Here is a 57,671-nt window from a genome sequence, read left to right as displayed (position 1 = left end):
CGAAAGTAGATAGATCGGCATCATATGCTGCAAGATATGTAGCTAAAAATGTAGTAGCAGCAAATCTTGCCAAAAAATGTGAAGTACAACTTGCATATGCAATAGGGGTAGCAGAACCTGTATCTATAATGGTAGATACTTTCGGAACAGGTAAGATAGAAGAAGAAAAAATAGAAAAGTTAATTAGAAAACATTTTGATCTTAGACCTGCAGCTATTATAAAGAATTTAGATTTAAGAAGACCAATATATCGTCAAACGGCAGCATATGGACATTTTGGAAGAACTGATATTGATTTACCTTGGGAAAAAACAGACAAAAAAGAGATATTAAAAAAAGAAGGATTAAATAAGTAACAAGAATTAATATTAAGACATATAATATATAATAAATCAATCCATTATAGGGGTGAGAAAATGATTTATGTATTATATGTCTTTGTTTATGTGTTTTTTATATATGGTGTAATAGAATTCATAAGAAATATATATATAGGATTTAATATTCCAAAAAATACTCACCCTATAAAAATAGTAGTAAAAAATGAGAAGAGTTTAGAATATACAATACTGAGTATAAAGGATAGATTTAGTCCTATTACAATATGTATAGAAGAAGAAAATACTAAAATAATGGATATGATAGATGTTTTAAAAGATGATTATGAAATAAAAATAGAATATTTAAAATGAAGCATTTTTGAAAACTCCCTCAATTTAATATAAAAATCCCCTTGAAAGCCTGCTTAAGAACATTAGTTCGGTAGTGGGCTTTTTTTATTGTGTGTGATTTCATTAAAGTCACTATTAAGCAATTTTAAAATTAAAATGTATTATATATTTAACCGGTAATCAAGATGAGTACTCATCAGTATGAGGGATGAATATGTATGGTAAAATAGATGATTTAGTAAAAAAAGCAAAATTAGGCGAAAAAGAAGCAAAGATGGAGCTATTAAAAAGTTATAAACCTCTCATTTTAGCTCAAATAAAAAGATATTATTTTGAAAAAGAAGAAATAGATGATTTAATTAGTGAAGGATATGAGGTGATTTTAAAAGGAATAGATAAATTTGACTTTTCAAAAGGAGTTTATTTTTCTGGATATATAAATACTATTTTGAGATATCATTATTTAGATAAGCTTAAATCTAAAAAATATGTATTATCTCTAGATAAAAAAATTTCATCAAAAGATAGCAATATAAGTTTGATTGATACATTAGAATCAGAAACTGATATAGAGAAGGAATATTTATATAGGGAATTAAATGATGAATTGATTAAAAATATAGAAAAATTAACTATACGTCAAAAACAAATAATAGTTATGTTTTATTTAAGAAGAGTTAATATAAATGATATATCAGATAGATTAGGAATTTCCTATAGAACAGTTATAAATACAAAAAAGAATGCATTAGAAAAATTAAAAAAATTATATAGTAAAAACTAATTATCACTTCTATATTTGTATTGTAGGCAAGAGAGGAGGTGATAATCATGGCAGTAAATACAATACTAAAATCAAGTAAAGTAAAATTAGAGCTTCAAAATGGTTTAGATGAAAATGGCAAAGAAATTATAAAATCTAAAACACTTTCATCAGTTAAAACAGATGCAACTGATGAAGGAATTTATGACAGTATGGTTTCAATAACAGGACTACAACAGTTACCACTTACAGCAGTAAAGAGAATTGATGAAAAAGAAATTGAAATGGTTTAATTCATTAAAAGTAGAGTATAAAGATTGGAGGTGAATATGTTGAGCAAAAAACTAGAGTTAATATTTAAAAATACAATGGATAGAAAAACTAGAATATCCTTAGATGATCCAAGAGAAGATTTAACAGAAGTAGAAATAACTTCAGCGATGAATAACATTATAACCCAAAATATATTTGAAACAACTGGAGGAGATTTAGTATCTATAGCTGGAGCTAGAATAATTACAACACAAATACAAGATTTTTCAGTTTAATCTAAAGGGTGGACTAAAGTCTACCCTTTTTTACAATCAATTAAATTAAAAGAGAGGTAATTTAAAATGGAGATAATATTTAGTCAAATTGCAAATTTAGGTTTTCCTATAGTTGTATCTGTATTTCTTTTAGTTAGAATAGAAAGCAAACTTACAGATATTACTTCTAGTATAAACCAACTTACAAAGGCTATAATATCAAAAACAAAAGAGGAAGTCTTATGACTTTCCTCTTTTGTTTGACTATTCCGCTCTCCTATAATAAGGCCACATGCTGCAATTAAAAGTAAAACTAAAAAGAATAATAACACTAATATATTGTTTTTAATTTGTGCCACCTCTTTCCTATATATATGATTATTCTTTCCTAAATATAAAACAAATATACAAATTCTTAGAAAAGCATTTACAAGAACAAGTGTTCGGTGATATAATGTTTTTAATATAACAATAAGGGGAGATATAAATGATAGAGATTGATAAGATACTAATAAATAAGATTATAGCAATACTTCCAATTTATTTAGACACAAAAGGAAATTCCACAAAAATAATTATTGAGAATAAAGAGGACATGTTTATTTATTCTAGAACTATCAGGGTTCTAAAATCCATAGCTGGATATTTCACATTAGATTTAAGAAAAGTAAGAAATGAATATGGAAAAATTATAGAATCAAAAAATATGGTACCAATACCCCTTACAAAAAGAGATATATTGATACCTATGAAAACGAGAAAACCTATATCTAAAAATGATGGCTCAATAGGTTATTTTAATTTAAAATATATAGAAGATATTTTGAAAAAAGATGAAGATATTTACATAAAATTTATTACAGAAAGAGAAATAAAAGTGTTAAATACTGAAAGAACAATAATAAAACATATAAACGATGGGAAACTAGTAAAACAATCCTATAAAGAAAAGTTGGATTCACATATAAAAGAACAAAATGTAAACTACAACACTCCTGCAACTAAGGAAGATATTGCACTTTTAATTAGAGAACTTGTTGATATTAAAAAAAGACTATGACTTTTTATTATGTTATAATGTATAGATAAGAATGTTCGGAGGGTTTTAAATTGATATCTATAAAAGGTTCAGTAGAAGAAATAATATTTAAAAATGATTCAAATGGATATATCGTTGCAATACTTGAAACTGAAGATGATATAATTACAATAGTGGGATATATTCCTATATTAAATATAGGAGAAACTATAAAAGTAGAAGGAAATTGGGAGCATCATAAAACTTTTGGTCAGCAATTAAAAGTAGAAAATTATGAACCTGTAGTACCTGCTACACTTAATGGAATAATTAATTATTTAGCTTCAGGGTTAATATCAGGTATTGGCCCTAAAACTGCAGAAAAGATAGTTGAGAAATTTGGAGAAAATAGTTTAGATGTAATTCAATATGATCCACAAAAGTTAAAAGAAGTGGAAGGAATAGGAAGTAAAAAAGTTAAAAAGATCGCAGAATCTTTTAGTGAACAAAGAGAACTTCGTGATGTTATGTTATTTTTACAACAATATGGAATTAGTTCAAAATTTGGAGTAAGAATATATAAAAAATATGGAAATAAGACAATACAGAAGGTAAAGGAGAATCCATATAGATTATCAGAAGAAGTATTTGGCATAGGGTTTAAAATGGCAGATAAAATAGCTATGGAAATGGGTATAGCTTTTGACTCTGTTTATAGAATAAGAGCAGGGATAAAATTTGCAATTATGAAGTTTACCACTGAAGGTCATACATATATGCCAAAGGAAACACTTGTTAATAAGTCAAAAGAAGTGCTTTCCATAGATGAAGAGATAATAGACAATGGAATAACTCAAATGGCTATTGACAATAATATAAAGCTTGAAAACATAGACGGAGAAATAGTGGTATATTCTATACCTTTTTATACAGCAGAAGCAAATGTAAGTAAAAAATTAATAGAACTTTCAAATGTGGAATTAAATGATTTAGATATAGATGTAGATAATCAAATAAATGAAATAGAAAATGAAGAAGGTATAAAACTAGCTGGTAGACAAAAAGAAGCTATAGAACAATCTATAGATAATGGAGTTTTAGTAGTTACAGGTGGTCCTGGAACAGGAAAAACTACTACAATAAATAGCATAATAAAAATATTTGAGAAAAAAGATTTAAAAGTAACCCTTGGAGCACCTACTGGAAGAGCAGCTAAAAGAATGAGTGAAGCTACAGGAAAAGAAGCTAAAACTATTCATAGATTACTTGAATATTCATTTGTAGATGAAGAAATAGGGATGGCATTTGGAGTAGATGATGGTACTCCTATGGAAAGTGACGTAGTTATAATAGACGAAGTATCAATGGTAGATATACTTTTAATGAATCATTTATTAAAGGCAATTATGCCAGGAACTAGACTTATACTTGTAGGTGATGTAGATCAGTTGCCATCAGTTGGAGCGGGAAATGTACTTAGAGATATAATAGATTCAAAACTTATAAAAATAGTAGAATTAGATGAAATATTTAGACAAGCAAAGGAAAGTATGATAGTAGTAAATGCTCATAGAATAAATAAAGGAGAATATCCTCATTTAAATAAAAAAGACAAAGATTTCTTTTTTATGAAAAGAAATAATCCTTCTCAAATAGTAGATACCATACTTGAACTAGCCTATAGAAGACTTAGGAAGTTTAATGGATATGATCCAATAAAAGATATCCAAGTACTATCCCCAATGAAAAAAGGAGATGCAGGAGTAAATTCATTAAATAATAGTTTGCAGGCTATGTTAAATCCTAAATCTAAAATTAAAGCTGAAAGAAAAATAGCCGATACTATATTTAGAGTAGGCGATAAAGTAATGCAAATAAAAAATAATTATAATAGCGAGTGGGAGATAATAGAAAATGGTAAGTCAGTAGAAAAAGGAAAAGGAGTTTTTAATGGTGATTTAGGAATTATAACAAAAATTGATCATGAGGAATCAGAATTAATAGTAGAATTTGATGACAAAAGAGTAGTAGTATATCCATTTAGTGGATTAGATGAACTTAGACTTGCATATGCTACTACAATTCATAAATCTCAAGGTTCAGAGTTTCCAGTAGTTATAATTCCAATACTCTGGGGTCCACCAATGCTTCTTACAAGGAATTTACTATATACAGGAATAACACGTGCTAAAGAATTAGTAGTACTTGTAGGAATGGAAAGATATTTAGCTATGATGATAAAAAATAATAAAATTACCACAAGATATTCAGGGTTATCTAAAAGATTGAATGATATGTTTAATGTATATATGAGAGGTTAAATATGAAAATATTAGATAGAATATCAGAGCTTATTTATCCAGAAAAAAATATATGCTTTATATGTGATGAATATGAAGATGCTATCAAGAATCATTTATGTATTGAATGTAGAGATAAATTGGAGTTTCTAGAACAAACAATATCAGAAGATATAGTTTGTCCTCTTCGTTATACAGATGGTATAAGAGAAATAATATTTAAATATAAATATGGTAAAAATCCTTATTTATATAAAATGCTAGGACCATTATTGTTAGAAGAATTCATAAAACGAAATATAAATGATATTGATTTAATAGTGCCTATTCCAATGACAAGGAGAAAAAAGTCTAAAAGAGGATTTAATCAGTCAGAATTACTTGCAAAGTATCTTTCAGAAAAGTTAAATATAGAATTAGATACTAGAAATTTAGTCAAATTTAAAAAGACAAAATCTCAATCAGGATTATCAAAATCTTTTAGACGGGTAAATATAAGGAGAGCATTTAAAATAATAGATAAAGAAATATTTGCTGATAAAAATGTACTTATAGTAGATGACATTATAACTACAGGAGCTACATACACTGAGGCAAAAAGAAATATAATGGATGCTAATGCTAAAAAAACTTATCTAATAACAATAGCAAGTGGTAGGGATATATAAGGAGGAGAATAAATGAATATAAAAAATTGTAAAAAATGTGGAAAAATATATAATTATGATGGGTTTAATATATGCTATCACTGTAGACGTAAAGAAGAAGAAATGTTTTTTACTGTTCGTGAATATATTTATAGTAATAATAAAGCAGATATTAGAGAAGTATCAGAAGCAACAGGAGTTTCTACAAAGAAGATATTGGAATTTTTAAGACAAGGAAAGCTTGAGATAAAAGAAGGAAGTAATTTGATACTTGATTGTGAAAGATGTTCTAAACCTATAAAAACTGGAAAGTTCTGCAATCAGTGTGCAAATGAAATAGAAAAAGAATTAAAAGGAGCACTAAAAAAAGATAATGTAGATAATAGTAAACAAAATAGTTATAGAACAGGAAACAAATTAAACGTAAAAAACAGAAGATAAATAGTATTAAAGTTAAACCTCAACTTTGCCGATAATATATATAGCGATGCAAAGGTGAGGTGTTTTTATGAAAATATTTAATAATAATATAAATAAAATACAGAGTGCATATAACAAAAATAAAACGAATATTGATAAAAGTTCAAAAGTAGATAAAAAAGATCAATTTATAATATCAGATCAAGGGAAAATGATTCAAAAGGCAGTTAAAATGGCAAAGGATTCTCCAGATATTCGAAAAGAAAAAATAGAAAAAATTAAGACACAAATGAAAAATGGAAATTACAATATTGATTCAAAATTAGTAGCCCAAAAGATATTAGAAGATATAAACATGAGAAAAGGCTAATGGAGGGTAATATGAAAGAATTAGTTGACGTATTAATAAAGGTATTAGATGAAGAAGTAGTAGTATATAGTAAATTACTTAAAAATTTAGATGAAAAAACCCAGGTATTAGTAGATGGAGATATAAAAAAATTAGATGAAATCACTAAAGAAGAACAATCTATAACTGAAACATTGGTGAAACTTGAAAATTTGAGAGAAAAAGTGCTTTTTAATATTGCTCATAAAAAAGAAAAAAGTGAACTTGATGTGTCTCAGATTTTAGAATTTATAGAAGGACAGGAAAAAGAAATATTAGAAGAAAAAAGAAATAAATTAGTAAATATATTAGAAAAAATAAAAGAAAAAAACGTACTTAATTCTAGACTAATAAAAGATTCACTTGATTATATAAATTTAAATATAGATTTATTTACAAATAGAGATAGTAATTTAACATATGGCAAAGGTAAGAAAAATGAACAAACTGCAAGCTTTTTTAATAAGCAAGCATAGAAAGGGGATAAAAAATTGTTTCAAGGATTATCATCAGCAATATCAGGATTATATACAAATAAAAAAGCATTAGATACAGTCAGTCACAATATAGCAAATAGTAATAACCCTTACTATGTTAGGCAAGATGTTATACAAGCATCTAATGGATATACAAATGTAGTGGGAGTAAATGGTCAAATTGGATCAGGTGTGAAAATAGCTGACATAAGACAAATAAGAGATAGATTTTTAGATCAACGATTTAGAAATGAAGCTGATAATAAAGGATATTTTGATGCAAGATATAGTATTTTTTCACAAGTAGAAGAAATAATGAATGAACCATCAGATGTAGGGTTAAGTGAAGTAATGGATGGACTTTGGAATAGTTTTGATGAACTGTCAAAAGATCCAGATAATTTAACAGTTAGGGGAATGGTAAGAGAAAGAGCCATAGCCTTTGTGGAGACAGTAAATCACATGTCAAATCAATTAAGTCTTTTACAAGTAAACTTAAATAAAGAGATATCAAATAAAGTAGAAGAAATAAATATGATATCAAAAGATATAGCAAAATTAAATGGTTTAATAACTCAAAGTGAGGCGACAGGTGTAAAGGCAAATGATTTAAGAGATAAAAGAAATGCATTAATAGATAGATTATCTTTAAATATAAATATTAATGCAGTCAATAAACAAAATGGTGCAATAGATATATACATTGGTGGAAGATCTCTTGTAAGTGAAGAGAATGCAAGAGAAATAGAAGCTAAGACTGTTGATAATTCATTTTTTGAGATAACTTGGAAAAATTCAAACAATTCAAAAGTAGAAATAAGTGGAGGATATTTAAAAGGGATACTTGAGTCAAGAGGAGAGTTTGATTCCAAAGATGAAACTTACTCTTCAATAATACCAAGTGTAAAAAACAGACTAGATAAGTTTGTAAATACTGTTGCAACAAAAATAAATGAGATACATAAAAAAGGTGTAACACTACTTGGAGAACCAGGACAAGACTTTTTTGTATCTAAAAGAAATGGTAGTGAAATAGATGCAAGTACTATAAAATTAAATGACAATTTAGATACGTTAAATAATATAGTAGCATCTTTATCAGGGGATAGAGGAGATGGAAGTATAGCAAAAGAAATTATGGACCTGCGTGATTTAGCACTTTTTGAAAATCAAACAGCAGACAATTATTATAGAAGTATTATATCTGATATGGGAGTAGAAGCAAATCGTTCTATGATAATGTTAGAAACTCACAATACCATAATTCAAAATATACAAAATAGCAGATATGCAGTTTCAGGAGTATCAATGGATGAAGAAATGGCAAATATGCTAAAATTTCAACATTCATATACTGCAAATAGTAGAGTAGTAAATGCAATAGATGAAATGATAGAAAATGTAGTAAATAAAATGGGTAGAGTAGGAAATTAAATATTAGGAGTGGTTAGATGAGTGGATGGATAGGGTTTAATACAGCAGTTTCAGGATTACTTGCTAGTCAAAAAAACCTATATACAACAAATCATAATATAGCAAATATAAATACAAGAGGATATAGTAGACAACAAAATACTCAAGAATCAAATAATCCACTTAATATTGCTGGAATAGGATTTTTGGGGACAGGTACTAATATAACAGCAGTTAATAGGATTAGAGATTCATACTTGGACTTTAAATATTGGGGAGAAAAAGCTCCAGTAGGCGAGTGGACAGTAAAAGAGGATACTCTTACTGAAATACAACATATATTTAATGAACCATCAGAAAGTAGTATTAGAAAAAATTTAGATGAGTTGTTTACATCTTTTGAGTCACTTTCAACAAATCCATCAGATGACTCTAATAGAGCACTTGTAAGAGAAAAAATGATGGCATTTACAAAATATTTAAATTCAACATCAGAAAACTTAAAATCAGCACAAAAAGAAGTTAATTTTGAGATATCAACTAATATTAAGAATATAAATAGTTATTCTGAGAGGATAGCAGGACTAAATAAAGAAATACATAATATAGAACTAGATGGAAGTAAAGCAAATGACTTAAGAGATAAAAGAGATTTATTGGTAGATGAATTATCAGAAATAGTAAATATAAATGCAACAGAAACAAATGGGAAGTTTAATGTATCAATAGGAGGTACAATACTTGTAGAAGGAGAAGTTTCCAATAGGCTTAAATATCCTGCACCTACAGTGGAAAATCCTTTAAACAAAGAAGAAAAATTATATCAGCTAGAATGGGAAAATGGAAATAAATTAAAACTTACATCAGGAAAACTTAAAGGACTTATAGATGTAAGAGATGGAACTGGACATGATAGTAAATATAGAGGAATTCCTTTTTATATATCTAGATTAAATGAATTTGCAAATATATTTGCAAAACAAATGAATGAAGTACATCAGAAAGGATTTACTAGAGATGGAAATAGTGGCATAAATATGTTCCAGTCAGATGATGGTGAAGCTATAGATGCATCTAATATAAAAATATCAGATGATATAATGGACAACTTGGATAATATAGCTGCATCAAGTAGTTCTGATCCTTCTGACAAAGAAAATAATGATATAATATTAGAATTATTAGAAAAGAGAAATGATAATAAATTTTTTAAAGATACTACACCTCAAGGTACTCCAGATGATTTTATGAAATCAGTATTATCTACATTAGCAGTAGATGGACAACAATCAGTACGAATGAAAGAAAATGGTACGGTTATAGTTGATGGAATAAATACTAGACGCCAATCAGAATCAGGAGTATCACTGGATGAAGAAATGAGTAATATGGTAAAATTTCAACATTCATATAATGCAGCAGCTCGAATGATTACTACAATAGATTCAATTTATGATGTTACAATAAATAGATTAGGCTTAGTAGGGAGATAAATTATGAGAATAACAAATAATATGATGATATCTAATATGATGACAAATGTAAATAAAAACTTACAAGGTTTAAGTAAAGTTCAAGATAAAATGCAAACAGGAAAGAAATTCCAGTTACCTTCAGACGATCCAATAGGAGTGTCAAAGAGTTTAAAATATTATACAGACTTATCCAGAATAGAGCAATACAAAAGAAATGTAGACGATGCAACATCTTGGATGGAGGTAACAGAATCAGCAGTGTCCCAAATAGGAGATATATTAGAGAGAGCAAGGGAGCTTACAGTACAAGCTGCAAATGATGGGACAAATACAGGTGAGGATAAAGAAAAAGTTTCAGCAGAAATAAAACAATTGAGAGAACAAATAATAAAGGTAGCGAATACTAAACACGCAGGAAGGGCTATATTTTCAGGATATAAAACAGCAGATGATTTGATTGATAGTGATGGAAATTATAATATAGATTTAAATACTGATGAAAAAACCAAATATAATGTAGGCTCAGCAGATACTATAGATGTAAATGTAGTAGGAACAGAATTATTCGGTTTATCAAATAATGGGTATAAACAAGATGTTTCAAAAGGAGATACATCAGAAATGATAAGAGTATTTGATAAGCTGATACAAGGATTAGATTCAGATGATGTTACAAGTATAGATGAAAGTATAACAGAGATAGATGAGACTGTATCTAATGTATTATCAGTAAGAGCAAAAATAGGAGCAAAGACTAATAGATTGGAACTTAATAAGAATAGATTAGAAGATCAAACATTAAGTGTAACTAAACTATTATCTAAAAATGAAGATGTAGATATTGCAGAGGTAGTAATAGAATTAAAAACAAGAGAAACTGTGTATCAAGCATCACTTCATGCTGGTGCTAGAATAATTCAACCATCACTTATAGATTTTCTAAGATAGAAAGAGGGATAATATGAAAATTAACACCAAAAATTTTGGTGAAATAGAGATAGAAGAAAAAGATATAATAAATTTCCCATCAGGTATACTTGCATTTGAAGACCAAAATCGATTTATTATAATAAAAAATAATGATGAAGAAAATCCATTTCATTATCTTCAATCTTTAAATGATAGTAATTTAGCATTTGTAATAATAGATCCATTTGTATTTAAAAAAGATTATGATATAAATATTTCTGACTCAATAGTAGAAAAACTAAAAATTAAGAAACCAGAAGAAGTCAAGTTATATACTATTGTAACAGTACCAAAAGATTTAAAAAAGATGACAGCAAATCTATCAGGTCCTATAGTTATAAACACAACAAGAAACTTAGGAGCTCAAATAGTATTAGACGATAATAGATATAGCACAAAGCATCCTATATTTGAAAAGGAAAGTGAGGCTATATAAATGCTAATATTAACGAGAAAGAAAAACGAAAGTATAATGATAGGTGATAATATAGAAATAGTGGTAACAGATATACAAGATGGTAAAGTGAAATTAGGGATAAAAGCTCCTAAAAATATAGATATACATAGAAAAGAAATCTATGTTGACATTCAAAATGAAAATAAAGTTGCTGCAGATGGAAAAATAGATTTTGATAGCTTAAAAAATTTATTTTAGAAATATAATATTTTTTGAAAAAATACTAAAGTTATATAAAAATATGTCGATAATATAAGTGTAGACAATAATAAATCTTTATATTGTATAACGGCCGAATACATATAAGGCTTTATTATAAATAAAAAAACCTTAAGGGCAAGGATGCCGTAAAAGGAAATTTCAAGGAGGAATATAAAAATGAGAATTAATAATAACTTAATGGCAATGAACAGTCATAGACAATTAGGAATCAACAATAATGCAACAGCAAAATCTTTAGAGAAATTATCTTCAGGTATGAGAATAAATAGAGCAGGTGACGATGCAGCTGGTTTATCTATCTCAGAAAAAATGAGAGGACAAATAAAAGGACTTAACCAAGCATCTAGTAATGCTCAAGATGGTATTTCACTTATACAAACAGCTGAAGGTGCATTAAATGAGTCTCATGCAATATTACAAAGAATGAGAGAACTTGCAGTACAATCTTCTAATGATACTAATGTAACAGCTGATAGAACTGCTATACAAAAAGAAGTTACAGCATTACAAGAAGAATTAACTAGAATAGGTGAAAAGACTCAATTTAACAAGCAAAATTTATTGGATGGTAGTGTATCTGGTGCTATAATTCATATAGGGGCTAATGCTACTGAAAATGTTTCATTATCAATAGGAGATATGACTGCAACTGGTTTAGGTGTAAGTGGAATAAGTGTTTCTGCTCAATCAAGTGCTGATACTGCAATAACAACTATTGATGCTGCTATAGAAAAATTATCTGGAGAACGTTCTGGATTAGGTGCTCTTCAAAATAGACTTGAGCATACTATCAAGAATCTTGATAATGCATCTGAAAACTTACAAGCTTCTGAATCAAGAATAAGAGACGTTGATATGGCTAAAGAAATGATGAGTTTCACTAAGAATAATATTCTTAACCAAGCTGCTCAAGCAATGCTTGCTCAAGCTAATCAACAACCACAAGGAGTACTTCAATTATTAAGATAATTAAATAATTGATATAATATTTTAAGAATAAGACTGGCCTTTTAGGTTAGTCTTATTTTAATAGAGGGGGAATATTAATGGCAAATAATATAATAAATGAATCATTGAATTCACTCAATGAATATCTTGATAAGCTTATACCTGGTATAGAAAATATAGTAGACCATTTTTCTAAAGATAATGAAGGAGAAGCTTTAAAACTATTAATAGAAGCAATTGAGGGAATAAATTGGTGCTTGGAAGTAGTTATACTTACAAAGCCAACTTTAGAAAAATATAATATAGAAATTAATGAAAAGAATATAAGAAAAATACTTTTAGAATTTGAACAGGCTTTACAAAATGAAGATTTTGTATATGTAAGTGATTTATTAGAGTATGAATTAATAGATATATTTAAATATTGGAAAAAAGAAATATCCAATATTAGCTTTGTGGTAAATTAAGGAGAATTAATATGTATCTAAATAATATGAAGACATTGAAAAGATTATATCCTGATATTTATAAAATTATGAAATCAGAAAAATGTGATAGTAATTATCAAATATTATCAACTAAAACAAATCATAAAACATTAAAAGTAAATGATTTGGGGTTAGAATTTTACATTCATAGTAAATATAATCCTTTAAAAGAATCACAAAGATTTTTTGAAAATAACTACAAAAATAATATAAAGAATTTTATTTTAATTGGTTTTGGTTTAGGTTATCATATAGAAAAATTTTTAGATGGGATTGATAATGAAAAAATATTTGTATTTGAATTTAATAAAAAAATATTTAATGAAGCTTTATTAAATATGGACTTAAGATCTATTTTACAAGATGATAGATTAGAATTAATTATGAGTGATAATATTAATTTTTATATAAAAAAATTAAAAGAAATACTCAGTAATAAAGATGAATTTGAGATTATATTTCATACTCAATCAATGAAAGCTATCCCTAATCAATATAAAGAAATAAAATATTTGCTTGAAGAATTTAGAATGAAAAAGAAATTAGTTGGCGTTGAAGAGTTATTAATTGAAAATTTTAATTCAAATATAAAAAATGTAGATGGATATGTTGATAATTTATTTAACAAAATGATAGATGTGCCTGCTTTTTTAGTATCAGCAGGTCCTTCATTAGATAAAAATATTAATGAATTAAAGAAAATAAGAGATAAAGGTCTAATACTATGTGTAGGAAGAGCAGTAAAAGCATTACTTAGTAATGATATAGTTCCTGATGCTATAATAATAACTGACCCTTATGATATAGTATATGATCAAATACAAGGGTTAAATATACTTATTCCAATGATAATATTATCAACATGTAATAAAAAAGTAGCATTAAATTATAAAGGTAAAAAATATATTGCTTTTCAAAATGGATTTAAAAATTCAGAAGAGTTGGCAAATAAAAACAATTATAGAACTGTAGAAACAGGTGGTTCAGTAGCTACTACAGCGCTGGACATTCTTATAAAGTTTGGATGTGATCCAATTGTTTTTGTTGGGCAAGATTTGGCTTTTAGTGAAGAAAAAACTCATTCTGAGGAAGCTAATCATTTGAATGTATCTAATAACAATACATTACGAAAAGTATTAGACACTAATGGTAAGTATATCTATACTTCAAAAAATTTATTTAGTTATTTAAGATGGATTCAGAATAGAATACAAAAAGAAAAAAGTATTACATTTATTGATTCTACAGAAGGTGGGGCTATGATAAATGGAACATATGTATTATGTTTAAAAGAATCTATAAAAAAATATTGTTTTGAAGATATTAGTGATAATATAAATTTATTATGAGGAGATTTTTATGAAAAGTCATGAAATACATACGAAAAATATAGAAAAAATTAATGCGAGATATCCTACAATGATAGAATATATAAAAACAAATGAGAAGAAAGTAGAAGATTTAACTGTAGAAGTTAATAAGGCTAAAAATGGACAAATTTCATTTATTATTAATAGAGAAAGAAATGTAATACATTTACATAGTAAGTTTGATCCTAGCAAAGATGCAAAAAGATGGATTTCTAATTTAACTTTAAGTAATGATAAAATATATATAATTTATGGACTTGGTATGATATATCATATTAAAGAATTAATGAATCGTATAGGTAATGAAACAAAGATATTAATTATTGAGCCTAGTATATCTATATTTAATGAAATAATTAAAAATATAGACATAACTAATATTATAGAAAATAATAATATTTTGATTATGATAGAAGATAATTTAGATAAATTAAGATATTTTCTTAATAAAAATATATCATGGAATAATTGTCATCTTGTAGAATATTATACATTTTCTAATTATAAAAAATTATTTAGTGATATGGAACAAAAAGTTAATAAAATGATCTATGACCATTTATACATACGAAAAATAGATAGAAATACTATGATTAAATTTAATAGAGATTGGCAGCAAAATCTATTAAAAAATATGAGTGCAGCTGTAGAAAGTAATTTTATAAGTCAATTAAAAGATGTATTTTTAAACAAGCCTGTAATTATTGTTTCAGCAGGACCTTCATTAAATAAAAATGTTGAATTATTGAGAAATATAAAAAATAAAGCAGTTATAATTTGTGTAGATACAGCTCTTAAAGTTTTATTGAGTAAAAATATTAATCCAGATTTTATAGTTACAGTTGATGGAGGAGAACTAAATTTAGCCCATTTTGATAATTTAGATTATGAGAACATTCCTTTAATTTATATGTCTATTTCTCATCCTAAAATATTGGAGAATCATAAGGGAATTAAAGTATTAACAGATAATATGGGAGGATATATTAAAGAGTTATTTAAAGAATTTGATAAAGAAGTAGGAGTTATAAATTTAGGTGGATCAGTAGCATGTGTAGCATTTAATATAGCTATAAAATTAGGAGCAGATCCTATAATTTTTATTGGACAAGATTTAGCATATACAAATAATAAAACTCATGCTGAAGGAACTAAATATGCTAGAAAATCGGATTCTATAAAAACCAAATATTTTGAAGTTGAGAATATATATGGAGATAAGGTATTAACAGGATATGATTTATATACTTTTTTAAGATGGTTTGAAAACGAAATATTAAATGATACAAGTAATAGATTATATATAGATGCAACAGAAGGTGGAGCCAAAATAGAAGGAACTGAAATAATGACATTTCAAGATGCAATAAATAAATATTGTTATAAAGATATAGAAGTTACGAGAAAAATCCATGAAGCCTTAAACTCTGATATTAAATTTAATTTAGATGAATTAAAATTATTAATAAAAAAATTACAAAATATGTATAATAATCTAGAAATAATTCATAAGAAATCTATGGATGCAATTAAAATATGTAATAAAATAATAAATATATATAAGGAAAATAAAAACTCTGATAATATTGGTCCAAAATTAAATAGGTTAGATAATATTGATAAATATATAAAGCAAAAGCAAGAAGAATTTAATATGATTAATCATTTGATAAAGCCAATAGTATATAAAGTTTTCCTTGAAAATACTGTATCAAATACTAGTAAAGATGATATTTCTATAATGAAAAGATCTCTTGAATTTTATACAGCATTGTCAAATTCAGTGGAATTTACTCTTCCTATTTTAAAAGAAACTATAACGGAAATAGAAAATAAATATAATTAATATTTAGACGATTAAAGAAATTATATTTTTAGCCGATACTTTATATAGATAAGTAAATTATATTACAGGCGGTGATTTTTTGAGTGATTTATTAAGAATAACGGGAATGGCATCAGGCTTAGATACAGAAGCTATGATTGATAAACTTATGAAAGCTGAACGTATAACGGTAGATAAGGTGGGGCAGGAAAAAACATATATTGAATGGAAAAGAGATGCTTATAGAGATATAGCAAATGTGCTTAGAGGATTTCAAGATGAATACTTTAATCTTTTAAAGCCAGAAAATAATTTTACTTCAACTTCTGCATTTGGTACTTTTGATTCTAGTGTTACACTAAATGGAGTAGATACTAATGCTATAAGTATAAATCCTACTGGATCTGCATCTCCTGGGAATTATACTATTGGGAATATTACTTTAGCTGAAAAAGGGATTTGGAGTACAGATGATTCTAAAAGTATATCTAATATGATTGGAACAGGATTAAATAAAGCTAATTTAAAACAAGGTAAAAGCTTTAATATTAAATTAGATGGTGTAGAAAAGACAATAACATTAGATAAAGATTATTCTACAGAAACTACTGAAACATTAATATCTGACTTACAATCTAAGTTAGATTCTTCATTTGGAACCGGAAATATTGTATTATCAAACGATGGAGGTAATATTAAAATAGATTCTGTAGGTCATAATTTACAGATAAAAAGTACACCTAATACATATGTTTCAGATTTAGGCTTCAAGAATAATCAATCTAATTCAATTACAGGAACAACTATTGATTTTACTGAACCACTAAATTTTACAGGTAAAATTAAAATAGATATAAATGGAACTGAAACTGAAGTGGATATTAGTGTTAATGCTAATGATATTAATGAGCTTAGTACACAAATTCAATCTAATATTGATACAGCTATTGGCGAAGGTAATATTAAAGTAACTAATGATGGAGATAAATTAAAGTTTGTATCTCATGATACTTCAGATGAGATTATTTTTAATAGTGGTTCAACAGATGATGTAATTAAAAACTTAGGATTATCTAATGGAGCAAAGATAGATAAGTTAGAATCTACAGTTAACATTGATATATCTGAAATTGGCAAAGAATTTAATATAAATATTGATGGTACTGATTATAATATAGATCTTTCAGATGATTTTAATGATGTATCTAGTCTTGTTACAGAAATAAATTCACAATTAACTGATAGTTCCATAAGTGCCAGTGTATTAAATGGAAAGTTAGTATTTTTAGGAACAAATGGTGAAGAAATTAAAATTTCTAATAGTAAAGAAAATATTGTAGATGATTTAGGTTTTACTAATGGTCAAACTAATACAATAAATATTAATAGTCAACTTAAAGATGCTAAATTTAGTGAAAATATTACATTTGTAGGAAATGAAATATCATTTACTATAAATAATGAGAATTTTACATTTAATGATACTGATACTATTAAAGATGTTATAGATACTGTAAATAAAAGTGATGTAGGAGTTACATTAAAGTATAATAGTGTAACAGATGAATTTCAATTGGAATCAAAAGAAACTGGACTTATGAATGAAGTATCTTTGAGTGATAATACTGGAAACTTTTTAACAGGGGTTTTAGGATTAGTACAAGATCAAAGTGCTAAAGATGCTAGTTTTACTTATAATGGAGTAACAACTAATAGAAGTTCTAATACATTTACAATAGATGGTGTAGAATTTAATTTAAAAGCAGAAGAAGCTGGTGAAATTAATATATCAATTAACTCTAATGTTGATAAAACTATAGAAAAAATTAAAGGTTTTGTAGAGAAATATAACGAGGTTATTACAAAAATAAATGATGAATTAGGAGAAAAGAGAGATAGAGATTATAGACCATTAACAGATGCTCAAAAGAAAGAAATGAGTGAAAAAGAGATTGAACTATGGGAGGAAAAATCAAAAAGTGGTTTATTAAGAAGTGATTCAATTTTGCAAAAAGTAACTTATGAAATGAGAAGAGCTTTATATGATAAAGTAGAAGGAGTAGATATTAGTCTTTATGATATAGGCATTAAAACAAGCTCAAATTACTTAGATAAAGGTAAATTAGTCATAGATGAAGCAAAATTAAGACAATCATTAAATGACAAACCAGAAGAGGTGAAAAGTTTGTTTGCAAAAGACTCTAATATTGATTATGAAGATTCTTCTAATAGAAGTATAAGATATAAGAGTCAAGGTTTAGCAGAACGTCTTAATGATATTCTTAAAGATAATATTAGAATAACTAGAGATGAAAATGGTAGAAAAGGAATATTGCTAGAAAAAGCTGGAATAGAAGGCGATGTAACTGAATTTAAAAATACTATGAATGATAAAATTAATGATTATAAAGATAGAATTAGTGAACTACTTGAGGATTTAGATGCTAAAGAAAATTATTATTATATCATGTTTTCAAGAATGGAAAAGGCACTTTCTCAAATGAGTGCTCAATCATCTTGGTTAAATCAACAAATGGGTGGAGGAATGTAGAGTTTTAAATTTAAATGCTGATATTTAAGGGGGAATATAATGTCTATAGAAGGAATTGTAGGTTCTCAAATGTCTAATATAAGTACAGTTATGAATAAAGAAATTAATTTAGAAATTAGACAGGAAGAGGATAAAAGTTCAGTTAAAATAACATCAGAAAATGGAATTAAAGGAGAAAAAAGAGTAAGTAAAGAAGAACTAATTCATGCTGTAAATGCATCTAATGAAAGCTTGAAAATGTATGATAAGAAACTTGAATATTCAATTCATGAGAAAACAAATACTATTATGGTTAAATTAGTGGATACAGAAACAGATGAAATAATAAGAGAGATACCATCAGAAAAAATATTAGATATGATAGGGAAAATGTGGGAGATAGCAGGGATTATAATTGATGAAAGAGTATAAAGGAAAGCTCGTCAATTTTACACACATTTAGGAGGAATAGTTATGGCAATGAAAAATCCTTATGCACAATATCAAAATAATTCAATAATGACAGCATCACCAGAGGAATTAAATTTAAAATTATATGAAGGTCTTATGAGATTTATTAAAGAATCAATTATTTTTGCAGAGGAAAAAAATATAGAAAAATCTCATAACAGTAATTTAAGAGCTCAAGCAATAGTTAGTGAGTTCATGGTTACAGTTGATAGAAAATATGAAGTAGGTAAACAATTATATAATTTATATGAATATATGAATAGAAGACTTATGGAAGCTAATATTAGAAAGGATATAGAAATATTAAATGAAATATATGATATATCCAAAGAATTAAGAGATACTTGGGCACAAGCTATGAAATTAGCAAAGAAAGGCAAATAATATGGAATCAAAAATAGAAAAGTTAAATTCTTTATTATCTGATAAAAAAATACTATTAGAAGATTTCTATAAACTTACAATAGTTCAAAAAAAATTAATAGAAAACAATGATATTGATAAATTAAACCGAATTATAAACAATAAAGAAAATGTAATTGAAAAAATAAATAGATTAGATGTAGAATTTTTAGGGATATATAATAATATTAAAGAGGTAGAAAATATAAATGATTTATCACAGCTAAGTATTGAAAAAGATTATTTAGTAAGATTAAAAGAATTAACAAGTAAGTGTGAAAAACTCATGAAAACTATAAAAGTTCAAGATGATGAAAATAATAATATGATGAAAAGTGGATTTGAAGATATAAAGAAAAGTTTACGAGAAATAAAAAGAGGTAAAACTACTACAAATAAATATTATAATAATATGCCATCTAGTGGTGGATATTTTATTGATAGTAAAAAATGATAAATTTTAAATAGAACATTAATTTGTTCTATTTTTTTTGCATATTAATTATCTATAAGAGTAAGAATATTAATATAGACTATTAATATAAATTGAACGAAAATTAAATAATGTTTTTGTTAATAAATCTTAGTTTAAGTTAACACCTTCTCCACATATTTTTCCACACTATAACTTGTACTAATATACACTATCCACAGAGTTATACACATTATCCACAGAAATAGGCTATATTTATCCACATATTCACAGATGATAGATGTGGATAAATATATAAATAAATATAAATTTTAATGTATAATTTCTTTCTTTTTGTAAATACTATACGGTTATTTGTAAAAAAAGCTCATGTTTTAATATATTATGATTTTTCAAATAATTTACATGTTATTTGAAAAATTAAATGGGTAATTATATAAATAATCACATAAATAATTAGCTACATAAATTGAAGGGAGTTGGATTTATGAGAACTATAATTGCAGGAAAAAATATGAAAGTAACAGATGGACTTAGAGAAGCAGTAGAATCCAAATTAGAAAGATTAGACAAGTATTTTTATAAAGATGCTAGAGTTAACGTAACTATGACTGTAGAAAAAGAAAGACAGATTATAGAAGTGAGTGTACCTTTTGCTGGAACTATTATAAGAGCTGAAGAAGAAACTGGTGATATGTATAAATCTATTGATATGGTATTAGATACACTTGAAAGACTTATTAGAAAGCATAAGACTAAGCTTGAAAAGAGAAAGCATAATGGAAAGACTATTAGATTTGAAAATATACCTTATGAAGATATAAATACGAAAGATGAACCAAAAGTTGTAAAAACTAAACGTTTTGCAATGAAACCTATGGTTCAAGAAGAAGCAATACTTCAAATGGAACTTTTAGGACATAATTTCTACGTATATAAAGATGCTGACACTAATGAAACTAATGTTTTATATAAAAGAAAAGATGGAAATTATGGTCTTATAGAACCAGAATTTTAAATAGATATAAAAAGTAGAGAGTTAACTCTCTACTTTTTTATTGTAAAAAAGCAATTTTAAAAGAAGGAATCTAGTCATATTTGTTGAAATAATATATAATGAACATATGGATAAATATAACGAAGGGTAAGGTGACTTAGATGATTTGGTTGTTTTTATTACTTGCAGTAATAGTAGGATATATGAAAGGCGGAAAATTTATAAGACTTAAAAATTTAAATTTTAAAAAACTATCTCCAATTATAATAGCTTTAGTTCTTCAATATTTAGTTTTGATATTTAGTGATAGAGATTTAAAAGTTATAGGAAATTATGTAGAAGAAATATACTTAGTATCATTTATACTAATTTTTATAGGTGTAATTATAAATATGAATATACCGTCACTTTGGATAGTATTTGTAGGAGCTATATCTAATTTTATAGTATTCGTAATGAATGGAATGAATATTCCAGTATCATTTGATGCACTTAAAATTGCTGGAATGAATAGTACTATAAAACTAATGGAAAGTGGACAATATAAATTATATGATGCTATTACAAATGGTACAGATTATGAAATTCTTGGTAAAATAATAGCTATAGATAATATATTACCCCTTGCTGGTGTATTTAGTGTAGGAGATGTACTTATAACTATGGGGTTATTTGTATTTATAGAGAGCTCCATGAATGATAAAAAATTAGATAGAAGAATCAACTTTGGATTTGGCAAATAGGTATGTTATAATATAAGGATAGGCTATAACTGGAGGTAGATTGATGGTAAAGGGTATTTTTGAAAAAATATTTGGGACATATAGTAGTAGAGAAATAAAAAGATTAAAACCTATATTGGATAAAATAGAAGCGCTTGAAGATGATATGAAAAATCTTAGTGACAATGAATTACAAAATAAAACTGATGAATTTAAAAAAAGAATCGAAAAAGGTGAAACATTAGATGACATACTCCCTGAAGCTTTTGCTGTAGTTAGAGAGGCTTCAGATAGAGTTTTAGGAATTAGACCATATAGAGTTCAGCTTTTAGGTGGTATAGTATTACATGAGGGTAATATTGCAGAGATGAAAACAGGTGAAGGTAAGACATTTGTTGCATCAATGCCATTATATTTAAATGCACTTTTAGGTAAAGGTACTCATCTTATAACTGTAAATGACTTTCTGGCATCATATCAAGGTGAAATGATGAGTAAACTATATAATTATTTAGGTCTTTCTACTGGAATAATAGTTCATGGTAAAAAGACAAAAGAAAGACGTGAAGCTTACAATTGTGATATAACATATGGTACAAATAATGAATTTGGATTTGATTATTTAAAAGATAATATGGTTATATATAAAGATGAAATGGTTCAAAGAGATCTACATTATGCAATAATTGACGAGGTTGACAGTATACTTATTGATGAAGCTAGAACTCCTCTTATAATTTCTGGTCAAGGAGATAAGCCTACAGAATTATATCGTGCTGCTGATACATTTGCACGTACATTAGAAGGAAGAATAATAGAAGAAAGTGAAAATAAGAAGGATCCATTTAATAGAGAAATGAAAGAAGAAAAAATGGATTACACTATAGATGAAAAAGCTAAATCTGTTACACTTTCAGAAAAAGGAGTAAAAAAAGCAGAACAATTTTTTGGTGTTGAAAACTTAGCAGATCCAGAAAATATGGAGCTTACTCATCATATAAATCAAGCATTAAAAGCACAAAATATAATGCAGAAAGATAAAGATTATGTAGTAAATGATGGTGAAGTTATAATAGTTGATGACTTTACTGGAAGACTTATGTTTGGAAGACGCTATTCAAATGGTCTTCATCAAGCGATTGAGGCAAAAGAAGGATTAGATGTAAAAAAAGAATCTAAAACTCTTGCAACTATTACATTCCAAAATTTATTTAGAATGTATGACAAACTATCTGGTATGACTGGTACTGCTAAAACAGAAGAAGATGAATTTAGACATATATATAATATGAATGTCGTAGAAATTCCAACAAATAAGCCGGTAATAAGAGAAGATAATTCGGATTTAATATATAAATCAGTAGAGGCAAAATTTGGTGCAATAATAGAAGAAATAAAAGAACATCATAAAAAAGGTCAACCAATATTAGTTGGTACAATAAGTATTGAAAACTCTGAGATATTAAGTAGATTACTTAAAAAGCAAGGTATAAAGCATGAAGTGTTAAATGCAAAGCAACATGAGAGAGAGGCAGAGATAATATCTCAAGCAGGTAGACTTGGAGCTGTAACTATTGCTACTAATATGGCTGGTCGTGGTACTGACATAGTTCTTGGTGGTAATCCAGAGTTTATGGCAAAAGCAGATTTAAGGAAAAAGGGATATTCTGAACATTTAATAGCTCTTGCAGATAGTCCACTTGAAAGTGAAGATCAGGAAGTAAATGATATAAAAGAAAAATATAATAAATTGTTAGAAAAACATAAAGCAAATACTAAAGATGAAGCTAAAAAAGTACTTGATGCTGGTGGATTATATATAATGGGTACAGAAAGACATGAATCAAGACGTATAGATAATCAGTTAAGAGGTCGTGCAGGAAGACAAGGAGATCCAGGAGCCTCTAAATTTTTCATATCACTTGAAGATGATTTAATGAGACTTTTTGGAAGTGAAAAAATAAAAAGTATAGTTGATACATTAGGGATGCCTGAAGATGAACCCCTTGAGCATAAACTTTTAAACCGTTCAATAGAGTCAGCACAATCAAAGGTTGAAGGTAAAAACTTTGGTATAAGAAAAAATGTACTTCAATATGATGATGTAATGAATAAGCAAAGAGAAGTTATATATAAGGAAAGAAAAAGGGTTTTAGAAGGCGAAAATATGAAAGACTATATATTTTCTATGATAAAAGATATGGTGGATGGTGTAGTAGAGATGTATAGTGCATCTTCTAAATATTCTGAGGAATGGGATTATGAAGGAATGGAAAATTATTTATCCCCTATGTTCTTAGAAGATGAAAAATTAAATATAGAAGATAAAGAAGATATTACAAAAGAAGAATTAAAAGAAAAAATATATACAAAAGCTATAGAAAAATATGAAGAAAAAGAAGAAGAAGTAGGTAGTGAGCAGTTGAGAGAACTTGAAAGAGTAATACTTCTTCGTGTAGTAGATAGTAAATGGATGGAGCATATTGATGCAATGGATCAATTACGTCAAGGTATAGGACTTCGTGCAATGGGTAATGAAGATCCAGTTCGAGCATATCAAGTAGAAGGATATGATATGTTTAATGAAATGATTAAAAACATCCAAGAAGAAACAGTTAAATATTTGTATAATTTAGAGGCAGAAGAAAAGATAGAGAGAAAAAGAGTAGCAAAAGTAACAGGCTCAAGTCATGGGAATAAAAAACCTGTACAAAAAACAGTTGTAAAAGGAGAAAAAATAGGAAGAAATGACCCTTGTCCTTGTGGAAGTGGGAAAAAATACAAAAAATGTTGTGGTAGATAAGGAGAGTTTTATGCTAGAATTAGAAAAATATAATGGTACAGTAAAAGAATTTGAAAACAGATTAAAAGAGGTAGGTGTTTCACTTTGACTTGTCTAAACTTAGAGAGAAGTCAAAAGATTTAGAAGGTGAAATGCAGAAAACAGATTTTTGGGATGATAATGATGAAGCTCAAAAAATTATAGCAGAATTAAATTCTATAAAACAAAAAATAGATAAATATGATGAACTAAATGATGAAATAGAAGACCTTGAAATATCTATACAACTTTCTGAAGAGGAAAATGATAAGAGTTTTTTAGATGTTATTGAAAAAAAAGTAGAATATATTGATGAAGAATTAGATGAGTTTAGAATATCCACATTATTAAGTGGTGAATATGATAAAAATAGTGCAATTGTATCAATTCACTCTGGTGCAGGGGGCCTTGAAGCTCAAGATTGGGCAGAAATGCTTTTTAGAATGTATTCTAGATGGGGAGAAAGAAAGAATTATAAAGTAAAGATATTGGATATGCAAAAAGATACTGAAGGTGGAATAAAATCAGTAGATATGTCGATTGTTGGAGAAAATGCATATGGATATCTTAAAAGTGAAAAAGGAGTACATCGTTTAGTTAGAATTTCACCTTTTGATTCATCTGGAAGGAGACATACCTCTTTTGCATCAATTGATGTAATGCCAGAATTAAGTGATGAGGATGAAGTGGAAATAGAAACTTCTGACCTTAGAATAGATACTTATAGAGCAAGTGGTGCAGGAGGTCAGCATGTAAATACTACGGATTCAGCCATAAGGATAACTCATATTCCAACAGGAATAGTAGTTCAATGTCAAAGTGAAAGATCACAACATAGTAACAAAGCAACAGCTATGAACATGTTAAAATCAAAGCTTATAGAACTAAAAGAAAGAGAACAAAAAGAAAAAATTGAAGATTTGGCAGGTAATTATAATCAGATAGGTTGGGGTTCTCAAATACGTTCATATGTATTCCATCCGTATAATTTAGTTAAAGATCATAGAACAAATACAGAAGAAGGTAATACTGATAAAGTTATGGATGGAGATATAGATAAGTTTATAAATGAATATTTAAAACAAGAAACTAGAAAATAAGATTTTAATAATTTCCAGATTGTTTAGAATGAATGCAGTCATTTTTAACATTTCTGGGAATTTTTTTATGAAAAACTCAATTAAAAAGAGGAATTAGATATAAAATGTCGAATATAGAATAATTGAGTAAAATAATTTTAAGAATGGAGGAGAGATGTTGTTAAAAAAACTGAAGAATAAGAAGATTAAAAATCCAATTGCCAAATTTAAAGGTTTTAAATGGAAACAAATACCATTAAATTTCAAAAAAAATAATAAGAAAAATGGGATTAAAACTAGAAATAGTATCAAAAATCAGCTTATAACAATGGTATTGTTACTTTCACTTATACCTATAATTATAATAGGGGTAGTAAATTACAATTTTGAGAAAAAAAACATGATAGAAATGAGTAAAGAATCAAATTTGACAATTGCAAAATCTATAGCTAATCAAGCAAATTATATGGTTCTTAATTCTTTTAGTGCTGTTGAAACCCTTTCAAATTCAAATGATTTTAGTAATATGGAGCAAAGGGATGCAAATAGCTTATTAAAAAGTGTAAGAGATGAGATACCATCAATAGAAGATATTTATGTTATAGATATGGATGGTAATGCTATAGCTGCGACAAAAGAGACTACAGATACTCTTGCAAATGAATTATATTTTGTAATGAGTAAGAAAGGTTCAGAATATGTTACAAATTCATTTATAGATAATAACACAAAAAAACCTGGTATAATGATTTCTATTCCTATAAAAAACAAATTATTAGAAGTTAAAGGAGTAATTGCAGCTAAATTAAATGTAGATGAACTTAGTAATATTGTTAAATTTCAAAAAATAGGTAATACAGGTAATGCATACATAGTAGATAAAACAGGAACTGTAATAGGTCATGAAGATTTTAAAAATAAAATAGTAAAAAGATATAATTTTGTAGAAGAGGGAAATGTAGGTGCACAAAAAGCAGTAAAAAGTGAAACAAATGTTGAAAGATATAAAACAGAAACAGGAAAAGATGTAATAGGAGCATACACTACTGTCCCTTATACTAATTGGGGGGTAGTTGTAGAACAAGATACAAAAGAAATAGAGACTATGGCCTCTGGAGCATTAAAAAGAACTAGTATAATAGTAATTTTAGCAGGAATTATGATAGCTATACTTACAGCAATTATATCTAGAGTACTTACAAAACCAATTATAGATTTAGGAAAAAGTGCTGAAAAAATTAAAGATGGAGATATGACAGAAAGTATAAAAGTAACATCTAAAAATGAAATAGGATTACTTCAGGAATCATTTAATAGTATGATAGAATCTTTAACTAATGTTATAGAGAAAGTAAATTTCTCTTCAGATAATATAAAGAAATCAATAGAGGATTTAAAAGAAAAATCATATCATACAGTAAAAGCTTCAGAAGAAATTTCTGCTGTAGTTGAACAAGTTGCAACAGGTACAGAAAATCAAATTCAATCTGTAGATGCAACAAATATGATAATTGATGAAATGAGCAAAAAAGTAGTAGAAGTAGATGAAAAGGCAAAGGATATAAAAGATGCTGCAGGTCATGCTACAGATATGGCATCTCTTGGAACAGTACATATAAATGATACACAAAATGCAATAGAAAGCATTATTCATAAGGTGGAAAATTCATCTAAAAAAATATCTTCCCTTACTGAAGAAACTAAAGAAATCGGTAAAATAATCACATTTATTGATAATATATCTAACCAAACAAATTTACTTGCATTAAATGCAGCAATAGAGGCAGCAAGAGCAGGAGAAGCAGGCAGAGGATTTACTGTAGTAGCTGATGAAATAAGAAAATTGGCTGAACAAACTGGGAATGCTTCAAAAGATATAGTAAAAATTATAAATAATATACAAAATGATATGAGTGATGTAACTATATCTATGAATGAAAGTATAGAGGAAGTAAATAAAGGTAGCAATGTAATAAATAAAGCTACAGAATCTTTTGAGAATATAAAAGAGGAAACAAAACGAGTAAATGATGCAATAGCTAATTTTGCAACTATAGCTAATATGTTGACAATTGGTATAAATGAAATAGAAATGAGTATGAGAGAAGTAAGTGCAGTGAGTCAACAAACAGGTGCTGGAACTCAAACCGTACTTGCAAGTAGTGAAGAACAACAATCAGCTATAGAGCATGTAGAGGGTCTTGCAGATACTTTAGATCTTATGGCTGATGAATTAGTAAGTATTGTAAATCAATTTAAAGTAAAATAAAAATAAATCCTTCGATTAATTATAATTAGTCGAAGGATTTATTTTTATTTCTATACTGTCTAGGAGTCATATTTACTCTTTTTTTAAAAATTTGATTAAAATAAGATTGACTTGAAAAACCAACAATTCTAAATATTTCAGATAAAGAATATTCTGTAGTCTCAAGTAATATTTTTGAAACAGATATTCTTTTATCTATCAAATAATTTATAGGAGTTTTGCCTATATTTTCTTTAAAGACCCTTGTCATATAGTATTTATTCATATATGCAATAGATGCTAGTGAATCAAGTGTCAAATTTGAAGCATAATGAGTATCGATATACTTTTTAATATAAGAACATTCTTTTGTTACATTTTTATTTTTATCTAATACCATATTATGAGATGAAAGTCTCATTATATTAAATATCAATATTTCTAAGCAACTTTGACATATATTTATATAAAAATCATTTTTTGATTCTATTTCAGTTATAATTTTTTCTAGAAAATATAAAATTTCTTCTTTTCTATCATTAAAATTATATATAGTAAATGGAAGTTTATCGTCTATAAAAAGTCCTTCTACTCCAAGAACTATATATTCTAGTGGATTTTTACCATTAGATGATTCAGTATGAATTACATTTGAGTTTACTATCAGTAAATCATCTTTTTTTACTTCAAATGATTTATCCTCTATTTTGAATATTCCTTTTCCATGAGTAACATAAAAAAGTTCAGTAAAGGGATGCATATGCATTGTAGAATGCCAGTCTTCATCATATTTAGCTTTTGATACATATAAAAGTTCTGGTGTTATGCTAGTTTCTTCTTGTTTTTCAAGTTTATATAGTATATTTGACATATTAATCCTCCTAATAGTAGATACTATTTAATTATATTGATTTTATAGAAAAAAAGCAATATATATAAAAAAACAATCAATATAATTATAGATATTGTATTTTTAAAAAAGTATAATATATTTAAATGGAGTATAAAAAAAGGAGGACTTACAATGAAAAGGTTTCTAGCGGTATTATTAGCTTTAAGTTTAGTATTTACAACAGTAGCTTGTTCAAATGATTCATCTGACTCCGGTGAAAACGATTCCGGTGATGGAGAAAAGGTATTAAAGATAGCAGGTTTAAACGGTGGATATAAGACAGAACATTGGGAAGCAATTGCAAAGAAATTTGAAGAATCTCATGAAGGGGTCAAGGTTGAATTAACTTTAGAAAAAAATATTTCAGAAGTATTAAGACCTCAAATACAAGCAGGTAATGTACCTGATATAATTTATTTAGCAGTAGGTGGAGAAGGTAAATTAACTGATACTTTAATTAAAGAAAAAGCAATACAAGATATAGATGATGTATTAGAAATGGATGTACCAGGTGAAGATGTAAAAGTTAAAGATAAATTAATTGATGGATTTACAGATACATTAATTACTAACCCATATGAAGATGGAAAAACTTATTTAGCACCATTATTTTATGCACCAACAGGATTATTCTATAATGCCAATAATTTTGATGGAAAATATGAGATGCCTGAAACTTGGGATGATTTCATGAAATTAGGAGAAGAAGCTAAAGGTGATATGGCACTATTTACTTATCCTACAACAGGATATTTTGATGCATTCTTCTATGCATTATTAAATGAAACAGGTGGTCCAGAATTATTTAATAAGGCAATGGACTATGATGTAGAAGCTTGGAAAAGTGATGAAGCTAAGAAAGCCTTTGAAATTATAGGGGATATTGCAAAATATACACATGAAAATACAGTTTCTCAAGCTAATGGGGAAAACTTTACTAAGAATCAACAGTTAATATTAGATAATGAAGCATTATTTATTCCAAATGGTACGTGGTTACCTGGTGAAATGAAAGATGCTCCAAGAGCAGATGGTTTTGAGTGGGGATTCTCTGCATTACCTAAGGTATCAGAAGATGGAGATAGCTATTCATATACGTTCTTTGAGCAAATGTATATACCAAATGATGCAAAAAATGCTGATTTAGCTAAAGAGTTTATGGCATATATGTATTCAGATGAAGCAGCTCAAATTATATATGATAAATCAGGAGCAGTTCAACCTATAAAAGGTGCTTCAGATATGATGAGTGATGATGATCCAAATAAATTATTCTATTCAATATATGATGAAGGTGCAAAAGCAGCTATGGGTGGATTTGCATCAGCTCCTCCAGTTGAAGGAGTAGATTTAACTAGTGGAACTGGTATATTATTTGGAACAATAAATTCTGTTGTTACAGGTGATAAAACAGTTGATGAATGGCATGGTGAAGTAGTAGAAGCAGTAGAAAAAATAAGTGAAGCTAAACAAAATTAATAGTTAAAAGCAAATAAATAGTATATGGTGGATAAGATTATCCACCATATATATTTTAAGAGGTGATAGATTATGAACAATAAAAGTTTAAAAAGATTTATAATTCTATGTCTCTCTCCAGCACTTATATTATTTTCAGTTTTTATGATATATCCAACATTTTCAGTATTTTTAATGAGTTTGTATAAATGGGGAGGACTTTCTTCAAATAAATTATTTGTAGGATTAAATAATTTTAAGATACTTATGCAAGATGAGAATTTTATTAGATCTTTTCAAAATACAGTATTTTTAATAGTAGTAGTGACCATCGTAACACTTGTTATTGCAATTATGTTTGCTGCAATACTTGTAAAAGAAAATGTAAAGGGGCAAAATTTCTTTAGAGTAATATTTTATATCCCTAATATATTATCTGTTGTAGTAATATCTTCAATATTTTCAGCAATATATGACCCAGGTCAGGGTTTAATAAATAGTTTCTTATCTCTAATAAATGGAGATGGCTTTAAAAGCATACAGTTTTTAGGTAATCAAGATATTGTAATTTATTCTATAGCTGGAGCGATGATTTGGCAAGCTATAGGTTATTATATGGTAATTTATATGGCTGGTATGAGCTCTATACCTAATCAATTATATGAATCAGCAGATATTGAAGGTGCAAGTAAAGTAAGACAATTTTTTAAAATTACACTTCCTTTAGTATGGGATACAATAAGAACTTCACTGATATTTTTCATAATAAGTTCAATTAATTTAAGTTTCCTTTTTGTAAAAATAATGACAAGTGGAGGGCCTGATGGTGCATCTGAAGTATTCTTATCATACATGTATAAGCAAGCCTATAACAATGCTTCATATGGATATGGTATGAGTATTGGTGTAATAGTATTTATATTCTCATTCTTATTATCAGGTGTAATAAATAAGATAACAAAAAGAGATACATTACAGTATTAAATTGGAGGTAAAAACATGGGTAAACTTTATAAAGCTTTTATATATGTTGCTCTTATAAGTTTGGCTGCAAGCATAATTATACCAGTAGGATGGGTTTTTATGGCATCAGTGAAGGAAAACTCAGAATTCTATGGTAATCCTTGGTCATTACCTGAAGGATTTCATTTTGAAAATTTTATAGAAGCTATACACCAAGCTAACATGGGAGAATATTTTCTAAATTCAGTTATAGCAACATCCCTTGGATTAGTTATATTACTTGCAGTATCATTACCAGCAGCATATGTACTTGCCAGATTTGAATTTAGAGGCAAGACACTTATTAATAGACTTCTTATGGCAGGATTATTTGTAAATGTGAACTATATAGTAGTACCAATATTTTTAATGTTACTTGATTGGGATAAATCTCTTATGAATATTATGGGAGAAGGATTTTTCTTAGATAATATTGTGGTTTTAGCCTTAGTATATGCATCTACGGCTATTCCATTTACAGTATATTTATTGTCTAATTTCTTTAAAACATTACCAAAAGCATTTGAAGAAGCAGCATTCATTGATGGTGCAGGATATTTTACAACTATGGTAAAGGTAATGGCACCAATGGCAAGACCAAGTATTATAACTGTAATATTATTTAATTTTTTGGCATTTTGGAATGAATACATTATAGCTTTAACATTAATGCCAAATGCATCAAAGACATTACCAGTTGGATTAATCAATCTTATGCAATCACAAAAAGCTGCAGCTAATTATGGACAACTTTATGCAGGACTTGTAATTGTAATGCTTCCAACTTTGATTTTATATATTTTAGTACAAAAGAAATTAACCCAAGGTATGACCGTTGGCGGAGTGAAAGGATGATATAAATGGTTAAGAGAAAAGGAAATTTAACATTACCTAGTGAGACAGGATTTTTAAAAGAAACCAAAGAAATATTAGATAGATGGGGCGCTGATGCTATAAGAGATAGTGATGGTACTAAGCTTTCAGATGAATTAAAAAATTTAGATGCAAAAATTTATACAACATATTTTGTTAGTAGAGGTCATAACGAATTTGCAAAACAAAATATTGATGAATGTCAACATTTATACTTAATGAGCAATTTTAATATTGCTACATCAAATACAGTTGAAATTAAATTCATGGAAGGATATTTTAGTGAACAAGTAAAACCTGATTATGATCATGATCCTAAAAAATGGTGGGAAGTTATAAATAGAACAACAGGTGAAGTAATAGATATAGCTGATTGGGAAGTAGATAGTGAAAAAGATATAGTAAAGGTAAATAATACAAAAGAATTTCATGAATATACTGTTTCATTTTTAGTATATGCTATATGGGATCCAACTCAAATGTACAATCATATAACAAATGATTGGGGGGATAAAGAACATGATATTCCTTTCGATGTAAGAAAAGAAAAATCAGCTAAGTTTATAGAAGAGTATATGGATAAATGGCTAGAAGAAAATAAAGATACTGATGTAGTTAGGTTTACAACTTTCTTCTATCATTTTACACTTGTATTTAATGATAATGGAAAAGAAAAGTTTGTAGATTGGTTTGGCTATAGTGCATCAGTTTCTCCTGAAGCTTTAGATGCCTTTGAAAAGGAAAAGGGATATAGATTAAGACCTGAACATATAATTGATCAAGGTTACTATAATTCTTCATTTAGAATACCATCAAAGGAATTTTTAGATTTCATGGATTTTCAGCAACAATTTGTGTCAAAAACTGCAAAAAAATTAGTTGATAAGGTACATGATGCTGGAAAAGAAGCATTAATGTTTCTAGGAGATAATTGGATTGGCACTGAACCTTATGGTGATTATTTTGAAAATATAGGATTAGATGGAGTAGTAGGTTCTGTTGGAGATGGAGCTACACTTAGAATGATATCAGAAATACCACATGTAAAATATACAGAAGGAAGATTTTTACCATACTTTTTCCCAGATACCTTTAGAGAAGGCAATGATCCAGTTATAGAGGCAAAGGATAATTGGTTATCTGCAAGACGTGCTATAATGAGGAAGCCAGTAGATAGAATAGGATATGGTGGATATTTATCTCTTGCATATAAATTCCCTAAATTTGTAGAGTATGTTGAAAATGTTGCAGATGAATTTAGAGAAATATATGATACTATAAACGGCGTAAAGCCATATAGTGGATTAAAAGTTGCAATACTTAATTCTTGGGGTAAAATAAGATCATGGCAAACATTTATGGTTGCACATGCATTATGGTATAAACAAATTTATTCTTATCTTGGAATATTAGAATCTTTAAGTGGTATGAGTGTAGATGTTGAATTTATATCATTTGATGATGTGAAAAGTAATGGCATAAATGAAGATATTGATGTAATAATAAATGCAGGAGTAGAAGGAACTGCATTTAGTGGTGGAAGTGAATGGTTAGATGAAAAATTAATTAGCACTGTAAGAAAATGGGTATATAATGGCGGTGGATTCATAGGTATAGGTGAACCAGCTGCTATTCATCATCAAGGTAGATATTTTCAGCTTGCAGATGCTTTAGGTGTAGATAGAGAACTTAGTTTTTCATTAAGTACAGATAAATATTTTGATAAAGAAATAGAAGAACATTTCATAACTAAAGATATAAAAAGAGCAATTGATTTTGGAGAAAGTATGGGAAATGTTTATGCATTAACAGAAAAAACTGAGATAATAGAATATAGTAATGGAGAAGTTCATTTATCTTCAAACGATTATGGTAAAGGAAGAGCAGTATACATTGCAGGACTTCCATATAATGAAGATAATTCAAGATTACTTATGCGTTCAATGTTTTATGCTTCTCATAAAGAGGAAGAATTATATAAGTATTTTGCAGATAATACCTCAGTAGAAGTAAATGCATATCCTGATATAAAGAAATATGCAATAACAAATAACACTGATGAAATGCAAAAATCAATTATATATGATGGTAATAGAAACTCATATATGGTAGAATTAAAACCAGGTGAAATACGCTGGATGAATATATAGAGGTGATAATTGTGAATAAAATTAAAGGAATACTTGCAGCTTTATTTTTTATAATTTCTCTATATTTAATAATAAAAGGTCAAACAATAAGAGACATTACAGGAGTATCAATGATGATGGTTGGACTTGCTGGTCTTTTAGTAGAGTTATACTTATATAATAGAAAATATGTTTAATACTATGAGGTGATATATTGAATTTCTTAGGTATAGATGGTGGTGGAAGCACTACAGAATTTATATTGATAGATGAAAAAGGTAGTGTGCTTTCACATCAGATAAAAGAAACATGTCATTATAAAAATACATCTTTTGATACTTTTAAAGATGTGATAAAAAACGGTATAGAAGAAATATGTACTCTAGCAAATATAAATATAAAAAATATAGATTATTCATATCTTGGTATACCAGGCTATGGTGAAATAGCATCTGATATGCCTATATTAGAAGAAATAATAAAACAAATATTAAATGGAACAGATTTTAAAATAGGAAATGATTCCGAGGTTGGTTGGGCAGGATCTCTTGCCTGTGAACCAGGAATAAATATAGTAGCTGGAACTGGTGCCATAGGTTTTGGTATAGATGGAAATGGAAAATCCGCTCGTTCAAGTGGTTGGGGTCACTTTATAGGAGATGAAGGTTCAGCATATTGGTTAGCTAAAAAATTACTTGAAACTTTCTCAAAGCAATCAGATGGAAGATTAGAACGGACACATCTATATGATATATTAAGAGAACATTTTAAATTGGAAGATGACTTTGACTTAATAGATATAATGAGTACAGCAGAATATGTTAAAAGAAATGAATTATCTAAACTTGCAAAAATTACTTCAATAGCAGCAGAAAAAGAAGATAAATATGCAGTTAGAATATATCGTGATGCAGCATATGAGCATTTTCTCACTATAAATGCAGTAATAGAAAAGCTTGATTTTGATGGAAATGAAAAAATAACAGTATCATATTCAGGTGGAGTATTTAAAGCAGGGAAGCATATATTAGAACCTTTAAGAGAATATTTAGAAGGTTTGAATAGAGGTATTAAATTAATAAGCCCATTACTTTCTCCAATAAAAGGAGCAGCATTATATGCAAGCAAGTTGTATTTTGGTGAAGTTAAAGAAGAGATAGTTGAGAATCTAAAAGAAAACAATATATAAATATCTAACTTAAAACACTCTCTAGTCTTATAAGCTTATAAGACTAGAGAGTGTTTTATGATATAATCTATATAAATAATATTTAGAAAGGAGTTAATTTTATGAAAATTAAAGTTGCACTAATTGGTGCAGGACAAAGAGGCAAGGATATATATGGGGAATATGCTATGAAAAATCCTGAAAATATAGAATTTGTTGCTGTAGCTGAACCAAATAGAATTAAAAGAAATATGTTTGCAGAAAGTCATGGAATAGATGAGGAATTTATTTTTGAATCTTGGGAAGAACTTTTAGAAAAAGATAAATTTTGTGATGCAGTTGTAATTGCTACACCAGATGATACCCATTTTGATCCAGCAAGCATTGCTTTAAAAAAGGGATATCATATATTACTTGAAAAACCTATGTCTAATGAAGCAGATGAGTGTATTGAACTTGGAAAACTTGCTAAAGAAAACAAAAGGGTGTTTTTAATAGCTCATGTACTTAGATATACACCATTTTTTAGTAAAATAAAAGAAATTATTGATAGTGGTGAAATTGGAAAGCTTATGACTATATCACATAATGAAAATATTGGATACTTCCATTTTGCTCATAGTTTTGTTAGAGGGAATTGGAGGAATTCAGATTTATCAAGTCCACTAATTTTGCAAAAAAGTTGTCATGATATGGATATATTATTATGGCTTGTAGGCAGTAATTGTACTAATGTATCTTCATTTGGAAGTTTAACCTATTTTAAAGAAGAAAATCATCCAGAAGGTGCAGGAGAAAGATGTATGAATTGTAAAGTAGAAGCAAGATGTCCATATTCAGCAAAAAAATTATATTATAAAAATATAGGAAATTGGCCATCAACTGTAATATCTGAAATTCAAACAGAAGAAGCTGTAAAAGAAGCAGTTAAATCTGGTCCATATGGTAGATGTGTATATCTTTGTGATAATAATGTATGTGATCATCAATCAACTATTTTAGAATTTGATAATGATGTTACAGTAACATTTAATTTATCTGCATTTACTAATAAGGTACATAGAACTATAAGGGTTATGGGAACTCTTGGAGAAATTAGAGCAGATGATAGTAAAAATGAAATTGATGTACAATTATTTGATTCTAATGAAAGAATAATTTATAATCCACAAGTTGTAGCTGGTGGACATGGTGGTGGAGATACAGGTATAATGAATGATTTTGTAGCTTCAATATTATCTGAAAGAGGAAAAGGACTTACCTCTGCTAGTACTTCAGTAGAAAGTCATATAATGGCATTTGCAGCAGAAGAGTCAAGGGTTACAAAAGAGACAATAGATATAAAAGAGTTTATGAATAAATAAGATTTTTTACTACTAATTAATATTATTCTATATTGTCGAAGAATTTTTTTAGGATTTTTGCATATATTTTAATAAAACTATTGACAACGTTATCAGAAAGGTATATATTAAAAGTAACAACTGGTACGTACAACATGACGATGTGAGAAGGTGATGAATTGATAGAAATAGACAAAAATAATAAATTACCTTTATATTATCAACTATATGAAATTATAGTTCATGATATAAAGAAAGGAACTTTTGCTGAGCATGATAAGTTGCCTTCTGAAAGAGAGTTATGCGAAAGGTTTGAAATAAGTCGCTCAACTGTAAGGCAGGCAATGAATGAACTTGAAAAAGATGGATATATTTATAAAGAGCATGGAAGAGGAATATTTGTTTCACCTAAATCTTTTAAACAAGATTTGTTTAAATTTTATAGTTTTACTGATGAAATGAAAAAGATAGGGAAAATTCCAACATCTAAAGTCTTAGATTTTAAAAAAATAAAGAGTGATGAAAGGTTAGCTAGAAAATTAGGTGTTAAGATAAATCAAAATTTATATGAATTTACAAGATTAAGACTTGCAGATGATGAACCTATAATGCTTGAAACATCATATTTACCTATGGTAAGGTTTCCAAATTTAATTAGAGAGCAATTAGAGGAAAATGCAATGTATGATATTTTTAGAGGTGAATATAATGTTGAATTTTCAAAAGCAGAAGAGAAGTTTAGACCAGTTAATACAAGGAAAGATGAGTCAGAAATACTTAAAGTTAGTAGAAAAGTACCTGGCATGATGATTGAAAGATATACTTATGAAAATGAGAGAGTTATAGAATATACAGTAAGTATAGCTAGAGGAGATAAGTTTGAATATAGAGTAATACTAGAAAAATAAATTTAGGAGTGAAAGAATTGAACAAAATCTTTGGTAATGATGTAGAAAAATTAAAAAATGAAGGTGGATATATAACTTCTTCTGAAATATATAATCAACCTTCAGTATGGGAAGATACACTAAAAATAATAGACTCTAAAAAAGATGAATTAAAAGACTTTTTAGATACCATACTAATTAAGAAAAACTTAAGAATAATTTTTACAGGGGCTGGTACATCTGGGTTTATAGGTGATACTGTTGTACCTAGTATAAAAAAGAAATTAGATGTGGATGTTGAGTCAATTCATACAACAGATATAGTAGCTGAGCCTGAAACATATCTTAAAAAGAGTGTTCCAACACTTTTAATATCATTTGCTCGTTCTGGGAATAGTCCTGAATCTGTTGCAACAATCGAGCTGGCACGTAATTTAGTAGATGAACTTTATCAAGTTGTAATTACTTGTAATAAAGATGGAAAGCTCGCTCAAAATATCAATCCAGAAATGGATAAATCTATTATTTTACCAGAAGAATCAAATGATAAAGGTTTTGCTATGACAAGTAGTTACACCTCAATGGTATTATCTTCACTAATGATTTTTGATTTAGATAATATAGAAAACATCAAAAAAGATATCAATAAATTATTTTCTATTGGAGAATATTTACTCAATAATACAGATTTAATAGAAACAATTTCAAATGCTAAATTTAAAAAGATAATTTATCTTGGAGCTGGCTCATTCTATGGTTTAGCAAGAGAATCTTCACTTAAATTATTAGAATTAACTCAGGGAGAAATAGTGACTAAATATGATACACCTCTTGGATTTAGACATGGTCCTAAATCAATAATGGATGATGAAACACTTATTGTAATGTTTTTATCTCGAGATGAGTATACTTTAAAATACGAAATGGATCTTTTAAAAGAATTATATAATCCTGATAGTAAATATAAAGTTTTAGCTATATCAGAAACAAAAGAAACTGAGATTGAAGAATTAAGTAATTATCATATAGCTTTAACCCATAGTAAATTAAATTTAGATAAAGCTTATTTATCAATTGATTATGTTATAATACCACAAATAATTTCAGTATTAAAATCTATAAACATAGGTATAAATCCAGATAATCCTAGCCCTGATGGTAGTGTTAACAGAGTGGTAAAAGGGGTAACCATATACCCATATAATAAATAAAATTTCAAAATATAAGAGGAGTGATTTTATGCCAAACATTTTACTTACAAGAATTGATAATAGACTCGTTCATGGTCAGGTGGGTGTTACATGGACTAGTCATTTAGGCGCGAACCTAGTACTTGTTGCAAATGATGAGGTTTCACATGATGAAGTAAGACAAAACTTAATGGATATGGTATTACCAGATACTGTAGCTACAAGATTTTTTACTTTACAAAAAACTATAGATGTAATTCATAAAGCAGCAGATAGACAAAAAATCTTTATAGTAGTTAAGACACCTCAAGATGTACTTACTCTTGTAAAAGGTGGAGTACCTATAAAAGAAGTAAATGTTGGAAATATGCATTATGCAGAAGGTAAGGAGCAACTTACTTCAACTATTTCTGTAGATGAAGACGATAAAAAGACTTTTAAAGAGTTACATGATTTAGGAGTAACATTTGATATGAGAAAAGTTCCTGATGACAAAAGGAACAAAAATATTATGGAAATGATATAAATTTTCTAAGAGTTATTGAGCTTTCAAGCTCTATAGCTCTTAGACATTAAAAAATAAGGAGGTAATTATATGTTAGATGCTTTACTTTTAGCACTTTGGGCTGGAATAGCTGGTATTGACCTTTTTAATGGTCTTACACATATTCACAGACCATTAGTATCAGGACTTGTAGTAGGTCTTATACTTGGAGATGTTCAAACAGGACTTATAACAGGCGGTATGTTAGAACTTGTTTGGATGGGAATGGCACCACTTGCAGGAGCTCAACCACCAAATGTTGTTGTAGGCGGTATAATTGGTGCATCTTTTGCAATACTTGCAAATCAAGAACCATCAGTGGCAGTTGGTATAGCTGTACCATTTGCAGTGGCAGCACAAGCAGGAATAACATTATTATTTACAGCATTCTCACCTGTAATGCATAAAGCAGATGAATATGCAGAAAAAGCTAATTTAAAAGGTATTGACAAAATTAATTATTTAGGACTTGCAATATTATTCGTATCATACTTCATAGTTGTATTTTTACCTATTTACTTTGGAGCAGACACTGCAGAATCAGTTGTAAATATGTTACCACAAACATTTATAGATGGATTATCTACTGCAGGTGGAATGATGCCAGCAATAGGTTTTGCATTACTTCTTAAAATAATGTTTAAGACTCAATATGTAGCATTTTTAATTATAGGTTTTGTACTTGTTGCTTATTTAGAATTACCAATCCTTGCAGTAGCACTTATAGGAGCTGCAATAGCAATGTATGATTTCTATAATGGTAAAAATAAAGGTAATACACCACCACCTAGTGAGGAGGTATATACTGATGGAATCTAATGTTAATAAAGAAGAATTAGTTGTTAATCCAGAATATGAAGATCAGACACCTGTAAAATTAGATAAAAAAGACTTAAATAAAATGGCTTGGAGATCATTACTTTTACAAGCATCATTTAACTATGAAAGAATGCAAGCTGGTGGTTGGCTATATTCAATGGCTCCAGCACTTGAAAAAATTCATAAGAAAAAAGAAGATTTATCAAAATCAATGAAAATGCATTTGGAATTTTTCAATACTCATCCATTCCTTGTAACATTTGTAATGGGAATAGTTGCAGCAATGGAAGGAAATAAAAATGATACTGAAACAATAAGAGGTATAAAAGTAGCTACAATGGGACCTCTTGGAGGAATAGGAGATGCATTATTCTGGTTAACTTTATTACCAATTAGTGCTGGTATTGGTGCTTCACTTGCTATAGATGGTAGTGTGGCAGGGCCTATAATATTCCTTATAATGTTTAATATTGTTCATTTTGGACTTAGATTTGGTTTAATGCATTATGGTTATAGAACCGGAGTTAACTCAATAGGAATTTTAAAAGAAAGTACAAAATTAGTTTCAAGAGCTGCTTCAATACTTGGACTTACAGTTGTAGGTGCATTAATTGCTTCATACATCAATTTATCATTAGATGTAGTAATAAAAGCAGGAGAAGCAGAAGTTAATCTTCAAGAAGGTGTACTAGATCAAATAATGCCAAAAATGCTTCCACTTGGCTATGCATTTTTAATGTATTATTTACTTAAAAAAGGTTGGTCACCACTTGCTCTTATTGGAATAACAGTAGTATTTGGTGTAGCAGGACAATATTTAGGATTATTTTAATAAACATAATTAAATATGGAAGACCACTGGTCTTCCATATTTTAAATGAAAGGAGATAAAAAATGATAGGTTTAATAATAACAGGTCATGGTGAATTTGCTAAAGGGATAAATTCGGTTATAGAACTTGTAGCAGGTAAACAAGAAAATGTAGCTACTGTAGATTTTCTAGAAAATCATTCTACAGAAGATTTAAAAAATAATTTAAAAGAAAAAATAGAAAATATGAATACAGAAGGCACTTTAATATTTACAGATATTCCAGGAGGTTCTCCTTTTAAAATGGCAGTAGAACTATCAATGGAACATGATGATATTGAAGTAATAGCAGGTACAAATGTACCAATGATAATGGAAATATTATTTGATAGAGAAAATGTAGATTTATTAGAGCTTAAAAATAGAGCAATGGAAGTAGGAAAAAAACAAATAGTAACTTTTGAAATGAAGAAAAAGCAAAAACAACAGGATGAAGATGACGGGATATAAGGTGATAATATGAAATATGCTATAAAAGCAAAACAAATATATACTGAAGATAATATTTTAGAAGATGGATATATTATTATAAACCATGGAAAAATAGAAAAAATATCAAAACAAAATGATGAAAGAGTAAATGTTATAGATGTAGGAGAATTAAAGGTTATTCCAGGATTAATAGACCTTCATATCCATGGAGCAAATGGATATGATGTTATGGATGCTGATTATAATTCTTTGGACAATATATCTAAATATCTTGCTGAAAATGGTGTAACTTCATTTTTAGCTACAACACTTACAGCACCTATGGAAAAAATAGAAAAGGCTATGGAAAATGTAGTTAAAGCTAAAGACAAAGGACTAACAGGTGCAGAGGTTTTAGGAACATATTTGGAAGGACCATATTTAACTGAAGAGCATAAAGGAGCTCACCCAGTAAACTTTATGAGAGAACTTAAATTAGATGAGATAAAAAAACTTATTGAGATATCTAAGAATACACTTAAAGTTGTAACAATAGCTCCAGAAAAAGAGAATTCAGAAGAAATTATTAAATATTTAAAAGAAAAAGGTATTGAAACATCAATAGGTCATACAAATGCAACTTATGAACAGACCATAGAAGCTATAAAAAATGGGGCACAAATTGGTGTGCATACTTTTAATGGTATGACAGGACTTCATCATAGAGAGCCTGGTGTAGTAGGGGCAATAATGGATAGTGAAAATATATATGCAGAATTAATAGCAGATAATATTCATGTTAATCCAGCAGTTATGAGAATACTCTATAGATTAAAGAAAAATGATAAATTATATCTTATAAGTGATTGTATGAGAGCTGGTGGACTTGAAGATGGAGAATATTCTTTAGGAGAATTAAAAGTAAATGTAAAAAATTCTATAGCTAGAACTGAATATGGCTCACTTGCAGGAAGTACTCTTAAGATTAAAAATGGAGTAAAAAATATAAAAAAAGCCACTGGTATAGATCTATATGAAGCTATAAGACTTGCATCAATTATACCAGCAAAAGCTATAGGAATAGATGATGAAGTAGGTAGTATAAAACAAAATAAGAAAGCAAATATCACTATAATAGATGATGAATTTAATATATATATGACTATAGTAGAAGGTAACATTGTTTACGAAAGGAAGATGTAGATGTTTATTGTATCAAGTAAAAATTTATTAGAAGATGCTAGAAAAGGTGGATATGCAGTACCTGCATTTAATATTCACAACTTAGAAACAGTACAAGTAGTAGTAGAAGCTGCAAATGAATTAAATTCTCCAGTAATACTTGCAGCAACTCCAGGAACAGTAGGTTATGCTGGTGAAGATTATCTTATAAATATAATGAAAGCAGCAGCAAAAAATTCAAATGTACCTATTGCATATCATTTAGATCATCATGAAGATGTAGAAGCTATAGAACGATCTATAAAACTTGGAGCAAAAGCAGTAATGATTGATGCATCTGCTCTTCCTTATGAAGAAAATATTGCAAAAGTTAAATCTGTAGTAGATTTTGCAAAAAAATATGATGTATCTGTTGAAGCAGAACTTGGAAAATTAGTAGGTGTAGAAGATGATTTAGTAGTAGATGAATCTGAATCTCAATTAACAGATCCAGAACTTGCAAATGATTTTGTAGAAAGAACTGGAATAGATTCCCTTGCTGTAGCAATAGGTACAGCACATGGATTATATAAATCAGAACCTAATATAGATTTCGAAAGATTAGAAAAAATAGAGAAAAAAGTTGATGTTCCTCTAGTATTACATGGTGCATCTGATGTACCTGATGAAACAGTGAAAAGATGTATAGAACTTGGAATTTGTAAAGTAAATATTGCAACAGAATTAAAAATAGCTTTTTCTGACCAACTAAAAAAATATTTAAAAGAAAATCCAGAAGCTAATGATCCAAGAAAATATATGAAAGATGCTAAAGCTAGCATGAAAGAATTAGTTAAAAAGAAAATATTATTATGTAATAGTAATGATAAGGCATAAGGTGATAAAATGATTGGAACAATCACATTAAATCCAGCAGTAGATAGACGATATAATATAGACATTTTAGAAAAAAATACTGTAAAAAGAACAGAGGATTATATGGCTAGTGCTGGAGGTAAAGGCTTAAATGTTTCAAGAGTAGCAAGAATTTTAGGAGAGGATGTAACTGCATTTGGTTTCTTAGGTGGGAATACAGGTGATTTTATAAGAAATGAAATATCGAAATTAGGTATAAATGATAGTTTTACATCTGTTAATGGAACAACAAGAACATGTTTAAATATAATTGATGACAATAATGATAATATTGAAATATTAGAAAAAGGTCCAGTTATATCAAAAAAAGATAAACATAAATTTTTAGAAGAATTTGAATTACAATTAGAGAGATTAGATATTATTGCTATGTCAGGTAGTTTACCTAAAGGAGTAGATATAAATATTTATTCTGATATAATTGAAATAGCAAAAAAATATAATAAAAAAGTAATACTTGATACAAGTGGAAATGTACTTTTAGAAAATTTAAAGTCAAATCCATTTTTAGTAAAACCAAACAAAGAAGAATTAGAAAATATAACTGGTATAAAACTAGACTCTGAAGAGGCTATAAAGATGTCGGCCCATAAAATATTAAGAAGAGGTGCAAAAAATATTTTAGTATCACTTGGAGATAATGGAATGTACTTTTTTGGTGAAGAAGGAAATTTTAAAGTAGATATACCAAAAATAAAAATTAAAAATACAGTAGGTTCAGGTGATAGTTCTGTAGCTGGATTTGCATACTCCTTTTCAAAAGGTCTTGATATTCAAGAAGTATTAAAATATGCAAATGCTTGTGGGATGAGTAATGCAATGGAAAAAGGAACAGGTAGTATCGACATAGAAAAAGTAAATGAATTAAGAAAAAAAATAATAGTAAGAAAAATATAAATAGCTGAGGATTAATCCTCAGCTATTTAGCTATAAAAGGAAGGTGGATAAAATGATAAAGCTTATTGCAACAGATATGGATGGAACACTGGTTCAAAGTGATGGTAATATCAGTGACGAATTTCCAGAGATTTTTAAAAAGTTAAGAGAAAAAGGTATAAAATTTGTGGTAGCAAGCGGAAGGCAATATTACAAATTAAGAGAAAATTTTAATGAGTATTCTGATGATATGGCATTTATTGCAGATAATGGTACTATGGTAATGTACAAAGAGGAAGAATTATATTCTAAAGAATTAAATTACCGTCAAGTAAAAGAAATTATAAAAAAAATAGAACATATGGAAAATACACACTTAGTGCTTTCTGGTAAGAAAAAGGCTTATTTAGATACTAATAAAAAAGAAATAATAGATGAAATAGAGAAATATTATAAGGAGTATGAAATAGTAGATGATTTAGAAACAATTGATGATGAAATATTAAAAATAGCTGTATATCATCCAGAAAATATTGAAGATCTATATAACGAATATTTTTCACCACATTTTGGGGATAAAGCTAAGGTTTCAGTATCAGGTGAATTTTGGTTAGATGTATATAGCAAAGATACGGACAAAGGCATAGCACTCAAGATGATACAAGAAAAATTTAATATAAAAAAAGAGGAAACAATGGCTTTTGGTGACTATTTTAATGATACTCCAATGCTAAAGGAAGCAAAATATAGTTATGCCATGGAAAATGCTCCAGAGGAGTTCAAAAAAGATGCTAATTTCATAGCAAAATCTAATGATGAAAATGGGGTAATAGAAGCAATTAAAGAAAAAATAAATTTGAGTAAATCTTCCTAAAACTATATAATAATAACATAAAGTAAGACTAAATCAGATTCATTTCTGATGGATAGTAGTCTTATCCAGGAGCTGTACAATTCTTTATACATTATCTTCAAGATGGATAAGTAGAATTGCAAGCTATAGGATCAGTAATTTTAGGAGGAAAATAAATGGATATAGCATTAAAACTGGCAAAAGAATTTAATATAAGAAAAAAACAAGTAGAAGATACTATTAGCTTGATTGATGAAGGTAATACTATACCTTTTATAGCAAGATATAGAAAAGAAGTTACAGGAGGATTATCTGATGAACTTTTACGTGATTTAGATGAATCACTTACTTACCTTAGAAACCTTGAATCTAGAAAAGAAGAAGTAATTCGTTTAATAGATGAACAAGAAAAACTTACAGATGAATTAGAAAAGGAAATATTATCTGCAGAAAAATTACAAAGAGTAGAAGATTTATATAGGCCTTTCAAACAAAAAAGAAGAACAAGAGCTACAAAAGCAAAAGAAAAGGGACTAGAACTATTAGCTGATACTATGCTCAAACAAGAAATAGAAGTTGGAAACATTGAAGAAATAGCGAAAGAATATATTGATGAAGAAAAAGAAGTAAATTCAGCACAAGAGGCAATAGATGGTGCAAAGGATATAATAGCTGAAATTATATCTGATAATGCGGATTTTAGAAAATATATTAGAGGAGTATGGTATAATAAATCTGTAATTTCTTCAGCATTATCTAAAGAAGATAAAAACTCAGTATATGAAATGTATTATGAATATAATGAAGAAGTTAAAAAGATAGCAAATCATAGAATACTTGCAATAAACCGTGGAGAAAAAGAAGGTATATTAAAGATAAATCTAATAACTCCAGATGATATAATATTAGACTATTTAAAAAGGAATACTATAACAAATGAAAATAGCATTTTTAAATCTGCTATAATAGAATCTATAGAAGATTCCTATAAAAGACTTATTTCTCCATCTATAGAAAGAGAAATAAGATCAAGACTTACAGAAAGAGCAGAAGAAGAAGCAATAAAGGTATTTGCAAAAAATACAAAGCCACTTCTTATGATACCACCGGTATCTGGGGTAAGAGTAATGGCTATTGATCCTAGTTTTAGAACAGGATGTAAGATTGCAGTATTAGATGAAACAGGAAAATTATTAGACTATACTACTATATATCCAAATGAACCTCAGAATAGAGTGGAAGAATCTAAAAAAATAATGAAAGATATAATACAAAAATATGATATAAATATTATTCCAATTGGTAATGGTACAGCCTCAAGAGAAACTGAAGCTATTGTATCCAGTATGTTAAATGAAATAGAAAAAAAGGTATATTATACAATTGTATCAGAAGCAGGAGCCTCAGTATATTCTGCATCTAAACTTGGAACTGAAGAATATCCAGATATAGATGTTTCTATAAGAGGAGCAATAAGTATAGGTAGAAGACTTCAAGATCCTCTTGCAGAATTAGTAAAAATTGATCCAAAAAGTATAGGAGTAGGTCAATATCAACATGATTTAAATCAATCTAAACTTTCACATTCTCTTAAATCAGTAGTAGAAGATTGTGTTAATACAGTTGGAGTAGATTTAAATACAGCATCACCTTCACTTCTCAACTATGTTGCTGGCTTATCACCTTCAGTATCTAAAAACATAGTAAAATATAGAGAAGAGATAGGAAAATTCAAAAATAGAAAAGAAATTAAAAAAGTTAAAAGACTTGGTGGAAAAACTTTTGAACAATGTGCAGGATTCCTTAGAATATCAGAAGGAGATAATCCCCTTGATAATACTTCAGTTCATCCTGAAAGTTATGATATAACTATGAAATTAATAAATAGATTAGGTTATTCAAAACAAGATATAAAAAGTGGAAAACTTAAAGATATAAAATCTAAGATAATAGAAAATGGTTCAATAGAAGAATTGGCAGAAGAATTAGAGGTAGGAGTTCCAACACTAAAAGATATAGCAAAAGAAATAGAAAAGCCAGGACGTGATCCAAGGGAAGATATGCCTAAGCCAGTATTTAGATCAGATGTACTTAAGATGGAAGACTTAAAACCTGAAATGATATTAAGTGGAACAGTAAGAAATGTAGTAGATTTTGGTGCATTTATAGATATTGGAGTAAAACAAGATGGTTTAGTTCATATATCTCAGTTAAGTGATAAATATGTAAAAAATCCAATGGATATAGTTTCAGTAGGAGATAGTGTAAAAGTAAAAGTTATTGATGTGGATTTAGAAAAAGGTAGAGTATCACTTACAATGAAAGGTATTTAAAGAAATTTAAATATAAACAAATTAAAATATTGGGGGAGTATAAAATGACAAAAAGGTATCCAAGAGTTGAAGTGGATTTAGGAAAAATCACTCATAACACTAAGAAGATGGTTGATATTTGTAAATCCATAGGAGTGGAAATAGTAGGAGTGAATAAGGTTACTTGTGGATCAGTTGAAGTTGCAAATGCATTAATAGAAGGTGGAATAAAAATAATAGGTGAATCCAGAATAGAAGCATTAAAAGGATTAAAGGATATAAAAGCAGAAAAAATGTTACTTCGTCTTCCTATGATATCTAATGCAGCTGATGTAGTAAAATTCTCAGATATATCCTTAAATTCAGAAATTAAAACTATAACAAAGTTATCTGAAGAATCTCTTAAAATAGGTAAAAAACATAAAATAATACTTATGATAGATGTTGGTGATTTAAGAGAAGGAGTTTTTGATGAAGAAGATGCATTAAAAACAGTGGAAAAAATAATAGAACTAAAGGGTGTAGAGTTTGAAGGACTTGGTACTAATCTATCTTGTTTTGGTGGGATAATGCCTACAGAAGAAAATTTAGAAAAATTAAATAGACTAAAAACAAAAATAGAGGAAAAGTTTGATATAAAAGTTAATACTATATCAGGAGGAAACTCAAGTAGTACACATTTAATTCAAAAAGGAAAATTGCCTAATTTTGTTAATCAATTAAGATTTGGAACAATTTTAATGCTAGGTACAGTAGAAGTAAATGATACTAGAATAGATGATACATTTATAGATGCATATAAACTTAAAACAGAAATAATAGAACTTAAAAAGAAACCTTCAAAACCTATAGGTACTGCATCTGTAGATGCCTTTGGTAGTGTACCTGTATTTGAAGATAAAGGAGATATGATAAGAGCAATATGTGCAATAGGAAGACAAGATATTGACTTAGATTGGATGAAGCCTATAGATGAAAATATAGAGATATTAGGAGGAAGTAGTGATCATATTATATTAGATTTAACTCATACAAATAATAATTATGATATAGGCGACGTATTAGAATTTGAACTGAATTATGTAGCAATATTAAGGTCCATGACATCACAATTTATATATAAAGATTATTTGAAATAAATAATAATTATAGAAAGAACTTTGAGTTTAATTCAAGGTTCTTTTAATTTAAAAAATATTAAATAGGGTAAAATAAATAATATGACAATTTTAAAATTGAAAGGAGAATTTATAAATGAATAGTATTGATAAAATAGTAAAAGATTTAGAAAAGGAACTTAAAGATTTAAGTAAATACATATATGATAATCCTGAGCTAGGATATGAAGAATATAAATCTAGTAAGGCTCATATAGATATATTAAAAAAGCATGGATTTGATGTAGAAGAAAACTATTTAGATATAGATACAGCATTTAAAGCTACTTATGATAGTGGTAAAGAAGGGTCGACTATTAGTTATTTAGCTGAATATGATGCACTTCCAGGCATAGGTCATGGGTGTGGTCATAATATACTTGGAACTACAAGTACTGGAGCTGGAATTACATTAAGTAAAATCATAGATGATATTGGTGGAAAAGTAGTAGTATTTGGGACACCAGCAGAAGAAACTAGCGGTGCTAAAGTAATAATGGTAGAAAAGGGTTCCTTTGATGATATAGATGTAGCAATGATAGCTCACCCAGGGGATAAATATGAAAAAAGTGGAAAAAGTCTGGCAATGGAAGCTATACAATTTAAATATACAGGAAGAACAGCTCATGCTGCAGCTTCTCCTCATGAAGGTATAAATGCGTTAGATGCAGCAATAAATACTTTTAATAATATAAATGCGTTCAGAGAACATATTTTACCTTCTGCAAGAATTCATGGAATAATAAAAGAAGGTGGACAAGCTGCTAATATTGTACCTGATTTAGCTATAGCACAATTTTATGTAAGAGCTACTACTAAAACATATTTAACTGAATTAGTAGAAAAAGTTAAGAACTGTGCTAAGGGAGCATCACTTGCAGCAGGAACAGAAATAGAAATATCAAATTATGAAGCATCTTATGATAATATGGTTACAAATAATGTGTTGTCTGATTTATATACAAAAAATTTAAAAGATACTGGTGTAGAAGAAATACATGAGCCTAGAGAAAGCTTTGGTTCTATAGATGCAGGAAATGTAAGTCAAGTATGCCCTGCAATTCATCCAACATTTGATATTACAGGACGAGAAGTTCCAGGTCATACAAGAGAATTTAGGGATGCTACACTTACAGATTATGCACATGAAAATATGAAGAAAACAATAAAAGCTTTAGCTACAACTGGAAAAGAAATAATTGAAAATAAAGATATATTAGAAAAGATAAAAGAAGAATTTAACAATACTAACAAATAATTAAATGATATAATGGTATTGGAGATGATAATATGAGAATAAATTTAGGTAGAGTAGTTAATGATATTGAACAATTAGCTAGATTTAATGAGACACCAGGAAATGGAGTAACAAGACTCTCTTTTACAAAAGAAGATAAAGAAGCTAGAGAATATATAAAAAAGGAAATGAAGAAAATAGGCTTAGAGATATATGAAGACGGTTATTCTAATCTATTTGGTAGAAGAGAAGGGAAAAATTCTAATGCACTAGTTATTATGTTTGGTTCTCATTATGACAGTGTAATAAATGGTGGAAAATTAGATGGAGTATTAGGAGTAGTAGCAGCTATTGAAATCATGAGAGTATTGGATGAAAATAATATAGAAAATTTCTATCCAATAGAAATGGTTGCAATGAATGATGAAGAAGGAGTACGTTTTGGTACTGGAGTATCAAATTCTAGATCTATGGCAGGATTAATTAAAGAAGAAGAATTAGATAGGGCTAAAGACAAAAAAGGAGTTAGCTTAAGAGAAGCAATGATAGAATTTGGCTTAACCCCTAATTTAGAAGATGCAAAAAGGGATGAGAATTCCATAAAAGCTTTTATAGAACTTCATATTGAACAAGGACCTGTTTTACAAAATAATAATAAAGATATAGGACTTGTAGAAACAATAGTAGGATTAGATAGATATGATATAAAATTCAAAGGAAAAGCAGGACATGCAGGTACTACTCCTATGGACAATAGAAAAGATGCATTAGTTGCAGCATCAAAATTTATAATTTCTATAGAAAAAATAGCAAAAAATATAGGTGAAGGTACAGTAGCAACTGTTGGTGAACTAAAGTTATCCCCAAATGCTTCTAATGTTATACCTGGCTTTGTAGAAATTTCAGTAGATATTAGATCTACTAAAGAACAAAATATTAATAGTGTATATAATAGTTTTAAAAATGAAATTGAAAAAATAAAAAAAGAATTAGATGTAGATATTGAAGTTATAAAGACACTTTATACGCCTCCAGTAGACTTATCAGAAGAAAATATAAAGCTAATGGAAAATATATCAGAAAAATTGGGATACAAATATTTAAAAATGAATAGTGGTGCAGGACATGATGCAATGAATATGGCTCATATAACTCCTACATCTTTAATATTCGTACCTAGTGAAAATGGGTTAAGTCATCATCCAGATGAATTTACTAAGCCTAAAGATTTTGAAAAGGGTATTGAACTGATGTTAAATACTATAGTAGAGTTAGCAATGAGGTATGATAATGAGTAGTAAAAATTTATCAAGCATTGAAAAATCTATATTAATACTTAATAAATTAAGCGATACACCATATGAGTATAAAGCACAAGAATTAGCAGATATATTAGAAATAAATAAAACAACCATACACAGAATTTTAAATGTTTTTTTAGAAAATGATTTAGTAATAAAAGATAATTTAACTAAGATGTATAGATTAGGTCCTCAAGTCTATAGATTAGGAAGTGTATATTTGAATAATTTTAACTTTGAAAATAAAGTAGAAGAGATATTAAATGAAATATCTGCTGAAGCAAAAGAATCTGTAGGTTTAGCTATAAGAGATAGAGAAAAAATAATATCACTTTATGAAATTGAATTATATCAACCTATGAAAATGAATTACAGGCCAGGAATTTTTTATCCTATAAATCGAGGCTGTTATGGAAAATGTCTTATGGCTTATTACGATAGAGAAAAAGTAATAAAAATATTACAGAAAGAAACATATGAGAAAGTAGCTAAAAATACACTTACAACTACTCAAAAAATTTTACAAGAGTATGAAAAAATAAAAAAAGATGGTTATGTAACTAGTATAGAAGAAAGTTTTAAATATGCAATAGGGGTAGGTATTCCTATATTTAACTCTAAAAGAGAAGTTGTAGCCTGCTTAGCTGTATCTTTTTTAAAAACGGATGACTATATGAAAAAAATAGAAAAATTAAAAGAAATATTATTTAAATATAGACCAAAGGTAGAAAAATATATTCCATAAATTTATGGAATATATTTTTTTGTAGTAATATTCAGAAGATTATGTTATAATTATTACAAATAGTTCATATACCAAATCTATAGTTCATATAATGAACTATAAGAAAGGGGAGTTTAATGTATAATAAAAAAGTCGATGAAATTAAGGAATTAATTTCAGAAAAAGAAGTTATTAAGATTATCAAAGAATTAGTAGAAATACCAAGTTATCCAGGAATTCAATCGCAAGAAACAAAAGTTGCAGAAAAAATTAAACATATTTTTGAATCTGAAAATATTAAAGTGGAAGTTCAAGAAGTAGTAGATGGAAGGTGTAATGTTATTGCAAGAATCAAAGGAAATGGTATCGGAAAGAATTTATTATTAACAGGACATACTGATACTGTACCTCCATATGATATGGAAAATGCATGTAAATTAATAGAAAAAGACAATAAACTATATGGAAGAGGGACTGTAGATATGAAAGGACCTTTAGCATGCATGATAGCTTCTATGATAGCAATTAAAAGGTCAAAAGTTGAATTAAAAGGTGATTTAATATTTGCAGGAGTAATTGATGAAGAAGAAGGTAGTGAAGGAACCATAGATTTACTTAAAAGAAATTTAGATATAGATGCTGCCATAGTTGGAGAGCCTACAAGGCTAGAAATATGTGTGGCTCATAGAGGATTAGAATGGATTGAGTTTGATTTTGTAGGAAAAACTGTTCATGGTGGAAAACAAGAAGAAGGTATAAATGCAATAGTAAAAGCAACAAATTTTATACAGAGGATAGAAGATGAAGTTATACCAAAAATATACTCAAATACTCATCCTATAATAGGTACATCTTCTATGAATTATGGAACTATAAATGGTGGAACTCAGCCAAGTACAGTAGCAGGAAATTGCAAACTCAAAATAGATAGAAGATGGGTACCAAAAGAAAACTATCAAGATATGTTAAAAGAATATCAAGATATTTTAGATGATATGTCTAAAAAAGATGATAAATTTAAATGTGAAATGAAAATAATGAAAGAAAGTGTTATGAGAGATGGTTATGTTCATGAAGCTATGGAAACAGATACAAATAGTGATATAGTGAAGATATCTAAAGGTATAACAGATAAAATAATGGATAAAGATACAAAATTAACTTATTTCCCAGCATGGACTGATGGAGGATTACTTTCATCATATGCAAATATAGAGACGATTGTATTTGCGCCAGGAGATTTGGAATCAGCTCATTCATCTAAGGAGTTTATAGACAAAAAGCAAGTTTATCCTGCTACAGTTATATATACATTGATAGCCATGGAATATTGTAGTTAAAAAAATAGGGGGTATATAAATGAGTGATGTTAAATTAGATAATAAAAAGAAAAAGTTTAAGGTACCACATGTATATGTAATACTATTAACAATAATTTTAATTTGTGGAGTTCTCACATACATTGTACCAGCTGGCGAATATAATATGGTGGAAAACGAAGAGGGAAGAGAAGTATTAGATCCTGAATCATTTGAAAATGTTGAAAAAACACCAGTAACTCCATTTGGATTGTTAAAATCTGTACCAAAAGGTATGGTTGAAACGGCATTAATAATATTTTTCATTTTCATAGTTGGTGGATCATTTGCTGTTGTAGAAGCAACAGGAGCTACAGAAGCAGGATTAGGTAAAGTAACTATAATGATGGCAGGCAAAGAAAAACTAATAATACCTATAATTATGTTTGTATTTTCACTTGGTGGTGCTGTTTTTGGTATGGCAGAAGAAACACTTCCCTTTATACCTATAATGGTAACACTTGCAATAGCACTTGGATTTGACTCTCTTACAGGAGTAGGAATGGTGCTTGTAGGAGCTGGGGCTGGATTTGCAGGGGCATTTATGAATCCTTTTACTATAGGAGTAGCACAAGGTATAGCTGGAATTCCTTTATTTTCTGGTATGGGATATAGAATATTCGCATATATTGTGATGTATCTATTAGCTACCTCATTTATTTTCTGGTATGCAGGAAGGGTTAAGAAAAATCCTAAAAAATCATTAATGTATGAAGCAGATCAAAAAAGAGAAGATACTCTAGATTTAGATAATTTAATGGATTTTACAGTAAGGCATAAAATAGTTTTATTAGTAGTAGCAGTAACAATAGGATTATTAGTATTTGGTGTTGTAAATTATGGTTGGTATATAGAACAAATTTCTGCACTCTTCTTAGGGATGGCTATAGTAGTTGCTATTGTAGGAGGACTTGGATTTAATGGCTTTGCAGAAAGTCTCATAGAAGGTATGTCTAATCTAGCGGGAGGAGCTCTAGTTGTTGGATTTGCAAGGGCTATACTTGTCGTACTTACAGAAGGGCAAATACTTGACACAATATTACATTCTACAGCTAGTTTAGTATCAGGACTACCATCATATCTTGCAGCATTAGGAATGTATATTTTCCAATGTTTCCTTAATTTTATAGTACCATCAGGCAGTGGTCAGGCAGCAGTTTCTATACCAATTTTAGCTCCACTTTCAGATTTAGTAGGAGTAACAAGACAAACTGCTGTACTTGCTTATCAATTTGGAGATGGAATTTCTAATATTTTCACACCAACTTCAGGATATTTTATGGCAGGTCTTGCTTTAGCAAAAGTACCTTGGGACAAATGGGCAAAATGGATACTACCTTTGATTTTAGTAGAATATATAGTTGCAGGAGTATTAGTTGTAATAGCTAATCTCATTAATTTTGGTCCATTTTAAAAATTATAATTGGAGATGAAAATATGTTTGATTTGAAAATAACTAATGGTGAAATATATGATTTTGATAATAGTTCTAAAGATATATTAGATATTGGAATAAGTAGTGGAAAAATAGTAAAAATAGGTAAAAATATAGGAGAAGCTAAAATTATAATTGATGCAGAAAAAAAGATAGTATCTCCTGGATTTATTGACATTCATATGCATGAAGAAACAATAGGAAATACTATTGATAATGATGATTACGACATAGCTAATAAAATGTTACTTATGGGTGTTACTACTGGTGTTGGAGGAAATTGTGGAATAAATAAGCAATCAATTAAAGAGTTTTATGATTTTGTAGATAAAAATGGTTCTCCTATAAACTATCTTTTATTTATAGGACATAATTATTTAAGAGAACAAGTAGGAATAGAAGATAGGTATAGAAAAGCAACTGATAAAGAAATAGAGCAAATGAAAGTTTTATTAAATGAGGCTATAGATTATGGTGCAATAGGATTATCATTTGGAATTGAGTATTCACCTGGAATAACATTAGATGAAATTGTTAAATTATGTGAACCTTTAAGAGGAAAAGAAGTACTACTTTCAGCCCATTATAGAAAAGATGCTAAATATGCTATAGAATCTGTTAAAGAACTTATAGAGATTTCTAAAAAAACTGGAATACCAATGCAAATATCTCATTTAGGAAGTTGTGCGGCTTACGGTATGATGAATGAAACTTTAGAAGTAATACAAAAGGCTATAGATGATGGTATTGATATTGAAGCAGATTGTTATCCATATGATGCATTTAGCACTTATATTGGTTCAGCTGTATTTGATGAAGGGTGTTTTGACCTCTGGAACAAGTCTTATGACAGTATTTTACTTACTGAAGAACCTTATAAGGGGGTTAGATGCAATAAAGAATTATTTATAAAAGCTAGAAAAGAACATCCTAATATGTTAGTAGTAGCTTTTGTAATGAATGAAGATGAAGTTGTAAGAGCATTAAAATCACCTTTTATGAGCATAGCAAGTGATGGACTATACAATACCTCTCAAGGACATCCTAGAGGAGCAGGTACATTTCCAAAAGCATTATCAAAATATGTAAGAGAAGAAGAGAAAATATCTATGTTAGAAGCTTTAAAGAAAATGACATTAATACCAGCTAAAAGGTTAGGATTAAAATCTAAAGGACAAATAAAATTAAATTATGATGCAGATTTAGTTATATTTGACCCTAAAAACATTCAAGATAAAGCAGATTATTTAAATCCTACATTGCCTCCAGAAGGTATTGAATATGTTATAATAAATGGTGAAATTGTAGCAAAAGATAAAAAAATACTGAAATCACGACTAGGTAAAATTATAAAATAATAATATAAAAAAGAGCTGGTTCATTTTATTATTGAATTAGTTCTTTTTTAATTGTTTAAATTATATCATATTGTCTAGAATATAATATTAGGGTATATTCATATTGACAGCATTTTTCAATCTGATAAAATAGGTATATTGTAAGGAATAAGGAAGGTGAATTGATGAATATCATAGAGGTAAATAATCTCACTGTAAAATATGATAATGTAACTGCTTTAGATGATATAAATATAAAAATTAAAAAAGGTGAATTTTTAGGAGTAATAGGACCAAATGGTGGAGGAAAAACTACTCTTTTGAAATCTCTTTTAGGCCTTATAAAACCAAATATTGGTGAAGTAAAAATAAATGACCATAGACCTATTGGTTATGTACCGCAGTTTAGTAATTTTGATAGAACATTTCCTATAAAAGTATTAGATGTTATACTTCTAGGCAAACTTGAAGGTAAAATTAAATTTCTTCATAGATTCAAAAACACAGATATTAACAAGGCTGAGGAAATAATGCATAGCCTTGGCATATATAAATTTAGAAATAGACAAATATCACAATTATCAGGTGGACAACTTCAAAAGGTACTTATTGCTCGTGCACTTATAATGGAACCTGAAATTATGATATTAGATGAACCTACAGCAAGTTTAGATGCTAATTCTAAAACAGAAATATATAATTTACTTAAAAGGTTAAATGAAGATAAAACTATAATAGTAGTAAGTCATGATGTAGGGGTCATTAATTCTTATATAGATACGGTTGCTTGTTTAAATAAAAAAATGCATTATCATGGTGATGATACAAAATTGAGTAAAAGGACATTAGAAAATGTTTATGGATGTCCAGTAGAATTAATAGCACATGGAAATACTCCTCATAGAGTGCTTCATGTTCATGATGAGGAAGGTGAAGAAATATGATATTAGAAGCATTTAAATATGATTTTTTTACAAATGCTTTTATTGCAGCAATACTCGCAAGTATTGTTTGTGGGATAATAGGTACTATAATTGTAGAGAAAAGACTTGTAATGATGAGTGGAGGTATAGCTCATACTTCCTTTGGAGGTATAGGCCTTGGTTATCTATTGGGGTTTGAACCTATAATAGGTGCATTTTTATTTTCAATTATTGCTGCACTTTCTATATCTACAATAAATAGACGTGCAAAAACTAATTCAGATGCCATAATAGGGATATTTTGGTCAGTAGGAATGTCTCTTGGAATATTTTTTATATCCCTAATGGAAGGATATCCACCAGATATGACATCCTATCTTTTTGGAGATATTCTT

At 28.1% G+C, this 57,671-nt stretch carries 58 protein-coding genes (2 of these 58 cut by a window edge); 57 read left to right on the top strand and 1 reads right to left on the bottom strand.

Annotated features, from left to right (window positions below; all coding sequences use genetic code 11):
• The 30 genes from metK to D3Z33_RS11045 form a co-directional block, all read left to right on the top strand.
• A protein-coding gene (gene metK, locus D3Z33_RS11190; RefSeq protein ID WP_160197845.1) for a methionine adenosyltransferase crosses the window boundary here: on the top strand, positions 1–356 show its 3' portion. 835 nt of this gene lie to the left of the window's left edge; the window shows 356 of its 1,191 coding nt (coding positions 836–1,191); the start codon falls outside the window, past its left edge; its stop codon occupies positions 354–356.
• A 60-nt stretch (positions 357–416) separates the two neighbouring features.
• Complete coding sequence (locus D3Z33_RS11185) at positions 417–692, top strand: hypothetical protein (protein ID WP_160197844.1); 276 nt, start codon at positions 417–419, stop codon at positions 690–692.
• A 193-nt stretch (positions 693–885) separates the two neighbouring features.
• Positions 886–1,455 carry a sigma-70 family RNA polymerase sigma factor gene (locus tag D3Z33_RS11180; protein ID WP_160197843.1) on the top strand — a complete coding sequence of 190 codons (570 nt, stop codon included), beginning with the start codon at positions 886–888 and terminating at the stop codon, positions 1,453–1,455.
• Between the two features lie 47 nt (positions 1,456–1,502).
• Positions 1,503–1,727 (top strand): DUF1659 domain-containing protein, encoded by a 225-nt coding sequence (locus tag D3Z33_RS11175; protein ID WP_160197842.1) that lies wholly within the window; start codon positions 1,503–1,505, stop codon positions 1,725–1,727.
• Between the two features lie 36 nt (positions 1,728–1,763).
• Positions 1,764–1,982, top strand: coding sequence for a DUF2922 domain-containing protein (locus tag D3Z33_RS11170; RefSeq protein ID WP_160197841.1), 219 nt, complete (start codon positions 1,764–1,766; stop codon positions 1,980–1,982).
• A 66-nt stretch (positions 1,983–2,048) separates the two neighbouring features.
• A complete protein-coding gene (locus D3Z33_RS11165) occupies positions 2,049–2,207 on the top strand; it encodes a YvrJ family protein (protein ID WP_160197840.1) in 159 nt (52 codons plus the stop codon).
• Between the two features lie 241 nt (positions 2,208–2,448).
• On the top strand, positions 2,449–3,021 hold the full coding sequence (locus D3Z33_RS11160; RefSeq protein ID WP_160197839.1) for a competence protein ComK: 573 nt from the start codon (positions 2,449–2,451) through the stop codon (positions 3,019–3,021).
• Positions 3,022–3,071: 50 nt separating this feature from the next.
• Complete coding sequence (gene recD2 / locus D3Z33_RS11155) at positions 3,072–5,300, top strand: SF1B family DNA helicase RecD2 (RefSeq protein WP_160197838.1); 2,229 nt, start codon at positions 3,072–3,074, stop codon at positions 5,298–5,300.
• A gap of 2 nt (positions 5,301–5,302) precedes the next feature.
• Positions 5,303–5,947, top strand: coding sequence for a ComF family protein (locus tag D3Z33_RS11150; protein ID WP_160197837.1), 645 nt, complete (start codon positions 5,303–5,305; stop codon positions 5,945–5,947).
• Positions 5,948–5,959: 12 nt separating this feature from the next.
• On the top strand, positions 5,960–6,367 hold the full coding sequence (locus tag D3Z33_RS11145) for a MerR family transcriptional regulator (protein ID WP_160197836.1): 408 nt from the start codon (positions 5,960–5,962) through the stop codon (positions 6,365–6,367).
• Positions 6,368–6,434: 67 nt separating this feature from the next.
• On the top strand, positions 6,435–6,716 hold the full coding sequence (flgM, locus tag D3Z33_RS11140) for a flagellar biosynthesis anti-sigma factor FlgM (protein ID WP_160197835.1): 282 nt from the start codon (positions 6,435–6,437) through the stop codon (positions 6,714–6,716).
• 11 nt (positions 6,717–6,727) lie between these two features.
• On the top strand, positions 6,728–7,210 hold the full coding sequence (locus tag D3Z33_RS11135) for a flagellar protein FlgN (RefSeq protein ID WP_160197834.1): 483 nt from the start codon (positions 6,728–6,730) through the stop codon (positions 7,208–7,210).
• Between the two features lie 15 nt (positions 7,211–7,225).
• Entirely contained in the window at positions 7,226–8,644 is a 1,419-nt protein-coding gene (flgK, locus tag D3Z33_RS11130) for a flagellar hook-associated protein FlgK (RefSeq protein ID WP_160197833.1), read from the top strand.
• A gap of 17 nt (positions 8,645–8,661) precedes the next feature.
• Positions 8,662–10,116 (top strand): flagellar hook-associated protein FlgK, encoded by a 1,455-nt coding sequence (gene flgK, locus D3Z33_RS11125; RefSeq protein ID WP_160197832.1) that lies wholly within the window; start codon positions 8,662–8,664, stop codon positions 10,114–10,116.
• Positions 10,117–10,119: 3 nt separating this feature from the next.
• A complete protein-coding gene (flgL, locus tag D3Z33_RS11120) occupies positions 10,120–11,046 on the top strand; it encodes a flagellar hook-associated protein FlgL (protein WP_160197831.1) in 927 nt (308 codons plus the stop codon).
• Between the two features lie 13 nt (positions 11,047–11,059).
• Complete coding sequence (fliW, locus tag D3Z33_RS11115) at positions 11,060–11,503, top strand: flagellar assembly protein FliW (protein ID WP_160197830.1); 444 nt, start codon at positions 11,060–11,062, stop codon at positions 11,501–11,503.
• On the top strand, positions 11,504–11,722 hold the full coding sequence (gene csrA / locus D3Z33_RS11110) for a carbon storage regulator CsrA (RefSeq protein ID WP_160197829.1): 219 nt from the start codon (positions 11,504–11,506) through the stop codon (positions 11,720–11,722).
• A gap of 180 nt (positions 11,723–11,902) precedes the next feature.
• Positions 11,903–12,715 carry a flagellin gene (locus D3Z33_RS11105; RefSeq protein ID WP_160197828.1) on the top strand — a complete coding sequence of 271 codons (813 nt, stop codon included), beginning with the start codon at positions 11,903–11,905 and terminating at the stop codon, positions 12,713–12,715.
• 77 nt (positions 12,716–12,792) lie between these two features.
• Entirely contained in the window at positions 12,793–13,161 is a 369-nt protein-coding gene (locus D3Z33_RS11100) for a hypothetical protein (protein ID WP_160197827.1), read from the top strand.
• An 11-nt stretch (positions 13,162–13,172) separates the two neighbouring features.
• Positions 13,173–14,531, top strand: coding sequence for a motility associated factor glycosyltransferase family protein (locus tag D3Z33_RS11095; protein ID WP_160197826.1), 1,359 nt, complete (start codon positions 13,173–13,175; stop codon positions 14,529–14,531).
• Between the two features lie 10 nt (positions 14,532–14,541).
• The gene (locus D3Z33_RS11090) at positions 14,542–16,398 is read left to right on the top strand and encodes a motility associated factor glycosyltransferase family protein (RefSeq protein ID WP_160197825.1); all 1,857 of its coding nucleotides are present in this window, start codon (positions 14,542–14,544) and stop codon (positions 16,396–16,398) included.
• Between the two features lie 79 nt (positions 16,399–16,477).
• Positions 16,478–18,928, top strand: a complete 2,451-nt coding sequence (gene fliD, locus D3Z33_RS11085) for a flagellar filament capping protein FliD (protein ID WP_160197824.1) — start codon at positions 16,478–16,480, stop codon at positions 18,926–18,928.
• A 39-nt stretch (positions 18,929–18,967) separates the two neighbouring features.
• A complete protein-coding gene (locus D3Z33_RS11080) occupies positions 18,968–19,339 on the top strand; it encodes a flagellar protein FlaG (RefSeq protein ID WP_160197823.1) in 372 nt (123 codons plus the stop codon).
• Between the two features lie 42 nt (positions 19,340–19,381).
• A complete protein-coding gene (gene fliS / locus D3Z33_RS11075) occupies positions 19,382–19,762 on the top strand; it encodes a flagellar export chaperone FliS (protein WP_160197822.1) in 381 nt (126 codons plus the stop codon).
• Between the two features lies 1 nt (position 19,763).
• Entirely contained in the window at positions 19,764–20,234 is a 471-nt protein-coding gene (locus D3Z33_RS11070) for a flagellar protein FlgN (RefSeq protein WP_160197821.1), read from the top strand.
• A 466-nt stretch (positions 20,235–20,700) separates the two neighbouring features.
• Positions 20,701–21,231: a ribosome hibernation-promoting factor, HPF/YfiA family gene (gene hpf, locus D3Z33_RS11065; RefSeq protein WP_160197820.1), complete on the top strand. Its 531-nt coding sequence runs from the start codon at positions 20,701–20,703 to the stop codon at positions 21,229–21,231.
• Between the two features lie 140 nt (positions 21,232–21,371).
• Positions 21,372–21,953, top strand: coding sequence for a DUF5317 domain-containing protein (locus D3Z33_RS11060; protein ID WP_160197819.1), 582 nt, complete (start codon positions 21,372–21,374; stop codon positions 21,951–21,953).
• 43 nt (positions 21,954–21,996) lie between these two features.
• Entirely contained in the window at positions 21,997–24,735 is a 2,739-nt protein-coding gene (gene secA / locus D3Z33_RS11055) for a preprotein translocase subunit SecA (RefSeq protein WP_160197818.1), read from the top strand.
• 10 nt (positions 24,736–24,745) lie between these two features.
• A protein-coding gene (prfB, locus tag D3Z33_RS11050) for a peptide chain release factor 2 (RefSeq protein WP_201750507.1) occupies positions 24,746–25,853 on the top strand; the annotation gives its coding sequence in 2 pieces (ribosomal slippage) (positions 24,746–24,820 and positions 24,822–25,853; 1,107 coding nt in all).
• Between the two features lie 157 nt (positions 25,854–26,010).
• Positions 26,011–28,101: a methyl-accepting chemotaxis protein gene (locus D3Z33_RS11045; protein ID WP_160197816.1), complete on the top strand. Its 2,091-nt coding sequence runs from the start codon at positions 26,011–26,013 to the stop codon at positions 28,099–28,101.
• 25 nt (positions 28,102–28,126) lie between these two features.
• Here D3Z33_RS11045 and D3Z33_RS11040 read toward each other — a convergent pair whose 3' ends face one another.
• Complete coding sequence (locus D3Z33_RS11040) at positions 28,127–28,951, bottom strand: AraC family transcriptional regulator (protein ID WP_160197815.1); 825 nt, start codon at positions 28,949–28,951, stop codon at positions 28,127–28,129.
• 153 nt (positions 28,952–29,104) lie between these two features.
• On the opposite strand from D3Z33_RS11040, the gene D3Z33_RS11035 reads away from it, so the two are divergent.
• From D3Z33_RS11035 to D3Z33_RS10905, 27 genes are all read left to right on the top strand, one after another.
• Entirely contained in the window at positions 29,105–30,451 is a 1,347-nt protein-coding gene (locus D3Z33_RS11035; RefSeq protein ID WP_160197814.1) for a carbohydrate ABC transporter substrate-binding protein, read from the top strand.
• Between the two features lie 72 nt (positions 30,452–30,523).
• Positions 30,524–31,414 carry a carbohydrate ABC transporter permease gene (locus D3Z33_RS11030; RefSeq protein WP_160197813.1) on the top strand — a complete coding sequence of 297 codons (891 nt, stop codon included), beginning with the start codon at positions 30,524–30,526 and terminating at the stop codon, positions 31,412–31,414.
• Between the two features lie 15 nt (positions 31,415–31,429).
• On the top strand, positions 31,430–32,287 hold the full coding sequence (locus D3Z33_RS11025) for a carbohydrate ABC transporter permease (protein WP_160197812.1): 858 nt from the start codon (positions 31,430–31,432) through the stop codon (positions 32,285–32,287).
• A 5-nt stretch (positions 32,288–32,292) separates the two neighbouring features.
• Positions 32,293–34,455 carry a 1,3-beta-galactosyl-N-acetylhexosamine phosphorylase gene (gene gnpA, locus D3Z33_RS11020; protein ID WP_160197811.1) on the top strand — a complete coding sequence of 721 codons (2,163 nt, stop codon included), beginning with the start codon at positions 32,293–32,295 and terminating at the stop codon, positions 34,453–34,455.
• Positions 34,456–34,466: 11 nt separating this feature from the next.
• Positions 34,467–34,631 (top strand): DUF6903 family protein, encoded by a 165-nt coding sequence (locus D3Z33_RS11015; protein WP_243153490.1) that lies wholly within the window; start codon positions 34,467–34,469, stop codon positions 34,629–34,631.
• A gap of 17 nt (positions 34,632–34,648) precedes the next feature.
• Positions 34,649–35,623 carry an N-acetylglucosamine kinase gene (locus D3Z33_RS11010; RefSeq protein WP_160197809.1) on the top strand — a complete coding sequence of 325 codons (975 nt, stop codon included), beginning with the start codon at positions 34,649–34,651 and terminating at the stop codon, positions 35,621–35,623.
• Between the two features lie 101 nt (positions 35,624–35,724).
• A complete protein-coding gene (locus D3Z33_RS11005; protein ID WP_160197808.1) occupies positions 35,725–36,966 on the top strand; it encodes a Gfo/Idh/MocA family protein in 1,242 nt (413 codons plus the stop codon).
• A 158-nt stretch (positions 36,967–37,124) separates the two neighbouring features.
• The gene (locus D3Z33_RS11000; RefSeq protein WP_160197807.1) at positions 37,125–37,853 is read left to right on the top strand and encodes a GntR family transcriptional regulator; all 729 of its coding nucleotides are present in this window, start codon (positions 37,125–37,127) and stop codon (positions 37,851–37,853) included.
• Between the two features lie 17 nt (positions 37,854–37,870).
• Entirely contained in the window at positions 37,871–39,043 is a 1,173-nt protein-coding gene (locus D3Z33_RS10995; RefSeq protein ID WP_160197806.1) for an SIS domain-containing protein, read from the top strand.
• A gap of 28 nt (positions 39,044–39,071) precedes the next feature.
• Positions 39,072–39,548, top strand: a complete 477-nt coding sequence (agaV, locus tag D3Z33_RS10990; RefSeq protein WP_160197805.1) for a PTS N-acetylgalactosamine transporter subunit IIB — start codon at positions 39,072–39,074, stop codon at positions 39,546–39,548.
• A gap of 69 nt (positions 39,549–39,617) precedes the next feature.
• The gene (gene agaW, locus D3Z33_RS10985) at positions 39,618–40,385 is read left to right on the top strand and encodes a PTS N-acetylgalactosamine transporter subunit IIC (RefSeq protein WP_130805969.1); all 768 of its coding nucleotides are present in this window, start codon (positions 39,618–39,620) and stop codon (positions 40,383–40,385) included.
• Entirely contained in the window at positions 40,375–41,217 is an 843-nt protein-coding gene (locus D3Z33_RS10980; RefSeq protein ID WP_160197804.1) for a PTS system mannose/fructose/sorbose family transporter subunit IID, read from the top strand. The genes agaW and D3Z33_RS10980 overlap by 11 nt, the downstream gene beginning before the upstream one ends.
• Positions 41,218–41,279: 62 nt before the next feature.
• Positions 41,280–41,705, top strand: coding sequence for a PTS galactosamine/N-acetylgalactosamine transporter subunit IIA (gene agaF, locus D3Z33_RS10975; protein ID WP_160197803.1), 426 nt, complete (start codon positions 41,280–41,282; stop codon positions 41,703–41,705).
• A gap of 9 nt (positions 41,706–41,714) precedes the next feature.
• Positions 41,715–42,869, top strand: coding sequence for an N-acetylglucosamine-6-phosphate deacetylase (nagA, locus tag D3Z33_RS10970; protein ID WP_160197802.1), 1,155 nt, complete (start codon positions 41,715–41,717; stop codon positions 42,867–42,869).
• Positions 42,870–43,724 carry a tagatose bisphosphate family class II aldolase gene (locus D3Z33_RS10965; RefSeq protein ID WP_160197801.1) on the top strand — a complete coding sequence of 285 codons (855 nt, stop codon included), beginning with the start codon at positions 42,870–42,872 and terminating at the stop codon, positions 43,722–43,724.
• A 9-nt stretch (positions 43,725–43,733) separates the two neighbouring features.
• On the top strand, positions 43,734–44,660 hold the full coding sequence (gene pfkB, locus D3Z33_RS10960; RefSeq protein ID WP_160197800.1) for a 1-phosphofructokinase: 927 nt from the start codon (positions 43,734–43,736) through the stop codon (positions 44,658–44,660).
• Between the two features lie 52 nt (positions 44,661–44,712).
• Positions 44,713–45,513 carry an HAD family hydrolase gene (locus tag D3Z33_RS10955; protein WP_160197799.1) on the top strand — a complete coding sequence of 267 codons (801 nt, stop codon included), beginning with the start codon at positions 44,713–44,715 and terminating at the stop codon, positions 45,511–45,513.
• Positions 45,514–45,668: 155 nt separating this feature from the next.
• On the top strand, positions 45,669–47,825 hold the full coding sequence (locus D3Z33_RS10950) for a Tex family protein (protein WP_160197798.1): 2,157 nt from the start codon (positions 45,669–45,671) through the stop codon (positions 47,823–47,825).
• A gap of 44 nt (positions 47,826–47,869) precedes the next feature.
• Complete coding sequence (gene orr, locus D3Z33_RS10945; protein WP_160197797.1) at positions 47,870–48,943, top strand: ornithine racemase Orr; 1,074 nt, start codon at positions 47,870–47,872, stop codon at positions 48,941–48,943.
• 115 nt (positions 48,944–49,058) lie between these two features.
• Positions 49,059–50,219 (top strand): M20 family metallopeptidase, encoded by a 1,161-nt coding sequence (locus D3Z33_RS10940; protein WP_160197796.1) that lies wholly within the window; start codon positions 49,059–49,061, stop codon positions 50,217–50,219.
• A gap of 32 nt (positions 50,220–50,251) precedes the next feature.
• Complete coding sequence (locus D3Z33_RS10935) at positions 50,252–51,496, top strand: M20 family metallo-hydrolase (protein ID WP_160197795.1); 1,245 nt, start codon at positions 50,252–50,254, stop codon at positions 51,494–51,496.
• Positions 51,489–52,244, top strand: a complete 756-nt coding sequence (locus D3Z33_RS10930; RefSeq protein WP_160197794.1) for an IclR family transcriptional regulator — start codon at positions 51,489–51,491, stop codon at positions 52,242–52,244. Before D3Z33_RS10935 ends, D3Z33_RS10930 begins: the two co-directional genes overlap by 8 nt.
• A 116-nt stretch (positions 52,245–52,360) precedes the next feature.
• Positions 52,361–53,563 (top strand): M20 family metallopeptidase, encoded by a 1,203-nt coding sequence (locus D3Z33_RS10925; RefSeq protein ID WP_160197793.1) that lies wholly within the window; start codon positions 52,361–52,363, stop codon positions 53,561–53,563.
• 19 nt (positions 53,564–53,582) lie between these two features.
• Positions 53,583–54,995 carry a YfcC family protein gene (locus D3Z33_RS10920; protein WP_160197792.1) on the top strand — a complete coding sequence of 471 codons (1,413 nt, stop codon included), beginning with the start codon at positions 53,583–53,585 and terminating at the stop codon, positions 54,993–54,995.
• 23 nt (positions 54,996–55,018) lie between these two features.
• Complete coding sequence (locus D3Z33_RS10915; protein WP_160197791.1) at positions 55,019–56,374, top strand: N-acyl-D-amino-acid deacylase family protein; 1,356 nt, start codon at positions 55,019–55,021, stop codon at positions 56,372–56,374.
• A 164-nt stretch (positions 56,375–56,538) separates the two neighbouring features.
• On the top strand, positions 56,539–57,297 hold the full coding sequence (locus tag D3Z33_RS10910) for a metal ABC transporter ATP-binding protein (RefSeq protein WP_160197790.1): 759 nt from the start codon (positions 56,539–56,541) through the stop codon (positions 57,295–57,297).
• Positions 57,294–57,671, top strand: the 5' end (the start) of a protein-coding gene (locus tag D3Z33_RS10905; RefSeq protein WP_160197789.1) for a metal ABC transporter permease. It continues 435 nt past the right edge of the window; 378 of the gene's 813 nt are visible here — the first part of the coding sequence; the start codon lies at positions 57,294–57,296; the stop codon falls past the right edge of the window. Before D3Z33_RS10910 ends, D3Z33_RS10905 begins: the two co-directional genes overlap by 4 nt.

The organism is Senegalia massiliensis, from assembly GCF_009911265.1.
Taxonomy (GTDB): Bacteria; Bacillota; Clostridia; order Tissierellales; family SIT17; genus Anaeromonas; species Anaeromonas massiliensis_A.
This window is presented reverse-complemented; position numbering and strand designations above follow the sequence as displayed.

Excerpts from the sequence above, each read along its gene's own strand:
- D3Z33_RS11185 (WP_160197844.1), top strand. The coding sequence starts at position 417 with ATGATTTATGTATTATATGTCTTTGTTTATGTGTTTTTTATATATGGT.
- D3Z33_RS11180 (WP_160197843.1), top strand. The coding sequence starts at position 886 with ATGTATGGTAAAATAGATGATTTAGTAAAAAAAGCAAAATTAGGCGAA.
- D3Z33_RS11175 (WP_160197842.1), top strand. The coding sequence starts at position 1,503 with ATGGCAGTAAATACAATACTAAAATCAAGTAAAGTAAAATTAGAGCTT.
- D3Z33_RS11170 (WP_160197841.1), top strand. The coding sequence starts at position 1,764 with ATGTTGAGCAAAAAACTAGAGTTAATATTTAAAAATACAATGGATAGA.
- D3Z33_RS11165 (WP_160197840.1), top strand. The coding sequence starts at position 2,049 with ATGGAGATAATATTTAGTCAAATTGCAAATTTAGGTTTTCCTATAGTT.
- D3Z33_RS11160 (WP_160197839.1), top strand. The coding sequence starts at position 2,449 with ATGATAGAGATTGATAAGATACTAATAAATAAGATTATAGCAATACTT.
- D3Z33_RS11150 (WP_160197837.1), top strand. The coding sequence starts at position 5,303 with ATGAAAATATTAGATAGAATATCAGAGCTTATTTATCCAGAAAAAAAT.
- D3Z33_RS11145 (WP_160197836.1), top strand. The coding sequence starts at position 5,960 with ATGAATATAAAAAATTGTAAAAAATGTGGAAAAATATATAATTATGAT.
- flgM (WP_160197835.1), top strand. The coding sequence starts at position 6,435 with ATGAAAATATTTAATAATAATATAAATAAAATACAGAGTGCATATAAC.
- D3Z33_RS11135 (WP_160197834.1), top strand. The coding sequence starts at position 6,728 with ATGAAAGAATTAGTTGACGTATTAATAAAGGTATTAGATGAAGAAGTA.
- flgK (WP_160197832.1), top strand. The coding sequence starts at position 8,662 with ATGAGTGGATGGATAGGGTTTAATACAGCAGTTTCAGGATTACTTGCT.
- flgL (WP_160197831.1), top strand. The coding sequence starts at position 10,120 with ATGAGAATAACAAATAATATGATGATATCTAATATGATGACAAATGTA.
- fliW (WP_160197830.1), top strand. The coding sequence starts at position 11,060 with ATGAAAATTAACACCAAAAATTTTGGTGAAATAGAGATAGAAGAAAAA.
- csrA (WP_160197829.1), top strand. The coding sequence starts at position 11,504 with ATGCTAATATTAACGAGAAAGAAAAACGAAAGTATAATGATAGGTGAT.
- D3Z33_RS11105 (WP_160197828.1), top strand. The coding sequence starts at position 11,903 with ATGAGAATTAATAATAACTTAATGGCAATGAACAGTCATAGACAATTA.
- D3Z33_RS11100 (WP_160197827.1), top strand. The coding sequence starts at position 12,793 with ATGGCAAATAATATAATAAATGAATCATTGAATTCACTCAATGAATAT.
- D3Z33_RS11095 (WP_160197826.1), top strand. The coding sequence starts at position 13,173 with ATGTATCTAAATAATATGAAGACATTGAAAAGATTATATCCTGATATT.
- D3Z33_RS11090 (WP_160197825.1), top strand. The coding sequence starts at position 14,542 with ATGAAAAGTCATGAAATACATACGAAAAATATAGAAAAAATTAATGCG.
- D3Z33_RS11080 (WP_160197823.1), top strand. The coding sequence starts at position 18,968 with ATGTCTATAGAAGGAATTGTAGGTTCTCAAATGTCTAATATAAGTACA.
- fliS (WP_160197822.1), top strand. The coding sequence starts at position 19,382 with ATGGCAATGAAAAATCCTTATGCACAATATCAAAATAATTCAATAATG.
- D3Z33_RS11070 (WP_160197821.1), top strand. The coding sequence starts at position 19,764 with ATGGAATCAAAAATAGAAAAGTTAAATTCTTTATTATCTGATAAAAAA.
- hpf (WP_160197820.1), top strand. The coding sequence starts at position 20,701 with ATGAGAACTATAATTGCAGGAAAAAATATGAAAGTAACAGATGGACTT.
- D3Z33_RS11060 (WP_160197819.1), top strand. The coding sequence starts at position 21,372 with ATGATTTGGTTGTTTTTATTACTTGCAGTAATAGTAGGATATATGAAA.
- secA (WP_160197818.1), top strand. The coding sequence starts at position 21,997 with ATGGTAAAGGGTATTTTTGAAAAAATATTTGGGACATATAGTAGTAGA.
- D3Z33_RS11040 (WP_160197815.1), bottom strand. The coding sequence starts at position 28,951 with ATGTCAAATATACTATATAAACTTGAAAAACAAGAAGAAACTAGCATA.
- D3Z33_RS11035 (WP_160197814.1), top strand. The coding sequence starts at position 29,105 with ATGAAAAGGTTTCTAGCGGTATTATTAGCTTTAAGTTTAGTATTTACA.
- D3Z33_RS11030 (WP_160197813.1), top strand. The coding sequence starts at position 30,524 with ATGAACAATAAAAGTTTAAAAAGATTTATAATTCTATGTCTCTCTCCA.
- D3Z33_RS11025 (WP_160197812.1), top strand. The coding sequence starts at position 31,430 with ATGGGTAAACTTTATAAAGCTTTTATATATGTTGCTCTTATAAGTTTG.
- gnpA (WP_160197811.1), top strand. The coding sequence starts at position 32,293 with ATGGTTAAGAGAAAAGGAAATTTAACATTACCTAGTGAGACAGGATTT.
- D3Z33_RS11005 (WP_160197808.1), top strand. The coding sequence starts at position 35,725 with ATGAAAATTAAAGTTGCACTAATTGGTGCAGGACAAAGAGGCAAGGAT.
- agaV (WP_160197805.1), top strand. The coding sequence starts at position 39,072 with ATGCCAAACATTTTACTTACAAGAATTGATAATAGACTCGTTCATGGT.
- agaW (WP_130805969.1), top strand. The coding sequence starts at position 39,618 with ATGTTAGATGCTTTACTTTTAGCACTTTGGGCTGGAATAGCTGGTATT.
- D3Z33_RS10980 (WP_160197804.1), top strand. The coding sequence starts at position 40,375 with ATGGAATCTAATGTTAATAAAGAAGAATTAGTTGTTAATCCAGAATAT.
- agaF (WP_160197803.1), top strand. The coding sequence starts at position 41,280 with ATGATAGGTTTAATAATAACAGGTCATGGTGAATTTGCTAAAGGGATA.
- nagA (WP_160197802.1), top strand. The coding sequence starts at position 41,715 with ATGAAATATGCTATAAAAGCAAAACAAATATATACTGAAGATAATATT.
- D3Z33_RS10965 (WP_160197801.1), top strand. The coding sequence starts at position 42,870 with ATGTTTATTGTATCAAGTAAAAATTTATTAGAAGATGCTAGAAAAGGT.
- pfkB (WP_160197800.1), top strand. The coding sequence starts at position 43,734 with ATGATTGGAACAATCACATTAAATCCAGCAGTAGATAGACGATATAAT.
- D3Z33_RS10955 (WP_160197799.1), top strand. The coding sequence starts at position 44,713 with ATGATAAAGCTTATTGCAACAGATATGGATGGAACACTGGTTCAAAGT.
- D3Z33_RS10950 (WP_160197798.1), top strand. The coding sequence starts at position 45,669 with ATGGATATAGCATTAAAACTGGCAAAAGAATTTAATATAAGAAAAAAA.
- orr (WP_160197797.1), top strand. The coding sequence starts at position 47,870 with ATGACAAAAAGGTATCCAAGAGTTGAAGTGGATTTAGGAAAAATCACT.
- D3Z33_RS10940 (WP_160197796.1), top strand. The coding sequence starts at position 49,059 with ATGAATAGTATTGATAAAATAGTAAAAGATTTAGAAAAGGAACTTAAA.
- D3Z33_RS10935 (WP_160197795.1), top strand. The coding sequence starts at position 50,252 with ATGAGAATAAATTTAGGTAGAGTAGTTAATGATATTGAACAATTAGCT.
- D3Z33_RS10930 (WP_160197794.1), top strand. The coding sequence starts at position 51,489 with ATGAGTAGTAAAAATTTATCAAGCATTGAAAAATCTATATTAATACTT.
- D3Z33_RS10925 (WP_160197793.1), top strand. The coding sequence starts at position 52,361 with ATGTATAATAAAAAAGTCGATGAAATTAAGGAATTAATTTCAGAAAAA.
- D3Z33_RS10920 (WP_160197792.1), top strand. The coding sequence starts at position 53,583 with ATGAGTGATGTTAAATTAGATAATAAAAAGAAAAAGTTTAAGGTACCA.
- D3Z33_RS10915 (WP_160197791.1), top strand. The coding sequence starts at position 55,019 with ATGTTTGATTTGAAAATAACTAATGGTGAAATATATGATTTTGATAAT.
- D3Z33_RS10910 (WP_160197790.1), top strand. The coding sequence starts at position 56,539 with ATGAATATCATAGAGGTAAATAATCTCACTGTAAAATATGATAATGTA.